This is a genomic window from Aldersonia kunmingensis (assembly GCF_001646865.1).
Taxonomy (GTDB): domain Bacteria; phylum Actinomycetota; class Actinomycetes; order Mycobacteriales; family Mycobacteriaceae; genus Aldersonia; species Aldersonia kunmingensis.
Genome location: NZ_LRRB01000059.1, coordinates 1 through 45,872, shown reverse-complemented (window position 1 = coordinate 45,872; position 45,872 = coordinate 1). Strand labels below are relative to the sequence as shown.

General features: G+C 65.8%; 43 protein-coding genes, 1 pseudogene and 1 riboswitch. Of the genes and pseudogenes, 23 read left to right on the top strand and 21 right to left on the bottom strand.

Annotation, left to right across the window (positions count from 1 at the left end; genetic code table 11):
• A pseudogene (locus A8G08_RS04465) lies at positions 1-742 on the bottom strand (DUF4185 domain-containing protein); the annotation flags it as partial.
• 178 nt (positions 743-920) lie between these two features.
• A riboswitch (cyclic di-AMP (ydaO/yuaA leader) is annotated at positions 921-1,071 on the top strand.
• Positions 1,072-1,085: 14 nt separating this feature from the next.
• Here A8G08_RS04465 and A8G08_RS04460 point away from each other — a divergent pair.
• From A8G08_RS04460 to A8G08_RS04445, 4 genes are all read left to right on the top strand, one after another.
• Positions 1,086-1,766 carry a C40 family peptidase gene (locus A8G08_RS04460; RefSeq protein ID WP_068270671.1) on the top strand — a complete coding sequence of 227 codons (681 nt, stop codon included), beginning with the start codon at positions 1,086-1,088 and terminating at the stop codon, positions 1,764-1,766.
• Between the two features lie 28 nt (positions 1,767-1,794).
• Positions 1,795-2,205, top strand: a complete 411-nt coding sequence (locus A8G08_RS04455) for an RNA-binding S4 domain-containing protein (protein WP_068270665.1) — start codon at positions 1,795-1,797, stop codon at positions 2,203-2,205.
• A gap of 547 nt (positions 2,206-2,752) precedes the next feature.
• Positions 2,753-8,260 carry an ATP-binding protein gene (locus tag A8G08_RS04450; RefSeq protein WP_068270660.1) on the top strand — a complete coding sequence of 1,836 codons (5,508 nt, stop codon included), beginning with the start codon at positions 2,753-2,755 and terminating at the stop codon, positions 8,258-8,260.
• A 246-nt stretch (positions 8,261-8,506) separates the two neighbouring features.
• Positions 8,507-9,082, top strand: a complete 576-nt coding sequence (locus tag A8G08_RS04445; protein WP_068270656.1) for an HdeD family acid-resistance protein — start codon at positions 8,507-8,509, stop codon at positions 9,080-9,082.
• Positions 9,083-9,135: 53 nt separating this feature from the next.
• On the opposite strand, the gene A8G08_RS04440 is transcribed toward A8G08_RS04445, so the two are convergent.
• Positions 9,136-10,131, bottom strand: a complete 996-nt coding sequence (locus A8G08_RS04440; RefSeq protein ID WP_068270655.1) for an LLM class F420-dependent oxidoreductase — start codon at positions 10,129-10,131, stop codon at positions 9,136-9,138.
• Positions 10,132-10,488: 357 nt separating this feature from the next.
• Between A8G08_RS04440 and A8G08_RS04435 the strand changes: the two genes are divergently transcribed.
• The 6 genes from A8G08_RS04435 to A8G08_RS04410 all read left to right on the top strand — a co-directional run bounded on the left by A8G08_RS04435 (position 10,489) and on the right by A8G08_RS04410 (position 16,741).
• On the top strand, positions 10,489-11,589 hold the full coding sequence (locus A8G08_RS04435; protein WP_068270652.1) for a saccharopine dehydrogenase family protein: 1,101 nt from the start codon (positions 10,489-10,491) through the stop codon (positions 11,587-11,589).
• Positions 11,579-12,949 carry a cytochrome P450 gene (locus A8G08_RS04430; RefSeq protein WP_068270649.1) on the top strand — a complete coding sequence of 457 codons (1,371 nt, stop codon included), beginning with the start codon at positions 11,579-11,581 and terminating at the stop codon, positions 12,947-12,949. Before A8G08_RS04435 ends, A8G08_RS04430 begins: the two co-directional genes overlap by 11 nt.
• Before the next feature lie 199 nt (positions 12,950-13,148).
• The gene (locus A8G08_RS04425; protein ID WP_157108402.1) at positions 13,149-13,499 is read left to right on the top strand and encodes a hypothetical protein; all 351 of its coding nucleotides are present in this window, start codon (positions 13,149-13,151) and stop codon (positions 13,497-13,499) included.
• 152 nt (positions 13,500-13,651) lie between these two features.
• A complete protein-coding gene (locus A8G08_RS04420) occupies positions 13,652-14,347 on the top strand; it encodes a C39 family peptidase (RefSeq protein ID WP_068270645.1) in 696 nt (231 codons plus the stop codon).
• Between the two features lie 136 nt (positions 14,348-14,483).
• Entirely contained in the window at positions 14,484-15,614 is a 1,131-nt protein-coding gene (locus tag A8G08_RS04415; protein WP_068270643.1) for a phosphotransferase family protein, read from the top strand.
• Between the two features lie 11 nt (positions 15,615-15,625).
• The gene (locus tag A8G08_RS04410) at positions 15,626-16,741 is read left to right on the top strand and encodes an Rv3169 family protein (protein WP_068270640.1); all 1,116 of its coding nucleotides are present in this window, start codon (positions 15,626-15,628) and stop codon (positions 16,739-16,741) included.
• A 168-nt stretch (positions 16,742-16,909) separates the two neighbouring features.
• On the opposite strand, the gene A8G08_RS04405 is transcribed toward A8G08_RS04410, so the two are convergent.
• Positions 16,910-17,911 carry a TIGR03617 family F420-dependent LLM class oxidoreductase gene (locus tag A8G08_RS04405; protein WP_068270637.1) on the bottom strand — a complete coding sequence of 334 codons (1,002 nt, stop codon included), beginning with the start codon at positions 17,909-17,911 and terminating at the stop codon, positions 16,910-16,912.
• 148 nt (positions 17,912-18,059) lie between these two features.
• Between A8G08_RS04405 and A8G08_RS04400 the strand changes: the two genes are divergently transcribed.
• Positions 18,060-18,473, top strand: a complete 414-nt coding sequence (locus tag A8G08_RS04400; protein ID WP_068270632.1) for a Zn-ribbon domain-containing OB-fold protein — start codon at positions 18,060-18,062, stop codon at positions 18,471-18,473.
• A 19-nt stretch (positions 18,474-18,492) separates the two neighbouring features.
• Positions 18,493-19,638, top strand: a complete 1,146-nt coding sequence (locus A8G08_RS04395; RefSeq protein WP_068270629.1) for a thiolase family protein — start codon at positions 18,493-18,495, stop codon at positions 19,636-19,638.
• Positions 19,639-19,941: 303 nt separating this feature from the next.
• On the opposite strand, the gene A8G08_RS04390 is transcribed toward A8G08_RS04395, so the two are convergent.
• Complete coding sequence (locus tag A8G08_RS04390) at positions 19,942-20,583, bottom strand: class I SAM-dependent methyltransferase (protein ID WP_068270626.1); 642 nt, start codon at positions 20,581-20,583, stop codon at positions 19,942-19,944.
• Positions 20,580-21,560 carry an NAD(P)/FAD-dependent oxidoreductase gene (locus A8G08_RS04385; protein ID WP_084435939.1) on the bottom strand — a complete coding sequence of 327 codons (981 nt, stop codon included), beginning with the start codon at positions 21,558-21,560 and terminating at the stop codon, positions 20,580-20,582. The genes A8G08_RS04390 and A8G08_RS04385 overlap by 4 nt, the downstream gene beginning before the upstream one ends.
• 77 nt (positions 21,561-21,637) lie before the next feature.
• Here A8G08_RS04385 and A8G08_RS04380 point away from each other — a divergent pair, with 77 nt between their 5' ends.
• A complete protein-coding gene (locus tag A8G08_RS04380; protein ID WP_068270623.1) occupies positions 21,638-22,231 on the top strand; it encodes a helix-turn-helix domain-containing protein in 594 nt (197 codons plus the stop codon).
• A gap of 81 nt (positions 22,232-22,312) precedes the next feature.
• Positions 22,313-22,828: a lytic polysaccharide monooxygenase auxiliary activity family 9 protein gene (locus A8G08_RS04375; protein ID WP_068270619.1), complete on the top strand. Its 516-nt coding sequence runs from the start codon at positions 22,313-22,315 to the stop codon at positions 22,826-22,828.
• A gap of 2 nt (positions 22,829-22,830) precedes the next feature.
• On the opposite strand, the gene A8G08_RS04370 is transcribed toward A8G08_RS04375, so the two are convergent.
• Positions 22,831-23,889, bottom strand: a complete 1,059-nt coding sequence (locus A8G08_RS04370; RefSeq protein WP_068270616.1) for a TIGR03857 family LLM class F420-dependent oxidoreductase — start codon at positions 23,887-23,889, stop codon at positions 22,831-22,833.
• Between the two features lie 53 nt (positions 23,890-23,942).
• Entirely contained in the window at positions 23,943-25,172 is a 1,230-nt protein-coding gene (locus A8G08_RS04365) for an amidohydrolase family protein (RefSeq protein ID WP_068270613.1), read from the bottom strand.
• A 140-nt stretch (positions 25,173-25,312) separates the two neighbouring features.
• On the opposite strand from A8G08_RS04365, the gene A8G08_RS04360 reads away from it, so the two are divergent.
• From A8G08_RS04360 to A8G08_RS04350, 3 genes are all read left to right on the top strand, one after another.
• On the top strand, positions 25,313-25,921 hold the full coding sequence (locus A8G08_RS04360; protein WP_068270610.1) for a TetR/AcrR family transcriptional regulator: 609 nt from the start codon (positions 25,313-25,315) through the stop codon (positions 25,919-25,921).
• A gap of 297 nt (positions 25,922-26,218) precedes the next feature.
• Positions 26,219-27,496, top strand: coding sequence for a cytochrome P450 (locus A8G08_RS04355; RefSeq protein WP_068270607.1), 1,278 nt, complete (start codon positions 26,219-26,221; stop codon positions 27,494-27,496).
• Between the two features lie 7 nt (positions 27,497-27,503).
• On the top strand, positions 27,504-28,340 hold the full coding sequence (locus A8G08_RS04350) for a mycofactocin-coupled SDR family oxidoreductase (RefSeq protein ID WP_068270604.1): 837 nt from the start codon (positions 27,504-27,506) through the stop codon (positions 28,338-28,340).
• 94 nt (positions 28,341-28,434) lie between these two features.
• Here the strand turns inward: A8G08_RS04350 and A8G08_RS04345 are convergent, their stop codons facing one another.
• The gene (locus A8G08_RS04345) at positions 28,435-29,613 is read right to left on the bottom strand and encodes an acyl-CoA dehydrogenase family protein (RefSeq protein ID WP_068270602.1); all 1,179 of its coding nucleotides are present in this window, start codon (positions 29,611-29,613) and stop codon (positions 28,435-28,437) included.
• Positions 29,614-29,741: 128 nt separating this feature from the next.
• Here A8G08_RS04345 and A8G08_RS04340 point away from each other — a divergent pair, with 128 nt between their 5' ends.
• Complete coding sequence (locus A8G08_RS04340) at positions 29,742-30,248, top strand: TetR/AcrR family transcriptional regulator (protein WP_068270600.1); 507 nt, start codon at positions 29,742-29,744, stop codon at positions 30,246-30,248.
• Between the two features lie 169 nt (positions 30,249-30,417).
• Positions 30,418-30,873, top strand: a complete 456-nt coding sequence (locus tag A8G08_RS04335; protein ID WP_169823261.1) for a thioesterase family protein — start codon at positions 30,418-30,420, stop codon at positions 30,871-30,873.
• Between the two features lie 22 nt (positions 30,874-30,895).
• Here A8G08_RS04335 and A8G08_RS04330 read toward each other — a convergent pair whose 3' ends face one another.
• Positions 30,896-31,423 carry a hypothetical protein gene (locus tag A8G08_RS04330; protein WP_068270599.1) on the bottom strand — a complete coding sequence of 176 codons (528 nt, stop codon included), beginning with the start codon at positions 31,421-31,423 and terminating at the stop codon, positions 30,896-30,898.
• 62 nt (positions 31,424-31,485) lie between these two features.
• Positions 31,486-32,691, bottom strand: a complete 1,206-nt coding sequence (locus A8G08_RS04325; protein WP_068270596.1) for a cytochrome P450 — start codon at positions 32,689-32,691, stop codon at positions 31,486-31,488.
• A 135-nt stretch (positions 32,692-32,826) separates the two neighbouring features.
• On the opposite strand from A8G08_RS04325, the gene A8G08_RS04320 reads away from it, so the two are divergent.
• Together A8G08_RS04320 and A8G08_RS04315 are read left to right on the top strand one after the other, a co-directional pair.
• A complete protein-coding gene (locus A8G08_RS04320) occupies positions 32,827-34,011 on the top strand; it encodes a phosphotransferase family protein (protein ID WP_068270593.1) in 1,185 nt (394 codons plus the stop codon).
• A gap of 12 nt (positions 34,012-34,023) precedes the next feature.
• Positions 34,024-34,509, top strand: coding sequence for an SRPBCC family protein (locus A8G08_RS04315; protein WP_068270591.1), 486 nt, complete (start codon positions 34,024-34,026; stop codon positions 34,507-34,509).
• Positions 34,510-34,527: 18 nt separating this feature from the next.
• On the opposite strand, the gene A8G08_RS04310 is transcribed toward A8G08_RS04315, so the two are convergent.
• The 11 genes from A8G08_RS04310 to A8G08_RS04260 are packed head-to-tail and all read right to left on the bottom strand — an operon-like array spanning position 34,528 to position 44,414.
• Positions 34,528-34,908 carry a VOC family protein gene (locus tag A8G08_RS04310; RefSeq protein ID WP_068270588.1) on the bottom strand — a complete coding sequence of 127 codons (381 nt, stop codon included), beginning with the start codon at positions 34,906-34,908 and terminating at the stop codon, positions 34,528-34,530.
• A gap of 12 nt (positions 34,909-34,920) precedes the next feature.
• The gene (locus A8G08_RS04305; protein WP_068270586.1) at positions 34,921-35,877 is read right to left on the bottom strand and encodes an alpha/beta hydrolase; all 957 of its coding nucleotides are present in this window, start codon (positions 35,875-35,877) and stop codon (positions 34,921-34,923) included.
• Between the two features lie 4 nt (positions 35,878-35,881).
• Entirely contained in the window at positions 35,882-37,411 is a 1,530-nt protein-coding gene (locus tag A8G08_RS04300) for a flavin-containing monooxygenase (RefSeq protein WP_068270584.1), read from the bottom strand.
• A gap of 39 nt (positions 37,412-37,450) precedes the next feature.
• Positions 37,451-38,188: an SDR family NAD(P)-dependent oxidoreductase gene (locus tag A8G08_RS04295; RefSeq protein ID WP_068270582.1), complete on the bottom strand. Its 738-nt coding sequence runs from the start codon at positions 38,186-38,188 to the stop codon at positions 37,451-37,453.
• Positions 38,185-38,580 (bottom strand): nuclear transport factor 2 family protein, encoded by a 396-nt coding sequence (locus A8G08_RS04290; RefSeq protein WP_084435938.1) that lies wholly within the window; start codon positions 38,578-38,580, stop codon positions 38,185-38,187. Before A8G08_RS04290 ends, A8G08_RS04295 begins: the two co-directional genes overlap by 4 nt.
• Before the next feature lie 5 nt (positions 38,581-38,585).
• Complete coding sequence (locus tag A8G08_RS04285) at positions 38,586-39,758, bottom strand: acyl-CoA dehydrogenase family protein (protein ID WP_068270676.1); 1,173 nt, start codon at positions 39,756-39,758, stop codon at positions 38,586-38,588.
• Complete coding sequence (locus A8G08_RS04280) at positions 39,755-40,729, bottom strand: acyl-CoA dehydrogenase family protein (protein ID WP_068270577.1); 975 nt, start codon at positions 40,727-40,729, stop codon at positions 39,755-39,757. Before A8G08_RS04280 ends, A8G08_RS04285 begins: the two co-directional genes overlap by 4 nt.
• Positions 40,726-41,517, bottom strand: coding sequence for an HpcH/HpaI aldolase family protein (locus A8G08_RS04275; protein WP_068270575.1), 792 nt, complete (start codon positions 41,515-41,517; stop codon positions 40,726-40,728). The genes A8G08_RS04280 and A8G08_RS04275 overlap by 4 nt, the downstream gene beginning before the upstream one ends.
• Entirely contained in the window at positions 41,514-42,482 is a 969-nt protein-coding gene (locus A8G08_RS04270; protein ID WP_068270573.1) for a zinc-binding dehydrogenase, read from the bottom strand. Before A8G08_RS04270 ends, A8G08_RS04275 begins: the two co-directional genes overlap by 4 nt.
• Position 42,483: 1 nt before the next feature.
• Positions 42,484-43,659: a cytochrome P450 gene (locus A8G08_RS04265; RefSeq protein ID WP_084435941.1), complete on the bottom strand. Its 1,176-nt coding sequence runs from the start codon at positions 43,657-43,659 to the stop codon at positions 42,484-42,486.
• Positions 43,660-43,709: 50 nt separating this feature from the next.
• On the bottom strand, positions 43,710-44,414 hold the full coding sequence (locus tag A8G08_RS04260) for an NIPSNAP family protein (protein WP_068270672.1): 705 nt from the start codon (positions 44,412-44,414) through the stop codon (positions 43,710-43,712).
• A 138-nt stretch (positions 44,415-44,552) separates the two neighbouring features.
• Between A8G08_RS04260 and A8G08_RS04255 the strand changes: the two genes are divergently transcribed.
• Both A8G08_RS04255 and A8G08_RS04250 read left to right on the top strand, forming a co-directional pair.
• The gene (locus tag A8G08_RS04255) at positions 44,553-45,383 is read left to right on the top strand and encodes an SMP-30/gluconolactonase/LRE family protein (protein ID WP_068270572.1); all 831 of its coding nucleotides are present in this window, start codon (positions 44,553-44,555) and stop codon (positions 45,381-45,383) included.
• Positions 45,384-45,422: 39 nt separating this feature from the next.
• Positions 45,423-45,872, top strand: a 450-nt coding sequence (locus A8G08_RS04250; RefSeq protein ID WP_187344429.1) for an acyl-CoA thioesterase domain-containing protein, incomplete at its 3' end; no start/stop codon positions are given.

Sequence of the window (45,872 nt, the reverse complement as noted above, 5' to 3'; positions counted from 1 at the left end):
TGCCGAGATCGGTGCCGTTCACCTGCCACCGCTTGTCGGTGCGGTTGATCGAGCTTGCCCCGGTCAGCTTTGCTACCTCGGTCACGGCGCCGATCCGCGGCAGCGGAGGAGCCGGCTGCACCGGCGCGCTCTCGATCGGCGGCGCCGCCGGGGCGGGCGGTGGCGGCTGGTCCTGCGGCGGGCCGGGGATCGGGATACCGAACCAGAAGGGCTTGAAGCTGAAGATGACCCTGTCCGGAACGTTCAGCAGCGCGGACAGGCTGGATTCGTTGGAGCCGCCCGAACCGAAAAACAAGCTCGAGCCGCTCGACCCGCTGGACCCGCTCGACCCGGCCGACCCGTCCAAGCCGCTCGACCCGTTCGATCCGCTCTGATCGGCAGGTAGGTCCGTCAGGTCGGGACAGGGGTTGTCGCACGGGTTGGGCGGCAGCGCCTGCACAGTCCTGGTCGGCACTGTGGTCGGCGCGGGGAACGGCACAGCGGTGACCGCGGGGAAGGGGATGATCAATTCCTGCGTCTTGCCGACAAGTGGCTCGTGCGTCGGCGACGGGTCGGTGACGCACGGCCCGGTGCCGGCGACGGTGGTCGGCGACGGTGTCGAGGTGGTCGCAACGGGGACACCGCCAGACTCCGGAGGCACCGCCTGAGCAGTTCTGTCCTCCGCGATCAAAAGGGTTCCAGCGGCAAAAACCACCGCCGCACCGAAGGCAGCACCACTTCGAGCCGTACGGGATCGATCCATGCCCACCTCCGCATGTCACCGGCGCTTTCCCGCCGGACGTTAACACCCTGGACAGCCGTCCACCTGCGGTTGCTGTAACCAACCCGCGACACGTTCGGTAACGACTAGACAACGAAGGTTTCCGGTCGTAATGTTTCCGTGACTTAGTGAGACACAGCCGGATCACCAGATCCGACCTCACGAAGTACCGCTTAATCGGCACCTCGGTGCCGAGCCGGGGACCCAGGTTCCTTGGGGTGAATCTCCTCAGTCGCTTGCGACAGAGGGGTAGGGCTACTTCCTTAGCCCGAACCCGTCAGCTAACTCGGTCGGCGGACCAGAGGAAGATCGGAGTGCGTCTTTCGTGGGCAAGCACAGTGTGCAGCGCGAATCACGAGTATCTACGCCGGTTCGTGGCGCAATCGTCCTTGGCGCTGTCACCGCTGGAGCGGTAATCGCCCCCGCTGCGCCGGCGATGGCCGCCACGATCAACGTTCCCGGCCTCGGTGACATCAACGTCCCGGACCTGCCGACCCAGCAGCTCGACGAGCTCCAGGCGCTCGCCGACCTCCCGCAGGTGAAGCAGCTCGCAGAGCTTCCGCAGGTCCAGGAGATCGCGAAGCTTCCCCAGGTGCAGGCCTTCACCGGCCAGCTTCCGCAGGTCGCACCGCCGACCCTCCCCGGCATCCCGGACATCATGCACTCGGTCGGCCAGCGCGCCCTCGAAGCCGCCAAGACCAAAGTCGGCGCCCAGTACGTCTGGGGCGCGACCGGCCCGAACTCCTTCGACTGCTCCGGCCTCGTGCAGTGGGCCTACAAGCAGGCCGGCGTGAACATCCCGCGGACCAGCTTCGAGCAGGCCAACGCCGGCATCCCGATTCCGGTCGAGCAGCTCCAGCCCGGCGACATCGTCATCAGCAACGGCGGCAACCACGCCTCGGTCTACGCGGGCAACGGCAACATTCTGGAGGCATCGACCTCCGGCGTTCCGGTCAAGTACACGCCGATCAGCGAGATCGCGGTTTACACCGCGCGTCGCGTCTAGCTTCTCGGGAGCGAGTTAGCCTGCGAAGGTGAGCTCCGCACACCCCGCCACGAATACCTCCGAAACGGCCCGCGTCGATGCATGGACGTGGGCCGTTCGGCTGTTCAAAACCAGGTCTGCGGCCGCCGCGTCGTGCCGCTCGGGACACGTGCGGGTCAATGGTGCGTCCGCCAAGCCGGCGCAGCATGTGCGGCGTGGCGACGAGGTCCGGATCCGGGAGGGTGGCCGCGAGCGCATCGTCGTTGTCGAGCGGATCGTCAACAAGCGGGTCGGGGCGCCGATCGCCGCGGAATGCCTGATCGACAAGAGCCCGCCGCCGCCCCCGCCCGAGGTGCTGGCGTCACTCCCGCGCCGGGATCGCGGCACCGGAAGACCCACGAAACGTGACCGCCGCGAGATCGACAAGCTCCTGCATGGCGAGCCCACCACCGATTTGTGATCTGATTCACAACGAATTGGCGTAATACCCTCGGCTCGCTCCCCGTACTCGCGAGTAGATAAGGGTGCTAGCTGCCCGCTACCACTGCAGACGTCACCACCGAGGAAATCTCAACCGGCACAACCCTACTCGCGAGTACGGCGTCAAGTTGGAATCAATGTCCGAGCACCCCCTCGGCTGGGCCATTTCTCGAAATATCTTGAATCGCAACAACTTACGCTTCCGTAGGTTTGCGTAAGTGCTGGTAGGACCCCTTCCGGGGCAAACGACCAGCGTGACAGCGGCCAATAAATGCGTCATTCTGAGTCCCGAGGGGCCACGCCGGCGACGACGCCGAGCGAGGTTCCGACCGACAGCAGGCACCGGCGCATGTTGACGGGCCGCCAGGCTCGACACCCCGATCCGCACCCGTAACGAGGGATCGATGAGGTTCGAACCACTCCTAAAGCCGGCGGCGTATGCCAGAGCACTTATGACGACACTGGGGCTCCTGTGTGCCAAAACGGCCCAGGAGCCCTGCACGAACGAGGGAACGGCGGGCAAATAGATGTTCAAACGGATTGCGGTAGTCAACCGCGGTGAGGCAGCGGTCCGCCTCATCAAGGCCGTGCGTGAGCTCAATGCCGAATTCGACTACGGCATCCGCGCGATCGCGCTGCACACCGAGGCCGAGCGCCGGGCGATGTTCGTCCGCCAGGCCGACGAGGGCGTCCTGCTTCGTAAGACCGGCGCTGCCGCCACCCCGTACCTCGACCACGCCGAGCTCGAGCGTGCGCTGATCGAGGCCAAAGCCGACGCCGTGTGGGTCGGCTGGGGCTTCGTCGCAGAGGACCCGGCGTTCGCGACGCTGTGTGCCAAACTCAACATCACCTTCATCGGCCCGTCTGCCAAGGCTATGCAGCTGCTCGGCGACAAGGTCGAGGCCAAGCTCCTCGCAGAGAAGGTCGGCGTTCCCGTTGCCCCCTGGTCGGGCGGCCCCGTGGAGACCCGTGCGGACGCCCGTCGGCACGCCCACGCGATCGGTTACCCGCTCATCATCAAGGCCCGCTCCGGTGGCGGTGGCCGCGGTATCCGCAAGGTCTTCGCCGAGGACGAGCTCGAGCTCGCGCTCGAGCGCACCCAGGGTGAGGCCGAGCGCTCGTTCGGCGACCCTGTCGTCTTCCTGGAGCGCCTCGTCACCGACGCCCGCCACGTCGAAGTGCAGTGCATCGCCGACTCGCACGGCAATGTCTGGGCACCGGGCGTGCGCGACTGCTCGATCCAGCGCAAGAACCAGAAGGTCATCGAGGAGTCTGCCTCCCCGGTGATGAGCAAGGAGCAGGCCGATCACCTGCGCCAAGTTTCGCGCGATCTCATCAAGGCGGCCGGCTACTGCGGTGCGGCCACCGTCGAGTTCCTCTACCAGCCCGAGCAGAAAGTCTTCACCTTCCTCGAGGTGAACACCCGCCTGCAGGTCGAGCACCCGATCACTGAGGTCACCACCGGACTCGACCTGGTGAAACTGCAGATCAAGGTCGCCTCCGGCGACAAGCTCGAAGGTGAGTGCCCGGGCGAGTGGGGCCACGCGATCGAGGCGCGGCTCAACGCCGAGGACGCCGACAACGGCTTCGCGCCCGCGCCGGGCTCGGTGCAGCTGCTGCGCTTCCCGCTCGGCTCCGGCGTCCGCGTCGACACCGGTATCGCCGACGGCGACGTCATCCCGCCGGACTACGACTCGATGGTCGCCAAGGTCATCGCGTGGGGCAAGGACCGCTCCGAGGCGCTGGGCCGCCTCCGTCGCGCGCTGCGCGATACCACCGTCGTGCTCGACGGCGGCACCACCACCAAGTCCTTCCTGCTCAACCTGCTCGACCGCGAGGAAGTCATCTCGGGCTCGGCCGACACCGGCTGGCTCGACCGCACCGGCGCGGGCACGAGCAACGGCCCGACCGCCCTGGCGAACGTCGCGCTGATCGCGGCCGCGGTCCAGGTCTACGACGGCGAGGAGGCCCGCGAGCGCGCTGCCTTCCTGTCGTCCGCGCGCGGTGGCCGCCCCCGCGCCAGCCATGCCATCGGCCGCAAGGTCGAGCTGAGCTACCTTGGCCAGAGCTACAAGTTCGTGGTCGGCCAGACCGGACCGCACCGGTACCGGATCGAGACCGACACCACCGACTTCGAGGTCGGCCGCGACGTACTCGGTGAGTACGAGAGCCGCCTCACCGTGGGCGATCGTTCGCATCAGGTCGTTTCCATCGCGGGCCCGACCCACTACCTCGTCGAGGTGGATGGTGTCTCCCATCAGGTCAGCCAGGACGAGGCCGGTCTCGTGCGCGCACCCGCGCCCGCCGTGGTCGTTGCCGTCCCGGTCGCCATCGGCGACACCGTCGAGGCCGGTGCGACGCTGGTCGTGCTCGAGTCCATGAAGATGGAGACCGCGGTCCGTGCGCCCTACGCCGGCCGGGTTCGCGAGATCAACGCGATCGTCAACTCGCAGGTCGACGCCGGTGCCGCGCTGCTTCGCGTGGACAAGGCCGAGCCGACCCGCCGCAAGCTCGGCTTCGACATGAACCTCGCCGACGAGGCCGCCGCACCGGCCAAGCGCGTCGAGTTCAACGGAGTCCACGCCACCGCGGGCAACGCCCGGTGCGAGGCGCTGGCCAAGCTCGACTCGTTGACCTCACTGATCACCGGCTTCGACGTGAGCGCCGAGCGGGCCCGCGCGCTGCTTGCCGAGTACGAGGCGCTGCGCTCCGAGCTGCCGACCAACGACTCGGAGCTGATCGGCGCCGAACTTGCGCTGCTCACCGTGTTCGCCGATATCTGCGAGCTGTCCCGCAACCGTCCGACGACCGAGGACGACGAGGCGGAGGCTGTGCACAGCCCCCGCGAGTTCTTCCACTCGTACCTCCTGTCGCTGGACGTGGACGTGGAGAAGCTGCCCGAGTCGTTCAAGACCCGGCTCGCGCACGCCCTGCGCCACTACGACGTCGCGGATCTCACCCGCAGCTCCGAGCTGGAGGAGGCCGTCTACCGCCTCTTCCTGGCTCTGCAGCGCATCGATAACCAGGCGCCGGTGATTGCCGGGCTGCTCGAGCGGGCGCTGGCCGACCTGCCGGCTCAGATCGAGCCGCCGGCCACCCTTGCCGAGGTACTCGACCGGGTCATCATCGCGACCCAGGTCCGCTTCCCGGTGATCGGCGACATCGCGCGTAACCTGCGCTTCCGCTACTTCGACGAGCCCGCCATCCGGCGCGACCGGCGTCCGGTCTACGACGGTGTGCGCGGCAGCCTGCAATACCTCGTCGAGAACCCGTCCACGGCGGACTACACCGAGCGCATCGAGCGCATCGTCGAGACCACCGAGCCGCTCGCCGGAATGCTCAGCGCGTGGAACTCGGACCCGGCTCCTCTGCTCGAGGCCATCACTCGGCAGTACTACCGGATCCGCGGCCTCGAGGACGTGAAGGCGTTCGATCGCGACGGCGTCCACGTCGTCACGGGCACGTTCGTCCTCGCCGGCGAGCCGGTCGAGCTTGCGTCGGCGGTGGCGAAGCGCGATTCGCTGCCGGCGACGCTGGACCTGCTCGCCGAGCTGTCCAGCCCCGCGCCGGAGAACCGCGTGGTGGATGTCTACCTACGCTGGGCCGACGCGCCGAGCGACCGCAACGAGCTCGTTACGACCCTGCGGGGTCTGCTCACCGCGCACCCCGCCGCACTGGGCTGGCGTCGCACCACGTTCACCGTTCTCGGCAGTGACGAGACCGAGATTCGCCACGTCACCTTCCGCCGGACCGCGGATGGTGTCGCCGAAGACTTGCTCGTGCGTGACATGCACCCGCTCACCGGTCAGCGCCTGAACCTGTGGCGGCTCAAGAACTTCGACCTCACGCGGCTCACCGCCCCGGCCGATTCCTACCTGTACCACGTTGTGGCCAAGGAGAATTCGACCGACGAGCGGCTCATCGCGATGGCTGAGATCCGGGACGTCACCATCCAGCGCGACGACGCCGGCGAGATCATCACGATCCCCGGTATCGAGCGTGCGGTTGCGTCCTGCATGGACGGCATCCGGCGTGAGCAGGCCAAGCGTGGCAACAAGCGGATCGATAACAACCGCGTGGTGCTCTACGTGTGGCCCGTCCTCGACGTACCGGTTGACCAATTCACTTCCATTGCAAAGCGTTTCGCCCCGCTGACCAGCGGTGCGGGACTCGAGGAAGTCACCTTCATTTGCCGCGTGCGGGAATCCGCCGACGCGGTGCCGCAGGACCACGCGGTGCGTCTGTCGTACCGGTCCGGTGCAGGCGTCGTGGCGCTGGCCACCGAGCCGCCCACCGAGCCGATGCGTCCGCTCGATGAGTACACCCAGAAGGTCCAGCGCTCCCGGGCGCGCGGCACCGTCTACCCGTACGAGCTGGTGCCGATCCTCACCGGAACGCAGGGATCGTTCACCGAGTACGACTTCGACGCGTCGGGCAAGTTCGTCGCGGTCGACCGGCCGTACGGCCAGAACAAGGCCGGCATCATCGCCGGTCTCGTCACCACCCCGACCGATCGCTACCCCGAGGGCATGACCCGCGTCGCGCTGTTCGGTGACCCGACCCGCGCGCTTGGCACGGTCGCCGAGGCGGAGTGCTCGCGCATCGTGGCCGGTATCGACCTCGCCGAGCAGCTCGGTGTCCCGGTCGAATGGTTCGCGCTCTCATCCGGCGCGACGATCGCGATGCACAGCGGCACCGAGAACATGGACTGGGTGTCGCGCGGTCTGCGGCGGATCATCACGTTCACCCAGAACGGTGGCGAGATCAACATCATCGTGGCCGGCATCAACGTCGGCGCACAGCCGTACTGGAACGCCGAAGCCACGATGCTGCAGCACACCAAGGGCATCCTGGTCATGACGCCGGACAGTGCAATGGTGCTGACCGGCAAGCAGTCGCTGGACTACTCCGGTGGCGTCTCCGCCGAGGACAACTACGGCATCGGCGGCTACGACCGCGTCATGGGTCCGAACGGCCAGGCGCAGTACTGGGCGCCGAACCTGACCGCGGCGTGCGAGGTGCTGTTCGCGCACTACGAGCACGCGTATATCGCTCCGGGCGAACGGTTCCCGCGCCTCGCGCCGTCGGCCGACCCGGTCGACCGCGATGTGTGCACCTTCCCGCACGTTCACCCGTCCAGCGACTTCACCACGGTTGGCGACATCTTCTCCAAGGAGACGAACGCCGAACGCAAGAAGCCGTTCGACATCCGCACGGTGATGCGCGCGGTTGTCGACCAGGACCACGCCGTGCTCGAGCGCTGGGCCGATATGGTCGGCGCCGAGACCTCGGTGGTGTTCGACGCGCATCTGGCCGGCAACCCGATCACGGTGATCGGCATCGAGTCTCGCTCGGTGCCGCGCAAGGGCTGGACCCCCGCGGACGGCCCGGACACCTGGACCTCGGGCACGCTGTTCCCGCAGTCGTCGAAGAAGACGGCCCGCGCGATCAACGCCGCGAGCGGCAACCGCCCGGTTGTCGTACTGGCCAATCTCTCCGGCTTCGACGGTTCGCCCGAGTCGCTGCGCAACATCCAGCTCGAGTACGGCGCTGAGATCGGCCGTGCGATCGTCAACTTCGACGGCCCGATCGTGTTCTGCGTTGTCTCGCGGTACCACGGTGGCGCGTTCGTGGTGTTCTCCGGAACGCTGAACGACAACATGGAGGTGCTCGCGGTCGAGGGCTCCTACGCCTCGGTCATCGGTGGCGCGCCCGCCGCCGCGGTGGTGTTCACCCGAGAGGTGAACGCGCGCACCGCCGCCGACCCGGACGTGAAGGCACTCGAGACGGAACTCGCCGCGACCACGGACGAGGCACGCCGCTCGGACCTGCGGATCGAACTGGCCACCAAGCGGACTGCGGTGCGCTCAGACAAGCTGGGCGAGGTTGCACAGGAGTTCGAGGCGATCCACAACATCGATCGCGCCCGCGAGGTCGGTTCGGTGCACACGATCGTGCCTGCGGTGGAGCTGCGCCCGCAGATCGCCGCGGCCGTCGAGCGCGGCATGGGCCGGACGCTGGCCAAGAAGGGCTAACCACCACCCGAAGTGACAGCACCGGCCGCCGAGCGAAATGCTCGGCGGCCGATGCTTTTTTCGTCGACGCACCGTATTCGCAAATTCGGTATCGGATCGCTTCGATTGTTAATCCGCCCATTTCGGAGCCATCGGTGCATAATTCGGGTGTCCCGACCCGGACCGGCGCGCAGCCAGCGGAGCGCCCCAGAACAACCGCTGCCGCGCGTTCGGTAGCCGGGTCCGCCCGAACCGAGGGAGTGCGCGATGACCACACGTGTCGAAGTCATCGAGTTCAACAGGAACATCTGGTGGATCATGGTGGTGCGCGGCCTGATCGGCATCATCTTCGGCTTCATCGCGCTGATCTGGCCGGAAATCACGCTGTGGGCGATCGTCTGGGTGTTCGGCATATACGCGATCATCGACGGAATCATCGCCCTGGTCCACGTCTTGCGGGGCGAAAAGGCCGAACACTGGGTCTGGTCGCTACTTCTCGGCCTCGTCGCGGTCGGCGCCGGCATCGTCTGCATTGTCTGGCCGGACATCACCGTTCTCGTCCTGGTATACATCGTCGCCTTCTACGCCATCCTGTTCGGTGTGATCGGTCTCGCCTCGGCGATCTCCCGGCGCAAGACGCCCGGTCCAGCCTGGTTCCTGCAGATCGCGGCGAGTGTCCTGGCAATCATCTTCGGCATCATTCTGTTGGTGCACCCGGACTTCAGCGTCAAGATTTTCGTCTACCTGCTCGGCGGCTGGGCGATATTCTTCGGAATCCTGCTGACTGCGGCGGGGTTCCAGCTCAAGACCGAGTTGAACAGGGCCGAAGACACAACCGTCTGACAAGTGCGACACGGCCCGGCGTCTCGGCGCCGGGCCGTGCTGCGTCCAGGTTTTCAGTTCCGTGCGTACGCGGTGCGCAGTTTGTCGAGCAGCGGTTCGGCCGCCTCCTTGAAGAACAGTTCCTGCCCCTCATCGCCGATCTGAACGAGCGCGATATCGGTGAACCCGGCCTTCCAGAATGGGCGCACGGATTCCACGATGGCATCGAGATCCGGTCCGCAGGCGATATTCTCGGCGACATCCTCGGGCCGGACGAACTGCGGAGCGGCCGAGAATCCAGCCGGAGTCCGCAGATCCGCATTCACCGGCCAGCCGCCGCCGAACCAGCGGAACTGTTCATGCGCCCGCTCGATCGCTCGCTCGCGGTCCGGATCCCACGAGATCGGAATCTGCCCGATCGACCTTGTGCCACCTGGTAATTCGGTGCACTGACGCCGCCCGTGATGCCACGCCTCCACCAAGTCGCTTTCCGGCTCCACAGCGATGAGGTGATCGGCGGAGGTCGAGAAGCGAGTCGCTGCCTCCGGGCCGGAAACCGCTACCGCGATCGGCACCGGCTGGTCGGGCAGATCCCAGATCCGTGCCGAATCCACCTGAAAGTGCTTGCCGTGCCAGTCGACCAGCTCGCCGCTGTGCAGCCGGCGGATCAGCCGCACAGCCTCGTCGAGCATGTCCTGGCGGGTGCGCACCGAGGGCCACCCGCGCCCCACCACGTGCTCGTTGAGCGACTCTCCGCTGCCGAGACCGAGCGTGAACCTGCCATCGGCCAGGATCTGCATCGTCGCGGCCTTCTGCGCCACCACCGCCGGGTGGTAGCGCATGGTCGGGCATGTCACGTAGGTCATCAGCTCGATGCGCTCGGTGGCGTGCGCGGCCGCGCCCAGCACCGACCATGCGTAGGCCGCATGTCCCTGCGCAGTCAACCACGGTGAAAAGTGATCGCTGCTGACCGCGAAATCAAACCCGGCTCGCTCTGCTTCGACCGCGTATCGAACGAGTTCCTTCGGTCCGCTTTGCTCGGTCATCATTGTGTAGCCGAACCTGGTCATGATTGTGTTTCCTCCCCTGCAAAACCCTCGTTCAACGGCACACCCGTAGGTCGCCGCCGAAACCCCCGTTGACAATCCTCGCACTAACCCGAGAGGGCGTTACGCGCTGCGAACGATTCTGTTCGCAGTGATGTCCAGGATTGGCAAATCGCCGACGGACGCGCACAATTTCCCGCCACCGCGCATGCCCAGACATGCGCGCTCCCGGGAAAAGGCGTGCGGCGAATGATTTGTTCACCGCGACCCACGGCATTGGCGATTCGCCAACAAGAGCGCAGACTCGTCGGTGTACGCCGGCGAATTGGAGGTCGGTGCGTAGTCGGTCGACGGCACGCAGCGTCGTCCGGGGAGGATGCAATGACGTCACGAATCGTGCTGTACGGAGCCACTGGCTATACCGGCAGACTCACTGCCACGGAATTGGTGGCGCGCGGCCTCGAACCGGTGCTCGCTGGGCGAAACGCGATTGCGGTGCGCCAGCTTGCCAATGAACTCGGTGGGCTGCCGACGGCGACCGCCGACGCCGCGGACCCCGATTCCGTACGGAACCTGGTCGGGCGCGGCGATGTGCTGCTCTCCACCGTCGGCCCGTTCCACCGATTCGGCGCACCCGCAGCGGAGGCCGCCATCGCCGCCGGTGCGCATTACATCGACTCCACCGGCGAGCAGGCCTTCATTCGCCGGGTGTTCGAAGAGTGGGGCCCGCAGGCTCGCACTGCCGGCGTCTCATTGCTGACCGCGTTCGGATTCGATTACGTACCCGGAAATCTCGCTGCGGCGCTCGCGCTGGACGAGGCGGGCAAGGATGCCACGTCGGTCGTCGTCGGCTATTTCACCCGCGGTCGCGCGGATGTCAGCAAGGGCACCGTCACCAGCGCCGCCCAGGCGATGCTCGAGCCCGGCTTCAGCTGGAAGTCGGGTGAGCTGCGCACCGAGACCGTGGGCCACGACCTGCTCCGGCACCGGATGCCCGGCGGCCGGACCCGCAGCACGGTTTCGGTGTCGTCCACCGAACATTTCGCGTTGCCGCGGGTGTATCCGCAGCTCCGCGAGGTCCGGGTCGGTCTCGGCGCCCTGGGCGCGGCCACGCCGGTGGTGTGGGCGCTCGGCCGCGTGAGCCAGGAGGTGCTCCGCATCCCGGGTCTGCGTGATCGCGTGCGGAATGTCGTCATCGCACGGCTGCCCGGGTCCGGCGGCGGTCCGAGCGAGGAGCACAACGCCACGTCCGGCTGCCTGGTCACCGCGCATGCCTCCGCCGCGGACGGCACCGAACTCTCCCGTGTGGTGCTCGAGGGACCGAGCGTCTACGGGTTCACTGCCAAGGCGCTCGCCTGGGGCGCGGACCAGTTGCTCGGCGGCGTAGCCAAGGACGTCGGCGCGGTCGGCCCGGTGGACGCCTTCGGGCTCGATGAACTCGAAAGCGGCTGTGCCAGTATCGGATTGAAACGTGTGGACTGAAGCGCCGCCGGGTAGCCGGCGGGCACGGCTACGGCAGCGGATCAATTGGCTATCCCTGCACGGGGTTATCCGCGCCGCGACCTCGGTCGGCCTCCGGCACGGCGAGTTACAGGCGCGACTGCTGGCCGACCCGAAGGTGCGCGAGAACCCGGTGGCGTTCTACGACGAACTGCGTGCGCGCGGTTCGATGGTGCGCAGCAGGATCGGGCACATCGCGGTCGGCTATGACGCTGCCTACGAGGTGCTGCGGTCCGACGCCTTCACGACACTTCCGTACGGCGGGCGGATGCCAAAACCGTTACGGCGCCTGGAGGAAAGCACCCGGGTGGCCCGGTTGCATCCGCTGCGGCCACCGTCGCTGCTCGCGGTGGAACCGCCGGACCACACTCGCTACCGCAAGACGGTATCCGCGGTTTTCACCCGCCGGGCGGTAACGGAGCTCGAAGACAGCGTAAAGCTGACCGCCACCGGACTGCTCGCCGGACTGGATGCCTGTGCGCGCGAAAACCCCGACTCCACAATCGATCTCGTGCACGAGTACTGCTCCCAGCTACCGGTTGCCATCATCAGCGAGATCCTCGGCGTGGCGGAAGCCGACCGCTCGAAGGTGCTCGTCCTCGGCGAGCTGGCGGCGCCGAGCCTCGATATCGGACTGGATTGGCCGACGTACCTCGAGGTCGAGCGGGGCATCGCCGATTTCAACGCCTGGCTGCAAGGGCATATCCAGAATCTGAAGCGCGCCAATGGCGATGACCTGCTGAGTCGGCTGATCCGCACCTCTCAGGACGGCGAGTACCTCACCGACCTCGAGCTCGAGGCCACCGCGGGCCTGGTACTGGGTGCCGGATTCGAGACAACGGTGAATTTGCTCGGCAACGGCATCCGCCTGCTGCTCGACAACCCCGATCAGCTCGCCAAGCTGCAACAACGCCCCGAGCTGTGGCCGAACGCCGTCGAGGAGATCCTGCGGTTCGATTCACCGATCCAGCTGAGCGCGCGGCTGGCCCGCGAAGACACCGAGATCGAAGGCGTCCGTGTGCGGAAGGGGCAGGCGGTGGTGGCCTACCTCGCGGCGGCCAACCGCGATCCCGCCGTGTTCACCGATCCGAATAGCTTCGATGTCGAGCGGCCGAACGCGAACAAGCACCTGTCGTTCTCAGGCGGCAGGCACTTCTGCCTCGGGGCCGCGCTGGCCAGGGCCGAGGGCGAGGTAGGCCTGCGGACACTGTTCGACCGCTACCCGAGCATGGGCCTCGCCGGTCCCGCGGAGCGCCGACCGACGCGCGTATTGCGCGGCTGGACATCACTTCCGGTGACGCTCGGGCAGCCGGTCGCCAGCACGCCGGCCGAGTCGGCCTAGGCCGATTCCCGGGTGCGGATGCCGTCCGCCCGCGAACGCCGTTCAGCTACTGAGCCGCCGCTCTCCGCGTGCGACCGCCGCGATCAGTCAGGCGGGGGCGAGCATCGAGACGAGCATCGACCCGACGCTGCTGACCATGGGCATGGTTGGTACCAGCATGCTCGGAGGTCCTTGGTGTCGGCGCGATCGCCGGCGTGGTGTGGATCGGCGTGAACCTCGACTACAAGGCGATGCGGACCGGAAACAGAACCTGATCAACTGGTTACGCGAGACGTTCGGCACCGCTCGTGGCAGTACCGCGCGCATGCTCGAGGTCGCACTGTCCACGGCCCGTCCCGAGATCGTCATCCGCTACCGCGACCAGCTGCGCACGAACATGGAACAGGTGCAGCAACAGATCGTCGACGCCAAAGAGGCGGCCCGACTCGATGCCGCCACCCGCGAGCAGACCCTGACGAAGCTGACCGGCAACCAGCGCACCGTGAACGCCAAGATCGCCGAGATCGAGACGCTGATCGCCGACCTCACTGCGGTCCGGCACGCCGGCTGAACTGCCGCGAAGAATTTCTTTCAACCCGGGGAACTTTTGGCGACCGACCCGCATCTGACGGTGTGAAGCCCACAGCGCGGCAACCGCCACCCCGGAAGGAACCCCAATGACGAACCCCACCAACCCCACCACCGTCACCATCCCGTTTCGAGGTGCCCGACCTCGGGCCGGTTCTCGATTCGGAGCCGGGGACGGACGACGTTCACGGAAACCCGGATGCCTTCGCGGACAACTGGTTCTATCAGGAGAAGCAGGGCTACTGCGGCCCGTCGACCGCCGCGCAGATTCTGTCGGAGTACACCGGCCTCGACATCAAAGATCCCGAACAGCTCGCGTATCGCGTCACCGAACTCGGACTGTGGGCCGAGGGAGATCCCGGTCTTGGAATGACTCTGCGCGGGATCGAGACGCTGCTAGCGGATCAGGGCGTGCCGGCCCATATCGAGCGCGGCGGCACCCTCGAGGACCTCGAACAGAAGCTCGACGCGGGCTACGGCGTGATCGCCATGGTCGACTCGGGAGAGATCTGGAATCGGGACGGCGAGAAAGTCGAAGACAACACCGCCAACCACGTCCTGGTCGTGACCGCTATCGACGAAGCGCGCGGCGTCGTCGTCTTGTCCGACAGCGGTAACCCGATCGGCAACGAACTGACGATCCCCATCGAGCAGTTCGAGGACGCGTGGGCCGGCTCCAACAACGCGATCCGCGTCGCCGATGACCCCGACCCGAACCTGGTCGATCCCGACGCCGCCCTGGTCACCGCCACGTCCGAGGAAGACCGTGGCTGGGCGATCGTTGCCCTGGTCCGTGGACTCGTGGACAGAGTTTTCGGGGTCCGGCGCTAGAACGCGTTTCAATTTCCGCCGGAAAACTACTGACAAGCGCCCATCGGTTGCCATACGTTCGAGCGACACGGGCGCGGAGCCTGCGGAGCCGCCCCCGCCTACCGAGAGTCCAAATTTCAGTTGAGGGTGAGTGTCTGTGGCTTCTGATCCGACCATCGAAGATGTCGACCGACTGCAACGCTCGAGTCGCGATGTCACCACATTGCCGGCCCAGCTCGGGCGCTGGCTGTCGACCGTCCTGCCCGGCGGAGTTACGCCGGATGTCACTGTCGAGAGCGGGATCGACGCGACCGGCATGTCGTCGGAAACCATCGTGCTGTCCGCGACCTGGCTAGAGGACGGCGAGACCGTCGAGCAGAAGTGGGTGGCGCGCGTAGCCCCGTCCGCCGATGACGTCCCTGTCTTCCCGACGTACCGGCTCGACCACCAGTTCGAGGTGATGCGCCTGGTCGGGGAGCACACCGATATCCCCGTCCCGAGGGTCCGCTGGCTCGAACCGACCGGCGACGTCCTTGGCACGCCGTTCTTCCTGATGGACTACGTCGAGGGCATCACCCCGCCGGACGTCATGCCGTACACGTTCGGCGACAACTGGTTCTTCGACGCACCCGTCGAGAAGCAGCGCGAGTTGCAGGATGCGACGGTCGAGATTCTCGCCAAGCTGCACGCCATCCCGAACGCGACCAGCACGTTCTCCTTCCTTGCCGAGGACGACGAAAGCAAGTCGGCGCTACGCCACCACGTCGACTGGGTGCGCGCCTGGTACGACTTCGCGGTCCCCGATATCGGCGCCTCGCCGCTACTCGAACGGGCCTTCGCCTGGCTCGAGGACCATTGGCCTGCCGACGCGGACGCCGCAGAGCCCGTGGAGCTGTGGGGCGACGCCCGAGTGGGCAACGTGCTCTACCAAGACTTCCAGCCGATCGCGGTCCTCGACTGGGAGATGACCACACTCGGCCCACGCGAGTTCGACGTGGCGTGGATTATCTTCGCCCACAAGGTATTCGAGTCGCTGTCCGGACTCGCAGGGCTGCCCGGACTCCCCGGCGTCCTGCGTGAGGAAGACGTGCGCGCCACCTATGCCGAACTGTCGGGAGTCGAACTCGGCGACCTGCGCTGGTTCTACGTCTACTCGGGAATCATCTGGGCGATCGTCTTCATGCGTACCGGCGCGCGCCGGGTCCACTTCGGTGAATTGGAGAAGCCCGAGGACGTCGAGTCGTTGTTCTATCACGCCGCCCTGCTGAAGCAGCTGCTCGAAGACTAAGGAGAACCGTAATGCTTGGTCCTGCAGACGAATTCCCGATTCATCAGATTCCGCAGCCGATCGCGTGGCCGGGATCGTCGGATCGCAACTTCTACGATCGCAGCTACCTCAACGCCCACGACCGGACCGGTGACATCTTCCTGATTACCGGAATCGGCTACTACCCGAACCTCGGAGTCAAAGACGCCTATGTCCTGATCCGCCGCGGCGACACCCAGACCGGCGTGCACCTGTCCGACGCCATCGATCAAGACCGGTTCAATCAGCGCGTCAACTCCTATCGGCTCGAGGTCACCGAACCGCTCCACAAACTGCGGGTGGTGATGGACGAGACCGAAGGCATTGGCCTCGACCTGACCTGGAACGGCCTGTACGACGCCGTGCAGGAACAGCCACATGTGCTGCGTTCCGGCAACCGAATCACGTTGGACGCTCAGCGTTTTGCCCAGCTCGGGTCGTGGGAGGGCACGATCTCGATCGACGGTGAGGACATCACCGTCGACCCGGCGGTGTGGCTGGGTAGCCGCGACCGGTCGTGGGGTATCCGGCCGATCGGCGAAGCGGAACCTGCTGGGCGCCCGGCCGATCCGCCGTTCGAGGGAATGTGGTGGCTATACGTACCGATGGCCTTCGAGGACTTCGCCGTGGTGATGATCATTCAGGAGGAACCGAGCGGCTTCCGTTCGCTGAATGACTGCACCCGAATCTGGAGTGATGGCCGGGTGGAACAGCTCGGCTGGCCGCAGGTGCAGATCCACTACACCTCCGGTACGCGGATTCCCTACGGCGCGACCATCTCCACGACCACCCGTGACGGCACACCCGTCGTGCTCGAGGTGGAGTCGAAGCTGCCGGTGCCGCTGCACCTCGGCGGTGGGTACGGCGGAGACGCGGACTGGCTGCACGGCATGTGGAAGGGCGAGAAGTTCGTCGAACGACTGAGCTACGACCTCACCGACCCTTCGGTGTGGGGGCGGGCGATGTTCGGCATGGTCGACCACGTCGGACGTGCGGTGTGCCGCGACGGCGACGGCCCTGCGAAGGAGGGCTGGGGGCTGTTCGAACACGGCGCGCTCGGCCGGCACGATCCGTCCGGGTTTGCCGACTGGCTCACCGTGGCGCCCTGACGCCTAGTATCACTGACACGTCGGCACCCTGATTCAGTAACGGCCCGGAGATAACAGCCGGGTCGCGGCCTGAATGTGCATCCGGCAAACTCGACGCGCCCAACGAGGTGCCGACGTGACAGCACAAACCGAAACGAGCCCCGCGGCAACGGGAGCTGACCTCGAAGCTCAACTATCAAGGGCAGCAGTAATTTCCGCGAACGCATCGATTCCAATCGGTGACGGCTGATACAGACAGATGCGCTCGGAGATGCCATCGACCCGATCGCGGACATGCGCCGCAACCTCTTTCGGGGTTCCGCACGCCACGATCGTGCGCAGCACCTCGTCGTCGATCAACCCGCCCATTTCCGCCCAGCGACCCTGCTTGGACAGCGCGTGGAGTTCGGGTTGCAGGGCCTCCCAACCATGCGCCGCGAGCACCGGAACGTAGGCGGGGGTCGATCCGTAGAAGGCGATGAGGGTGCGCGCCGAGCCCAGGGCGCGCTGGTATTCCTCTTCGGTCGTCCCGGTGGCGACGATGATTTCCGGGAGGACGGCAAAATCTGCTTCACCCCGACCGGCCGCGTCGAGACCGTCGCGGACCCGCGGCATGACGTGCTCGTGCAGGTACCGCTTGGTGCCGAACGGCATCACCAGCAGTCCGTCTGCACTCGCAGCAACGGCCTTGGTCAGTACCGGACCGAGCGCACCGACGTAGATCGGCGGTGGCCCATAGGGATTCGATCCGGGCGAGAACGTCGGCGTCATGAGGGTGTGCCGATAGAACTCCCCGCGGAAGTCGAGACGTTCCCCGGTCTCCCAGGCGTGGAAGATCGCCCGCAGCGCGGCGACAAGTTCGCTCATGCGTGCCGCCGGGCGGTCGAAATCGGCGCCGAACCGCTTCTCGATCTGGGTACGTATCTGCGTGCCTAGGCCGAGGAAGAATCGGCCCTCGCTGAGCAGTTGCAGGTCATTGGCCTGGTGAGCCAGGTGAATCGGGTTGCGCGGGAACGCGATCGCAACGTTCGTCAGGAGGTCCAGCCCACCCACCGTGGCCGCGAGGGTCAACGGAGTGAAGACGTCGTGCGGGCCCTCGAACGTGAACACGCCGCTCGCGCCGGCCTCGCGCAGCTGTCGGGATCGCTCGATCGCTTCGCCCGGCCCGTAGATCGCGGTCATCACCTGCATGGCAAGAACCTAGCCGAGCGCGTGGTCCAGACATCCGATCTCGGCAGCCCGGGTCTCGCCTTCCTGCGAGAATGCCATTTCCGCAAACGGAAACGTGTTGTACGCTGACGCAGAACCGGCTGTTGACCGATGGCGAAGGAACGCTGATATGCAGAAGGCGCTGGCGCCCCAGATTTCCACCTGGCCCGATGAGAACCCGCAGCTCATCGGCAGTGAATGCGGGAAGTGTGGGGCCACCCTCTTTCCCGTCCAGGACCGCTGCGCCAAGTGCAGCAGCACCGAGATGTCCGAGGTCAAGCTGCCGCGTCGCGGCACCGTGATCGCGTGGACCACGCAGGGCTTCCCGCCCGGTGCGCCCTACGCGGGCCCGACCGGCAAGGATTTCGTGCCGTTCGGCGTCGGACTTGTCCAGCTCGGTGACGTCGTCCGCGTCGAGGGCCGGCTGACCGAGAACGACCCCGAAAAGCTGAAGTTCGGCCAGGAAGTCGAGCTGATCATGGTGCCGTTCACCACCGACTCGGAGGGCAACGAGATCATCACGTTCGCCTTCCAGCCGGTCTAACAGGAGAGGGCATTCAGATATGACCAACGACGTCGCCATCATCGGTGTCGGCCTGCACCCGTTCGGCCGGTTCGACAAGACCGCCATGGAGATGGGCGCAGACGCCATCGGCCTCGCACTGGCGGACGCCGGCCTGGAGTGGAAGGACATCCAGTTCGGCTTCGGCGGTAGCTACGAGGTCTCGAACCCCGACGCCGTCACCCGCCTCGTCGGGCTGACTGGCATCACCTTCACCAACGTCTTCAACGCCTGCGCCACCTCGGCGAGCGCGATCCAGCAGACCGCGGACACCATCCGGCTCGGCAAGTACGACATTGGTATCGCGATCGGCCTGGATAAGCACCCGCGCGGCGCGTTCACCGACGACCCGGCCAAGCTGGCCCTGCCGCAGTGGTACGCCGAGAACGGGCAGTTCGTCACCACGAAGTTCTTCGGCATGAAGGCGAACCGCTACATCCACGAGCACAACATCTCGCAGGCGACGCTGGCGAAGGTTGCGGCGAAGAACTTCCGCAACGGCGAGCTCAACCCGAACGCGTTCCGCCGCAAGCCGATCTCCGAGGAAGAGATCCTCAACTCGGCGGTGCTGAACTACCCGCTGACGCAGTACATGTTCTGCGCGCCGGATGAGGGTGCGGCCGCGGTCATCATGTGCCGCGCCGATATTGCACACCGCTACACCGACAAGCCGGTGTACGTGCGCGCCTCCGAGATCCGGACCCGCACCTTTGGCGCCTACGAGGTGCACGCGACCTCTGCTCCGCTGGACGAGGACGTATCGCCCACCGTGTACGCCGCGAAGGCTGCCTACGAAGCGGCCGGTATCGGGCCCGAGGATGTCGACATCGCGCAGCTGCAGGACACCGACGCCGGTGCCGAGGTCATCCACATGGCCGAGACCGGGCTGTGTGCCGACGGCGACCAGGAGAAGCTGCTGGCCGAGGGCGCGACCGAGATCAACGGCTCGATCCCGATCAACACCGATGGTGGCTTGATCGCCAACGGTGAGCCGATCGGCGCATCCGGTCTGCGGCAGATGCACGAGCTGGTTCGTCAGCTGCGTGGCGAGGCCGGCGAGCGCCAGGTGCCCGGCGAGCCGAAGATCGGCCTCGCACAGGTCTACGGCGCACCCGGCACCGCATCGGCGACCATCCTGTCGCTGTAAGTCAGTACGACAAAAACGCTCGGCGCGACTATCCGGTCGCGCCGAGCGTTTTTGCGTTCGGTCGGTTCCGGACCGCAAACGAGTGCAAAACTCGTAAACGGGCGCAAAACTTCGTCCCCACGAACACAATTCGCACCCAGGAAGGGTGCCCAAAACGGGTGTAAAACTCGTAAACGGGTGCAAGACTTCGCCCCTACGAACACAATTCGCACCCGCGAAGCCCGGTTAAACCTGGTCGAATTGTGTACCCGGGTGCAAAACTTCGGCCCCGTATGCAAGTTTTGCACCCGCGAAGGGGGTCAGTTAGCGAGCGGCAGTGTTCCGCGCCACCAGGATCGCGTCATCGAGCGTGTGCTCGTGACCATCGTGGCCTGTGACCGTTCGGGTTCGTTCCCCGGCGAAGACGATCTCCCAGCGATCGGGATCGAGCGCTGCACCGAGTTCAGCAGCAGACCGGAAGACCATCGGCGCCCGCTCGTCGCGGTGCTTGTGGTCTCCACCCGGCTGATGGTCGACGAGCAGCAGCGTCCCGCCCGGTGCGACCGCGGCCGCGAGCCGTCCAACGAACTCGGTATGCGATCCGGTGGGATGGACGTAATGGCTGCAGACCAGCTCGAATTCTCCCACCGGCTCCGACTCGGTGAGATCGGCTCGCTGCCAATCGATCCGGGCTGCGACAGCGGGATCGAGCACCTCGGCCCGTTCGCGCGCCAACTTCAGTGCGCCCTCCGCGATATCGGTCGCCGTCACCTGCCAACCACGCTCGGCAAGCCAGATCGCGTCCGAACCGACGCCGCACCCGGCGTCGAGGGCCCGACCGGGAACCAGGTCGGCGGTGTACTCGATCAACTGGGGATTTACGCCGGCACTCCCCATACCGTCCGCGTAGCGCTGCTCCCAGAACTCACGGTCGAAGACCGGGTGGTCGTGCTCGTGTGCCGTCATGCCATCACCCCCGCGCGGGCTGCGACGGCACGGCGGGTGTCCGCCATGACGAGGTCGGCGTTGAGCGCAGCGGCCGCGAATGTACCTGCGGCAGCGGCAGTTCCGACCTGCGCCATGATGTCGCTGATATTGCCTGCCGCCCACACACCGGGCGACTCGGTGCGTCCCATTGGGTCTGCGGGAATGTACTCGCCCATGCCCGACGGATGCTCGATCGGCTGGAGCCCAAGTGCGGCAAGCAGTCCCGCACGGGCGACCATGCGCGGTGCGACCACGAGCACGTCGCACGCGACCCGCGTACCGTCCGCGAGGAACACCCCACGCAGCGCGCCATCGACCACGTCGAGTCCGGCAACCTCACCGTCTACGACCCGAATATCGCGCGCAGCCAACTGCTCCGCTTCCTCGGTATCCGGCCCGTCAATCGTGTGCGTGAGCAGCGCGGTGTTCTCGCTCCACTGCCGCAGGAGGAGCGCTTTGTGTACGGCCATCGGCCCGCTCGCCAACACCGCGATCGCCTGATCGCGATGCTCCCACCCGTGGCAGTACGGGCAATGGATCACGTCGTTACCCCAGCGCTCGCGGATGCCCGGGATGTCGGGGAGTTCGTCGACGAGGCCCGTGGTGACAAGGATTCGCCGCGCCCGTACGGACCGCCCATCGGCAAGCCCAACGGTGAAGTCGTCGTCGCCGTTGGCATCGGTGCCCCGCGCCACCTCCGTGACCCGAGCATCGACGACCGATCCGCCGTACTGGCGAACCTCGGCCCGGCCCTGTTCGAGCAGTTCGGCGGGTGCGATCCCCTCTCGGCCCAGCAGTGCGTGCACACCCTCGGCGGGTGCGTTGCGCGGCTCGCCGGCATCGAGCACGACCACCGATCGGCGGGCCCGCGCCAGCGTCACTGCGCCGGCCAACCCCGCGGCGCCGCCGCCGATCACCACCACGTCATACTCGTCGCGCAATTCGTCGGTCACCATGACCACCTCCTGCAAACAGGATGACCACTAATCACTCAGAACGGCAAACAAGTTTGCCAATGTGGCAAACTGGGTGCATGACAGACAGCATCGATGAAGCACTCGACGCGGTCGGTCCCCGGCTGCGTGCGCTGCGCAAACAACGCGAGACCACACTGGCCGAACTGTCCGCGACGACGGGTATCTCGGTGAGCACCCTGTCCCGCCTCGAGTCCGGCGAACGACGACCGTCGCTCGAGCAGCTGTTGCCGCTGGCACGGGCGCACGGCGTCACGCTGGACGAACTCGTGGATGCGCCTGCGACCGGCGACCCCCGGATCCACCTGCGCCCGGTGACCATGCACGGGATGACCATGCTGCCGCTGACCAAGCGGGCGGGCGGGATCCAGGCCTACAAGCTGGTCATCGCGCCCGACAGCTCCCGGCGCGAGCCGGCCCCGAAAACGCATGAGGGCTACGAGTGGCTCTATGTGCTCAACGGGCGGCTCCGCGTCGTCCTCGGCGAGCACGACATCATCCTCGCGCCGGGCGAGGCTGCCGAGTTCGACACCCGCGTTCCGCATTGGTTCGGCGCAGCCGACGACGAGCCGGTGGAGTTCCTCAGCCTGTTCGGCAAACAGGGCGAACGCGCTCATCTGCGCGCCCGCCCCGCGTCACGCAAGACCGACTAACTCACGGTAGGTCTTGACGGCTCCTTCTAGCACGTGTTCTAGTTCCTCGCGCACGTCCCGGGGTCAACGTGAGGAAAAGAAATGCACGCGAAGTCGAAGATCGCTCTTGCCGTCGGCGCACTGGTCGCCCCAGTTGTCGCCCTGAGCGTGCCGGGCATCGCGAGTGCCAACGAGTACATTTCCAACCCGCCGAGTAGGCAGGCACAGTGCGCGGCCGGAACGGTTGGCTGCGATTCGGTCCAGGGCGAGCAACTGAGCGTCGAGGGCCCGAAGGGACTCACCGACTGCAGCGGCGGCAACGAACGATTTGCCGAACTCAACGACGACTCCAAGGAGTGGAAGGCCACCCCGGTAGGCCGCATGCAGCAGTTCGCGTGGAAGGTGTCGGCGCCACACAAGACCAGCAGCTTCCAGTACTTCGTTGGCGGCAGGCGGATCGCCGAGTTCACCGAAGCCGGAAAGGAAGTCGGCATCGAGACCGTGACTCACACGCTGGACTTCGGCAACCTGACCGGCAAGCAGAAGGTCCTGGCCGTGTGGAACATCGAGGACACCGCAAACGCCCTCTATAGCTGCATCGACGTCAACGTCAAGTAGCTTCACGCCCCCGCGGGGACCGCGCGATAGGCCTTGACGACCGGTTCCAGCTCGTCGGGCGTCGACCCGTGCATGATCAATGCGTCTGCGCCGTAAGCGAATTCCTTACGTATCCGGTCCACGCACTGCTGTGCCGATCCGGTCGCCGAGGGTTCGAGCCATTCCTCGGGGATCAGGGTTGCGATGTGCTCGATCTGGTCGGCTGTCGCTTTCGCGTCGATTCCGCCCGGGATCGAAGTCACCACCGGGTCTTCCCGGAAGCGTTGCAGCACAGCCGGATCCCACTGGTTGGTGTTCACCAGCAGGTCGCCGTAGCCCTGCAGATAGGTGGCGAGGCGGGCGACAGTCTTCTTCAGCCGTACCTCTTCGGGCAGATGGTCGCCGACCGTCGCGAAACAGGACCACACTCGCACGCTGTCCGGGTCGCGGCCCGCCAGTTCGGCCGCGTCCTTCACGGTCTTCACGCACCGCTGCAGGGTTTCGGGCGTGAAGTACGTGTGCAGGATGACGTCATCGAACATCCGCCCACCCAGGGCGAGGGTCTGCGGCCCGAACGCCACGAGCCCCAGCCGGATGTCTTCGCGGAAGTCCGGATCGAGAAACAGCACCTGGTACTTGCCGATCGGTCCGTCGTGGTTGAAGATCACCTCGCCATGCCACAGTTTCCGCATCACCTGCGCGAAGTCCTCGAGTTGCGCGGTGGTCACCGATGGCACCCCGAACGCCTTGTACATCGCGGCGACACCGCGGCCGAGCCCGAGCGTGAACCGGCCACCGGAGAGTCGGTGCATCGTCGTGGCCCACGAGGCGGTGATCAGCGGGTGGCGGGTGTTGTGATTCGTCGCGGCCGTGGCGATCTGCATCCGGCTCGTCACCGCGCACGCGGCACCGACGAGCGAGGACGCCTCCTTGATATTCCACCGCTCGGAGATGAAAGCGGTGCCGAAGCCGAGTTCCTCACCCTGGCGCGCTTCGTCCATCAAGGACGCCGGGCCGGTGCCGCCCGCACCGGCGAGCAGGTAGTAGCCGAGCTCGTCGAGCACCCGTTCGGTTCCGCTCATGCCCAGATCCCTTCCTTATAGCCGCAGTTGTTAGCCTCGGTGATCCGGAGCGCTCAGGCGCCCGCGAGCGCCGGGGGCTGAGCCGCGGCCGGGTCCGGGTTGGCGATCGGAAGCCCCATGAACCGGCGCGCGTTGTCACCCATGAAGTCGTAGGTGCGCCGCACGTCCATGCCTTCGGCGTAGCGCCAGAAGCCCTTTGGCTCGGGCAAACCCTCCGGATGCGGATAGTCCGAGCCGAACAGCACCCGGTCCCAGCCGACCGTCTCCACCACATCAGCGACAACACCCTCCCAGAACGGGCTCACCCAGATGTTGCGGCGGAACACCTCGAGCGGGTCCTCCGGGAAGTTTTGCGGCATCTTCTTCTGCAGGTCGGCGAGGTCGTGGAACAGCGGATGAATCCACGAGCTACCGCTCTCCACGCTGGCAATGCGCAGCTTCGGGAACCGGGTCAATGTGCCGTGGCAGATGAGACTGCCCAGCATGTCGGCGATTTCGCGGTGACCGAGTACGAGCCAGCGGAACGCGCTCATCGCCATGAAGTTCTGTGTGCTCGGCGGCTCCCATTTGTTGACGTACTCGTCGAGCGGCGGCTGGCTGGCGTGTAGGACGATCGGTAACCCTGCGGCTTCGACGTCGCGCCAGAACGGATCGAACTCCGGCAAAGCCGGTGAGCGCCAGCCGTTGACGCCCTTCACCGGCGCGGGCTTGATCAGCGCGGCGCGCGCACCTCGGGAGAGGATGTAGTCGAGCTCTCGCTGCGCACCCGCCACTTCGGCGCAGTTGATGACCGGGGTCGTGAACACCCGGTTCTCGTAGGCGTAGGTCCAGTGCTCGGCCATCCATTCGTTGAGCGCGTGGATTATCGCCATGGTCAGCTCTGGGTCGTCGGCGGCGGAATGCTCGACGAGGCTGGCCAGCGTCGGATAGACCAGCGCCTCGGTGACGCCCTGCCGGTCGAGTTCCTTCACCCGATCTTCGGGGTTGCGGGTCGCCGCAGGCGCCTCGATGGCTGGTCCCTGCATTTCACGGAGGGTCAACCCCTCGGTGTTCTCGCCGGCAAAGAACTTCTCGTGCGCACCAGGCGCGGCGACGCGTTCGAACGTCGGATTCGGGATGAAGTCTGTGATCCGGTTGTTGATCGCGATCCGCGTTCGCTTGCCGATCTGCACGAACTGCACCGCATGCGCATAGCGCTCGGGCAGGAACTTGGTCAGCGCTTCGGGGGTCTCGTACATGTGCTGATCGGCGTCGAAGATCGGCGCCTCGGTGAACTGAACCATTGGGTCTCCTCGTCCGCACCGCGTTCGTTCGAGATTCGCACCATCTTGACGATAGTGTCAAGAACTACTTGCCTAGCTCCCCATAATTAGCTTGGCCTGCATTAACACATATTGACGCTATCGTCGGATAAGGTCGCTGCGTGACGGTGATCGAGGATGCCCACTCCGGCGACGCACCACTGGGCCGAGCCGAGCGCACTCGCGCGCTGATCGTCGCGGCGACCCGGCAGCTGTTTCTCGAACGCGGCTACGCAGGTACGACCGTCAACGCGATCACCGAGGCCTGCGGGATTTCCCGCGCCGGCTTCTACACCTACTTCAAGGACAAGCGCGAGGTGTTCGGATACCTCGGCGACAGCGCGTATCGCGACCTGCGTGTAGTGCTCGCGCTATGGGACACCTACCCCGAACCGCGCCGACGTTCGGACGTGCGGGACTTCGTGCGGGCCTACTTCGACTACATGGACCGGCACGGTGCTTTTGCCCTGGCCGCATCGTTCTCCGCGCCGGACACCGAGGATTTCCGCCGCGGCAATACGCGCATGCAGACCCGCGTGGCGTGGATCCTCGGCCAGGCGATCAGCGCGGGTTCGGAGCATTCACCCGAGGTCGTCGGAATCGCGGCGCTCGGCCTACTCGACCGGGCCTGGCACACGGTGCAGACCCAGACGATCGCGGTGGACAAGGACGAGATGATCGCGTTCCTCGCCGAAACCCTGTTCGGCATGGGCACCCACCCCGCGCACTGATACGCAACCGCACCCATCCCGCCGCACACTTTCTGTCGAGCCGCACAAGCATTTGCATGCCACCACGTTTGCGAATCGTCAGGAAGTGTGCGGCGAGGGCAGCGCCTCCCCGAAGCGAGCGCGGTTAGGGCGGTGCTGACCTGCGGCTCTTGTTCTCAACTACGTGCGCACATGGGAGGGGTAGGAAGGAGTTCTAGCTGAAGTATTCCTCTCCGCTACCGGTAGTACTATTCTTGCAATTCAAGAACGACGTACTCGCAATGCCGCCGCACAGCCGGCCCCGGTAAGGAGAACCCCGTGACCGACTTCGAAACGGTCGACTATTTCACCGATCCGTCCCTGGTGCCTGACCCGCATCCGTACTTCGACTACATGCGCGCGAAGTGCCCGGTCAGCCAGGAACCGCACCACGGCGTCTACGCCGTGACCGGCGCCGAAGAGGCGAACGTGGTCTTCAAGGACCACGAGACCTTCTCTTCGTGCGTCGCGGTGGCCGGCCCGTTTCCGCCGCTCCCGTTCGAGGTGGTCGGTGACGACATCACCGAGTTGATCGCGCAGAACCGTCACCTGATGCCGATGAACGAGCACATGGTGACCATGGATCCGCCCGAGCACACGAATGCGCGGTCGGTCCTCTTCAAGCTCCTGACGCCGAAGCGGCTCAAGGAGAACGAGGAGTTCATGTGGAAGCTCGCCGACCAGCAGCTTGACGAGTTCATCGCCGATGGCAAGTGCAACTTCCTCGAGGCCTACGCCAAGCCGTTCTCGCTGTTGGTGATTGCCGATATGCTCGGCGTTCCCGAGGAGTACCACGACGAGTTCCGCAACGTGCTCGGCGCGCCTCGCCCCGGTTCGACCGTGGGCAGCCTCCAGAAGGAGGCCGTGGCGATCAACCCGCTCGAGTGGCTCGATGAGAAGTTCAGCGAATTCATCTCCGATCGGCGAGCGAACCCGCAGGACGACATCCTGACCGCCCTCGCCACCGCCTTGTACCCGGACGGATCGACCCCCGAGGTCATCGACGTCGTGCGTTCGGCCACCTTCCTCTTCGCGGCCGGCCAGGAAACCACGACGAAGCTGTTGTCCGCGTCGGTCCGCGTGCTCGGCGACCGGCCCGACGTGCAGCAGGCGCTGCGCGAGGACCGGAGCCTCATCCCGAACTTCGTCGAAGAGTCGCTGCGGATGGACGCACCGGTGAAGAGCGGGTTCCGGTTGGCCAAGAAGGACACCACGCTCGGCGGCGTCGATATTCCGGTCGGCTCTGTCGTCATGTACGCCGCCGGCGCGATCAACCGCGATCCGCGCCGGTTCGAGGATCCGCACACGTTCAAGCTCGATCGCAAGAACGTCCGCGAGCACATGGCATTCGCGCGCGGCGCGCATTCCTGCCCGGGTGGCCCGCTCGCCCGCGTCGAGGGCCGCGTCACGATCGAGCGATTGCTCGACCGCATGTCCGACATCCGGATCAACGAGGAAAAGCACGGTCCGGTCGACGACCGCAGCTACAGCTACGAGCCAACCTTCATCCTTCGCGGCCTGACTGAGCTGCATATCGAGTTCGACGAAAAGAAGTGAGGAACCAATGACGGGACGTGTAGAGGGCAAGGTCGCGTTCATCACGGGTGCGGCCCGCGGCCAGGGCCGCAGCCACGCACTCAAGCTGGCCGCGGAGGGTGCCGACATCATTGCGGTCGACATCTGTAAGCCGGTGGTGGACAGCGCGATTCCAGCTTCCACTCCGGACGATCTGGCGCAGACCGTGGAGCTGGTCAAGGCTCTCGACCGCCGGATCTACCACGCCGAGGTGGACGTACGCGACTACGACGCACTCAAGAGCGCGGTTGACGCGGGTGTGGATCAGCTCGGTCGCCTCGACATCGTCGTTGCCAATGCCGGTATCGGCAATGGTGGCGAACCGCTGGACAAGACGCCCGAAGAAGACTTCCAGGTCATGATCGACACCAACCTGACCGGTGTGTGGAAGTCGGTCAAGGCTGCCGTTCCGCACATCCGCGCGGGTGGACGCGGCGGTTCGATCATCCTCACCAGCTCGGTCGGCGGCCTGAAGGCCTACCCGCACTGCGGTCAGTACATCGCCGCCAAGCACGGCGTTGTCGGCCTCATGCGCACCTTCGCGGTCGAGTTGGGCCAGGAGATGATCCGCTGCAACTCGATTCACCCGACGCATGTGGGCACGCCGATGCTGCTGAACGAGGGCACTTTCGCGATGTTCCGTCCGGACCTGGAGAACCCGGGCCCCGAGGACATGGCGCCGATCTGCCAGATGTTCCACACCCTGCCGATCCCGTGGGTCGAGCCGGAGGACATCAGCAACGCAGTGCTGTTCCTCGCCTCGGACGAGTCGCGCTACATCACCGGACTCACGATGCCCGTCGACGCCGGTAGCTGCTTGAAGTAGTTCGACTGGCGCACGTGGAATGGCCGGCAACAACACGCGAATCGGCTGTTGTTGCCGGCCATTTCCATTCCAGTCGAGCACAGGCATGTCTGCGTCAGATCATGGCGCGAAGGCGTGCCGGCGGATCGATGTCCATGGTGGTGAGAGCCGTTGAATGGTAGATCGTTCCAGGGACATGAATCGCGTGCCCCAATCCAACGTGCGCGTCGCGCCAAAAGCGTTGTAGGGGATTGGTTTTGCGTGCGGCGTTACCACCTGACCTGGCGAAGATCTCATCCGCAGCGGAGACGGCGCGCCACGCACAGCGAATCTGGTCCCGCCGCACCACCGCCCGGTCTTCGAAGGTAATGGGTTTTCCGGCATCTGCCCGGTCGTACAGGCGACTGATCCCGGCAAGCAATTGCGTTCGGGACGCCGCGATTTCGGACGCGGCGTCCGAGATTGCATAGAGGACGTAGGGGTCGTCCTTGATTCTGGTGCCGGTCGCTGCGACACGGTCGCGCTGATAGTTGAGATGGGCAGCGAGTGCCCCCTCAGTGATACCGATGACCGCGGCGGTAATTCCCAGCGGGAACATTGCCCAGAACGGCAGCTTGTACAGCGTTTCGTCGCGGCCGCGCTGCTCTGGATCACCCGACTCCAGTTGGCCGGGATCGATCGTCCGATAAGACGGCACAAAGGCGCGGTCGACAATGATGTCCTTGCTTCCGGTGCCCGACAGACCGATGACATCCCACGAGTCGTCGACGATCGTGTAGTCGGTGCGCGGCAACACCACATGCAGCATCTGCCGCGGCTCGGCCGGAGACCCGTCCGCGGCGCCGACGAGCGCGCCCAGGAAGATCCAGTCGCAATGATCGGTGCCGGAGGAGAAATTCCATTTGCCGGTCAGGACATAACCGCCGTCGACGGGCGTAGCGATGCCCTGGGCCGCGTACGGGGAGGCGATCCAGGTATCGGGATCCTCGCCCCACACTTCGTCTTGTAGGCGGCGGTCCATCAGCGCCATCTCCCACGGATGCACTCCGCCGACGCCACACACCCAACCGGTCGAACCGCATTGGGCGGCCACCGCCATGACCGATTCGGCGAAGTCGCGAGGGTGCGCGGCGTAGCCGCCGAAGTCGGTCGGCTGCAGCATCCGCATCACGCCGGCCTGACGGATCAGCGCCACGCTTTCGTCGCAGAGCTTGCCGAGACCTTCGGTTTCCTCGGCAGTCGATGCCAGTTTCGCGGCGACCTCTTCAACGCGCTCGAGAACTTGATGTGTCATGGCTGTCCTCCTGAAGGGCAAGGCGGTCGGTTCGGCCGACCATCGATTCCCACCGTAGCGGCATCTTGACCAAATGGTCAATCCATATGGTCAAACCATCTGTGCAATTCGTGCAGTAGCCTTTGACCATGGGAAACCGGGAGGACTTGCTGCGCGGCGCCAAGCAGTGCCTCGTCGAACGCGGCTGGTCGAACACGACGGTGCGCGACATCGCCGCCAGCGCGGGTGTCAGTCATGCCGCCATCGGCTACCACTTCGGCAGCCGCGAACGCCTGCTCGTCGAGGCGCTCGTTGAGGAACTCGACGAGCTCGACGCCAGGATGGCGCCCGATGGCCAGTCGGCCGCGGCGGCTGATCGCTGGCGCACGCTGATCGAGTCCTTCACATCCGACAAGGCGCTGTGGCTGTCTCAACTCGAAGCGATCGTCGCTGCCCAGCGCAATGACGAACTGCGCACCCGACTGGCCGAGGGACAGCGCCGAGCACGCGGCGAAATGGGCGGCTCGATCCCGCTGGCGATCCTGATCGGGCTGATGGTTCAGTCGCTCATCGATCCGGACAACGCGCCGTCGGCCGGCCAAGCGATTGCAGAGATGCGAGAGCTGACAAACGAGAGTACGAAGTCTCGGTCGTAAGCCGCTAGCTCGTGTTCGCGGCGGATCGGTGCGCGAGTACGGTCGACCGATATCGTCAATTGCGTTGGCGGACTTAGGGAGAGTCGAGTGGGCGTGGTCAGTTTTCTCAGCCGGAATGGCGATCAGCTCGTCGCGGAAGAACTGGCGGTGAGCCACGGCGGAGGGTCTGATGTCGCCCGAGGGATCGCCCCCACTGTTCAAGAGCGGTGATCGCGACTGGACACATGACTTCGCCGCAAACCAGAACGCGGATCGCAAGACTTCGTGGCAGAGCATGCCTGCCCTCATTGCGGGCGAACCGCTTTCACCATTCCAGCACGCGGCCTTGGTCGGCGATACCACCAACCACGTATGCCACTGGGGTTCTCAGGGCGCCGGCTATATCAACACTGATATGACGCTCACCCTGTCGCGGCTACCCATCGGACACGAGATCGGGCTGCGGGCCGACAATGCGATTGCTGCCGACGGGATTTCGATCGGCACGGCCACCATCTACGACCGGTGCGGCCCCCTCGGCACGTGCGTCGTGACCACGTTGTCCAACGCTCGCCGGCAGGTCGACTTCGCCGTGCCCGTCGATGAGGACGGTATTCCGTTCCGCAGGGACAGGGTCCGCGACTAACTGCGGGCAGGTCGGTCCGGGACTAGAAGCCGATACACTCCGCCGCGAAGTACTCCTCGCGCTCGATGTCGCCGTGCGGAATTGCCGCGGCGTCGAGGGCGTGGCCCTTGAAAGCCTTCGCCGCCAAGCTCATTCGACGAAGAGCCGGACCCGCTGCGGTCCGCATCGTGGGAAGCCCCTCGCCGAAGATCGTCACCTCGATATCGCCGAGCTCGAGCACGGCCGAGAGGTAATCGCGCACCCGTTCGTCGGTTGCCAGCGCGGCAGCCGACACCGCGAGTGCCTGTGGGCCCCGACCGGCGGACGCGATGCCCTGCTCGAACGGCAACCCGGTCACGCCGAGAATGCGCAGCGCCCGGGAGCCTTCTGCGTCAGCGGTGTAGACGCAGACTTCCCAGCCACCGAGCGCCCGATCGAAGAGGGTTCCGCCCGCTGAGGAGATCACCTCCGCGACATCGTGGGCGATCACGTCGAGCCGGTGAGCAGCACGGCTCGCGCCGTTGCGGCGGACCTGCCGGGCGGTGGCCAGTTCGATGGTTTGCGCAGGCATCGATTCCCGTTTCGTTCGAAGGGTGGTCACGGTTTGCGGGTACGTGTTCGCGGTTTAGCGGCTCAACGTCGCACGTGGACAGGGACATTCGAATAGCCGGCAACGCTGGTCATATTCACGCGACGCAGGTTGTCGAAGTCGACCTCGTATTCCGGCATGAAATCGAGCAGATGCTCGAATGCGATCGCACTTTCCATCCGCGCAAGGGCCGCGCCGAGGCAACTGTGGATGCCGTAGCCAAACCCGAGGTTCTGCGCCTGCGAACGGTCGCGACTGATATCGAAGCGGTCGGCGTCGGTGAACGCCCGCTCGTCACGGTTGGCCGACGCCTCGATCAGCATGACCGGCTTCCCGGCCGGAATCGTCGTGCCGTGCAGTTCGACGTCGCGGCGGGTCGATCGCATGGCGTACTGCGCGGGCGCGGCATAGCGCAGCACTTCTTCGATGGCGGACGGGATAAGGGATCGATCCGCGAGCAACTGTGCCCACTGATCTGGATGGCGCGCGAATAGGACCACTGCGGAGCCGACGAGCTTGGTCACCGTCTCCGCACCGGCACCGCCGAGCAGTGTCGCGAAGCCCGCGATCTCGATGTCATCGAGGGTCTTCGACCCTCCGTCGTCGCGTTCGACCTCGGTGGAGATCAATCGGGAAATCATGTCGTCGCGCGGCTCTGCGCGACGGTCTCCGATGACGCCGAAGTAGACCATCGCCGTCTGGATCATCGCGTCGAGGCCCGCCTGGCTCACGCCGATTTCGCCCGGCTGGCGCGTCAAGCTGACGTCCAGCCAGGTCCGAATGTTCTGGTGGTGCTCCTCCGGCACGCCGAGCATCGTGGTGATGACTTCGACCGGGAACAGCGCCGAGAAATCCGCTACGGCGTCGAAGCCGGCCGGATCGACCTGCGACAGGTAGTGGCCAACCAACTGACGGACCAGCGGCTCTTGAGCCTGGATCGCGCGCGGAGTGAACACCTTGTTGACCAGGCTGCGCAACTGCCGGTGGTCGGGCGGATCCATCATGATGATCGAGGGTTGATTGGGCGGGCGGTCCTCCTGGAAGTCCGCCAGCGTGATGCCGTCAGCCGAGGAAAAGGTCTCGAAGTCCTTGAACGCGGCCGCGACATCCTCGTGCCGGCTCAGCGCATAGAAGTCGTATTGCTCGCTGTAGAAAAGGGGCGCTTCGTCCCGAAGGCGCCGGTACGTCTCGTGCGGATCGTTGAAGTAATCCTCGGAGAACGGATCGAAATTCACCTTCGAAATCGTCACCGCGACACCCTTCCGCAGTCGTCTTAGCGCCCGGTTCGGCGCAGAACCTAGCGTGACATTTATGACCCGATCTGTAAAGGTTGGGTTTGCGTCGAAAGGGTGGTCGATTTGAGCGCTAACGCCGGATCCGGATCGATGGCCGCGCGTGCCCGGGAGCGGGCCGTTCCGCTGGTCGCACTGGCCGCTCATCTTGGCCGCGGCGCGGCACGGATCGCCACCGACGGCGTGCTACGCGGCGCGCGGGCGTTCCCGCGCGGGGTGGAAGATCTCGACGCCACGACGCTGTCGGAGATACTGCGGCGACCGGTCGCCTCGGTGACCCGGCTCGGCGGCACCGCCGGTACAACCACGCATGCCCGACTGGCACTCACTGGTGAAGGCGTGCCGAGCACAGTGTTCGTGAAGGTGACGGCCAAGACGCTCGGTAACCGATTCATCGGCGAACTCGCTCGGCTTGCCGAGACCGAAGTGCGCTTTTACACCGAACTCTCCGGTGAGCTTGAAGGCGTTCCGCGCATGCACGGGTCCGCATTCGACTCCGCCACAGGGCGATTCGTCATCGTGCTGGAGGATCTCGCGGTCCTTGGCTGCGAATTCCCCGACACTGTGCACCCGCTCGATCCGAATCGGGCGGCACAACTAGTGGACACACTCGCGCACGTGCATGGCACCTTCTGGGGCCGGTTGCCGGCGGAGGGACACGCCGGTGCGCCACTCGGCTGGTTGCATGCCGGATCGGCAGACCCGAGCGTCCCGCTCGTCGGTTCGATGATGCGGCGATCGGTGAAGAGCCTGTCCGGGAAGACCCCGATCCCGATCGAGACCGGCCGCTTCATCATCGACAACTACATCCCGGTGGCTCGGCTGATCGACGCCGCGCCGCACACCGTCCTGCACGGTGACGCGCACCCCGGCAACTGCTATATCCGCGGTGACCGGGTCGGCCTGCTCGACTGGCAGGCGGTTCGGCGCGGTCACCCCACCCGAGACTTGGCATACACGCTGGTTACCGGGATGACCACAGTCGATCGGCGAGCGCACGAGCGTGATCTGCTCGAGCGATACCGGCACGCTCTCTCCGCCGCGGGCGGCCCACTGTTCGACTACGACGAACTGCGCTATCGCTATCGCCAGGCCGCGTCCTACGCCTTTGTCGCCGCGCTGATCACGGCTGGACTCGGTGGAATGCAGGACGAGGAGATCGCACTCACCGGACTCGACCGCACGGTCGCGGCACTCGACGACCTCGACACCGTCGCCGCGCTACGGGAAGGCCTGCGCGACAGCAGTGTTCGCGCCGATTCAACGCACGAAGTCTGAAAGGGATTTACGTTGGGTATCGTCACCACGAGTTCGTCCACCGCGTTCACTCACTCGGCCGAGACGATCTACGACTTCGTCACCAACCCGGCGAACTGGACCAAAACCTATCCGAACAGCGTCCATGTCGGGAACGTTCCCGACCGGCCGCTGCAGGTGGGCGACACGTGGGAGGAAGCCGGCCCCGATGGGGATCGGATCTTCAGTTGGCACTGCGCAATTGCCATGCGGCCACGCATGTTCGTGTTCAACTCCGTTGGCCGCCTCGCGCACGACCGCGATGGCAATGGCGGCCGCGAAGGCCGGATGACGATTACCTATCAGTTCACCGAGCCGGGTGAAGGAGTCACGCTGTTCACGCGGTCGATGGCCCTAGAGACGTACAAGCACGCGCCGTTCCCTGACGGCTGGTTCCGGACCGTCAACCCCGCACATATCGACTCCTACCATGAGGCAATCGCGCGTGAACTCGACGCACTCGTCGCGGCAGCGAACTGACCTTCAGCCCGTCCGGCACTAGGCGTCCGTCAGTCGCCAGGGCGGATTTCGGCGGTTGTCCCCGGCATGGAAGAGGACGAGATTGTGGCCCTCGGGGTCATGGAGTCGGGCTTCGCGCCAGAGCCACGGCATATCGGTGGGCGGCAGACTGAAGACGACACCAGCTTCCCGCAGACGCTCGCATTCGCTGTCGAGGTGGTCGGTTTCGAAATAGACGCTTACCTGCTCGTTTGCGCTGACCGCCGGAACTCGTTCGACGGAAAAGGTACTGCCTCCCGTCGGGCATTCGAATCGCAGATAGTCGTCGTCGCGAACGATCAAGTGCAGGCCCAGCAGCGTGTAGAAGTGTTCGGCGCGCTCGAGGTCCGTCGCTCCGATCGTCACCTGATTCAACTGCATGGAATCACTGCATCACGCGGGTATGTGCACCGCAAGGTTGCTCGAATGCAGCGCCGCCCGCAGCGCGGTGCCCTGCATCTCGAATAGCCGCTCGCTTGTTTCCCACCCGGGAACCAGCGAATCGAATCCGTGGCAGGTACCCGCGAACACATGGAGATCCGTCGCGACACCTGCCATCAGCAGCCGCACGGCGTAGTCGATCGCCTCGTCGCGCAGCGGATCGAGCTCGGAGCAGGACACAAAGGCTCGCGGCAATCCGGCCAGTTCCTCGCGGCGACCGGGAACCGACGCGTCACTCGGCCGGGTGTCGTGCAGATAGTGCTGCCACATGAGTTCGGTTGCCGGACCGTCGAATCCGGGCGTGATATCGAATTCCTCCTTGGACGGCATGGGCCGGTCATCGAGCACCGGTTGATGCAGCAGCTGAAACACGAGCGACGGAACCGACCCGTCCGTGGACTGTTGAGCCAACAGCGCTGCCAGCGCGCCGCCGGCGCTGTTGCCTGCCACCGCTATGCGGCCCGCATCGATGCCAAGCGACTCTGCTTCCGCGGCAATCCAGTTCAGCGTGTCGATCGCGTCGTCGAGTGCAGCGGGGAACGGGTGCTCCGGGGCCAGGCGATAGTCGACCGACACGACGGTGCACTCCGCGCGGCGTGCGAGTTCCACGCACTGCCGGTGATCGGTGTCGAGATTGCCCAGTACGAAGGCCCCTGAGTGCAGGTAGAGCACGGCCGGAGCGGGTGCCGGACCACCGCGGTAGATCCGCACCCGGATCTCTCCCGAACCGGGGACGACGGCATCCTCGATCCGGACGCCGGTCGCAGAGATCGCGGCCACACCCTCTCGTCGACGGAGATTGATCGAATCCCGTATGGCTGGAATGAGTTCCGTCGACAGGTTGGTCCGCGCTGCGGCAAGGTGCACGAGCGCCGGATCGAGCCGCGCCAGCACATCGGTGGTGTCCATGTCGCTATCCCGTCATGATCGAGTGTGTTTGCGGTGTCCACGTCGTCTCGCCGGGCTGCGCCGGCGCCGCCTCGAGGTAATAGTCCGCGGGCCGGAATCTACGTGTCATGCCCCAGAACGCCCGCGCGCTGCGCGGCCATTGCGTCACGACTCTGCCGTTGGCGCTCCGGAAGTAGCTGCTGCACCGCGTCGTCCACACGGTGCCGACCATCCACTTGTCGATCTTGCGGCCGAACTCCGCCATCGCCTCCGGCCGGACGGCGACATACGTTTTGCGGCGGCGGCGCATATGGCGCAGCGCCCGGACGATGTAGCGCGCCTGAGCCTCGAGCACGAAGATGACGCTGTTCGACCCCACATTCGTGTTCGGGCCGTAGAGCATGAAGAAGTTCGGGAATCCCGGTACCGCCATGCCCAGGTACGCGAAGGCACCGTCACGCCAGACGTCGTGCAGTGCCGCACCGCCCTCGCCGCGCACGTCGATCTCGCCGAGATAGTCGGCGGCCGCGTAGCCGGTCGCGCACACCACGACGTCGACCTCACGTTCGGTACCGTCCGCCGTGACCAGCGAGCGGGCCCGCAGTACTCGGGCCGGACTGGACACGACCTCGACATTCGGCCGGGTGAGCGCCTTGATGAAATCCGAGGAGAACACCAACCGCTTGCAGCCAAGCGGGTGCTCCGGTGTCAGTCGCTGTCGCAGTTCCTCGTCCGCGACCGTCCTCGCCAGCATTCGCTCCGCAACGCCCTTGAACGCCTGCGTCTTGTCGCTGCCGTGCTCGATCACCCCGATGTTCTGTTCGCTCGTGAGCCACAGTCGAGTTCGGTAGTACTTCTTCGCGAACGGCACGTTGGCAAAGACCCACCGCTCTCGGTCGGTGTAGGGCCGGTCCGGCTTCGGCAGGATCCAGGTGGGCGATCGCTGCACCGAGTAGACCTGCTCGGCTACCTTCGCAAGCTCCGGAATTACCTGTGCAGCAGTGGAACCGGTGCCCAATACCGCGACCCGGGCCCCTTCGATCTGCACCGAATCGTCCCACCGCGACGAGTGCATCAGAGTGCCGGTGAACGGCTCCTCCTCGACGAGGTCTGGCATCACCGGCTGGGTAAACAGTCCCACAGCGGAGATCACGACATCGAAGCGGTGCTCAGCTCCGGCGCTCGTGGTCAACAGCCATGTTTCGCTGACGGAATCCCAGGCTGCCGAGGTGATTTCGGTATTCAGTCGCAAATGCTTGCCGAGTTCATAGCGGTCGGCGCACCGCTCGAAGTACTCGAGGATCTCCGCCTGCCCGGACCACAATCGCGACCAGTTCGCATTCAGGTCGAAAGAGAACGAGTAAAGGTGCGACTTCACATCGCACGCGAGGCCGGGGTAGTGGTTGATCCGCCAGGTGCCGCCGACGCCGTCCTCGCGGTCGAAGATAGTGAAGTCGCGAAACCCTGCCTTGCGCAGAAAGATTCCCAGCGCAAGGCCACCGGGGCCGGCGCCGATAATGCCCACCGACAGGGTTTTGCCGCCTGCACCGATCATTCGAGCCTCCGTATCAGTGTGGTCCGGGATAGTGGTTGGTCAGCCGATTTGCAGCGACTGGCCACCGTCGATTACGAGTTCCGCGCCGTTGATGAACTTCGCGCGATCGGAGAGCAAAAAGGCGACCGCGTCCGCGATCTCGACTGGACTGGCTATCCGTCCCGCCACGGCCCGTGCCGCGAGTCCCGCGATGACCGACTCGTCCAGCATGGGTGTGTCGACCGCTCCGGGAATGACAGCGTTGACGCGGATGCCCGACGGCGCCAATTCGGCCGCGGTGATCTGGGTCAGCCCGCGCAGCGCCCATTTCGCCGAACCGTAGGCGGTGTGGTTCGGGAACGGTCGCACCGCGCTAGTGCTGCTCGTGTTGACGATGGCGCCGCTCTCTGCGCGGCGTAGTTCGTCCAATGCCGCGCGCGTCCCGAGGAAGGGACCAAGGCAATTTACTCGCCAGCTGCCCTCGAACCCGGCGACGGTTTCGTCCGCGATCGAGGCACGATGCAGCACGCCTGCGTTGTTGACCAGCCCGGTCAGCGCACCGAACTCGTCGACCGTTCGACGCACCGCAGCAGCCCACTGCTCCTCGCTGGTGACATCGAGCGGTATCGCGATGACCCGCGAATCATTGTGCGCTGCAACACTGTCCTTCATTTCATCGACGAGCACGTCGCAGGCCGCGACCCGAAACCCGTCGGCAAGCAGTTGCGTCACAATCGCAGCGCCCTGCCCGCGCGCGGCGCCCGTGACGAGCGCTACCCGGTTGTCTTCCGCGTTCACAGCACACGCTCCTGCGGGGTGTCGCGCAGTCCCTCGGTGGTGATGAATCGGCACTGCCTTCGCCGGAAACGCCAAGCGCCATCGGTGACTACCAATTCGTCGTCGTACAAGGCCGGTCGCATTTCGTGGGTGCCCGCGTCCACGAACAGCAACTGGGTCCGAGCGGTCGCCGTGTGGTCACGCACCTCGATCAGCTGCGCACCGGTGAGATGCACGCCGCGCGGAGCGCCGGTCAGCATCCGGCGGATCTTTTCGCGCCCGCCGAGCACCCTGCCGAATACCGCGAATTCGGCGTCGTCGGTGAATAATTCGAGGCAACCGTCGATATCGTCGGCGTCGAGCAGCAGCGCGTACCCGGCCAGCAGATCGCGGATTCGTTCGTAATCGGTCATCGTCCTCACCACGACCTGGGCAGCCCTAGTAGCTGCGTCGCCAACACATTGCGCACGATCTCCGATGAGCCCCCCGAGATGGTGAGCGCGCGCGACCACAGAAATGCCTGTCGCCAACGCGCATGCACGGGCTCGCCTTCGGGGCGCAGCACTCCCGCGGACAGAATCGTCATGGCGTGGGCACACATGGCCACGTTCAACTCGGTATAGGCGAGCTTGGCGATCAGGCCGTCGGCGGGGTCGTCGGTACCGGTGCCCAGCTTCTCCACCGCTTCGGCGGCGATGAGCGCGACCGCGCCCACCCTCGCGCGGATTCCGGCGATCCCGTCGCGGATGACCGGATCCTCGATGGCGCTGGTCCCGCCGGGTAACTCGATGTACTGCGCCAGCTCGATGAGGTCATCGAATAGCAGGTCGAGCATCACCGCGTTCGCGCCGACGTAGGCGCGTTCCGATGCGAGCCCCGAATTGACCACGCCCCAACCGCGGTTGACTTCGCCGAGCACCTGCGTCTCGGGAACGATGACATCGTCGAGATAGACCTCGCAGAACTCGGCCGAGCCGGTCATTTCGCGGATCGGCCGAACGTCGACGCCCGGTGTACTCATATCGAGCAGGAACACCGTCAGTCCGGCATGCGGTTTCGCTGCGGAGTCCGTTCGCGCGAGCAGCACACCTCCCTGAGCCCACTGGCCATCGGTCGTCCACACCTTCTGCCCGTCGACGCGAAAGTTTCCGTCGGGCAGCCGGATCGCCTTCGTGGTCAACCGCGCGAGGTCACTGCCGACACCGGGCTCGCTGAAGAGCTGGCACCAGATGTCCTTGGCTGAACGGATCCGCGGCAGGTAGCGCTGGTGCTGTTCATCGGTGCCGAACGTGATGATCAGATGCGCGGCGAGCAGCACCTGATCGATCGGGCGCGGCACGCGAGCGCGGACGATTTCCTCCATCACGACCGCGTCGTGGCGCGGCGTGTGACCGGCACGGCCGCCGTGCCGTTCCGGCCAGCCGCCGCCGATGTAGCCAACCTCGAACAGCGCCACGTACCAATCACGCACTCGCCGTTCGGTTTCCGCGTCACGCGGCACTCGAACGCCGTCACTCCAGGTCCCGTCTGGAGCATTTGCCTCGATGAACTTCCGGACCTGTGTGCGGAACTCGTCAATGTCCGCGGTCATCGCGTCGCCTTTCCCCACGATTCGGCCTCGGCGAGCCGAGTGCGCGCCGAACGCGAACCGCCCAGAACCACGGTGTTCTGCACCGCGCGCCGTAGCGCGAAGTGATGCCCGTACTCCCAGGTGAAGCCGATCGCGCCGCTGAGCTGAATGCAGTCGCTGAGCAGGTCGGCGGAACGGTCGCAGCAGAACGTCTCGGCCATGGCAACGCGGTCCGCGAAATCGCCGTCGCTGCCGGCGGGGTTGTCGTATGCCGCGCCTGCGTCGGCGATGAGCAGCCCAAGCTGACGCAGCGTGATGGTGTGGTCGACGAGCCGGTGCGCCACTGCCTGGTACTTGCCGATCGGTACGCCGAATGTCGTTCGTTGCCCGGCGTACTCGACGGTGCGGTCGAGAACCCGCGTGATCGCTCCCGCGGTGTCCGCGCAGTAGAGCAGTCGGCGGACCGCGGCCGCGTCCCTCGCGGTCTCCGCGACGTTTGTCACCACACGAGGTGCCGTGGGGTCGATGCGAATCGCCGAGAACGTCCGAGTGACGTCGAGAGTCGTTACCGGCTTGCTCTCGACCGCGTCGAAATGCACTGCAACGAGATTCCCGCCCTCGGTCGCAGCGATGACCGACGTGTTCGGCGCCGGCGCCACGATCTGTTCACCCTCGATGCCGCCGATGAAGACGGCCGAAGCGGCAGACTGCGCTACGCGCTCGAGCTGGGTGGCCAGCACCGTGGCGGCAAGCGTCTCCGCGGCAGGTCCCGCATACAGCGCCCGGCCGAGCTCCTCGGCTACTACGCATGCGGCGGCCAACGAGCCGTCCGGCGGTTCGAGCGTCGACCACGCCCCGAGTTCGGCCAGCGCAGCCCAACTCGCGGACCACTCGTCGGGTGTCGGTTCGGTGTCGCCGGCGAAGCGCTCGGCAAGCAACTCTCGTGTCGCCGCCCGCAGCAAATCCAGTTCAGTGGAGGTGATTACCGTCATTGGTATCCACCCGGCGCCGTGACGGCCTCGTTGTCCACTGCGGTTGCCTCTGCGAGGTGCGCAGCCGCGCCTCGCCGCAGCGCCTGCGATTCCGCCGCAAGCGTGATCATTCGATAGCCCCTTTGTGCCAGACCTTTTCCGGCGGCTCCGCTACCGGCGTGGATGCCGAGAACTAGCCCTGCCGCACTCACCGCCACCTCGATCCGCGCCATCGCATCGAGCACTGTCGGTTCCGTCAGCGCGCGAACCGGATTCGCACCCAGCGTTATCGCCAGGTCGGCGGGGCCGACGTAAACACCCGCCAAGCCCGGGACGGCGCAAATCTCGCCGACCGCCGCCACACCGACGGCCGTCTCGACCATCGCGAAAACCTGGGCGCGCGCCTCGAGCACGTCGATGTCATAGCCGAGGTCGGCCCGCAATGGACCGAAACTGCGCACGCCCCGCGGCGCGTACCGGGTTGCCGCCACCGCTTGGGCTGCCTGCTCGGCGGATTCGACCATGGCGATGACGACCGCATCGGCACCCGCGTCGAGGACGCGCCCGATCGGCGCGGGTGCCGCCGACGGCAGGCGCACCGCCGTGGCAATCGGGACATGCTCGAGCCGCCGCAGCACCATGGCGACATCGGCATCGTCGAGATAGCCATGCTGGGTGTCGAAGCCGACGTAGTCGTAACCGGCCTTCGCGAACTCCTCGGGTCCGAGCCAACTCGGCCCGGTCACCCAGCCACCCCAGAGCGTCGCCCGCTCGGCAAATCCAGCGCCGAAACGACCCGCCGCGCTCAAGGCACGATCGCGATCTTCACGCGGCCCGCGACCGGGCGGCTTGCCAACTCGAACGCGTCCTGAGTCTCGCTCACGGCAAACGTATGCGTGACATAGTCCGCGAGCAGGCCCGGGTGTTCGCGGGCGAATTCGTCGGCGAGCCCGAGGACTCTGCGACGGTCGAGGGTGACACCCGACTTCAGGGTCAGGTTGTTGCGCAACATCGTTCGCATGCTGATCGGGTAGCTGTCGTCGTCGGGGACCCCGAAATAGAAGACCGTGCCGCCCGGCGCGACCGCCTCGATCGCATGGTTCAGCGTCGCGACCTGGTGACCGACCGCCTCGATGACGACATCTGGGCGGTCCTCCACGGCGAGGTGCCGAACCCAGCGATCACTTGTCGCGTGTATCGCGGTATCGACTCCGAACAACTTCGCGACATCGGCGCGCTCTATGGGATCGATCCCGGTAACATGCTGCGCGCCTCGGGCTTTCGCGGCATAGGAAAACAACAGGCCGATCGAGCCCTGGCCGATGACAGCGACATCGCGCCCGTCGATCTCGGGCAATTGCTCGAGCGCATAGAGCACACAGGCGAGCGGCTGCAGCGCCACGGCGTGCGCGGGCTCGAGGCGCGCGTCGTACCCGACGAGCCCGTCACCATCCGCCGAGACGTACTCCTGGAGACCGTTGAATCCCGACGCCCACCCGACCACTCGATCGCCAACTCGATGCTCGGGATGGCGGGTCGCGAGAACCTCACCGACGATCTCGTGGATCGGAAATCCGGCCATGTCCGCGGCGTTCGTTCCGGTGTCACCGGGCAGCCGGCCCTGCGTACCTCGGAATCCCGGCAGGTCGCTGCCGCACACCCCGGCCGCGAGGAAGCGAAGCAGCACCTGCCCATCATCGAGCTGCTCCGCCGTGGTGTCGGGTACCTCGGTGCGTGCGAATGTGTACGGCGCGACCAGTCGGTAGGACCACATGTCACACCTCCACGGGGACGCTGTTCCAGCCCCACTGGAAACTCGACGGGGGTCGCTGCGCACCCTTCTCATCGACGGCGAACTCGGGCACCCGCTTGAGCCATTCCGATACAAGGACCGATATTTCGAGCCGCGCGAGGTGGAAGCCGATGCAGAAATGCTGCCCGCGCCCGAACGCGAGTTGGCGAATATTCGCTCTGTCCCAGACGAATTCGTCCGGCTCCGGGTATTCACGCTCGTCCCGGTTGGCCGATGCGATCAGGGTGATGATGCGTTGCCCCGGCTGGATCGTGTGGTCGCGCAAAGTGAACGGCTTGCGGGCGGTCCTGGCGAACCATTGAGCGGGTGCGCAGTACCGGATCATCTCGTCGCGGGCCAGCGGAACATTGGCCTCGAGGTCGGCGACCACCGCTGCCCGCTGCTCCGGCCGATTCTGTAGCTCCCACAGCCCGTGGGCGACGATCTTCGGCACTGTCTCGGTGCCACCGATGAAGATGCCGAGCAGTTGGGTAGCGGCCTCGACATCATCGAACGCACTGCCGTCCGGGAGTCGGTAGTCGATCAGGCCGTCCACGATGGGCAGCGGTCCGTGCGAGCGATCGGCCCGCCGGCGCTGGACCACCGGGACCAGATATTCGAGGTATCCGGGTCGTGCGGTCGACGTATCGACACCGCTCTTCGGCTTCGCAAGGCTTCCCGCGTTCACCGTGGCAAGCACTTCCGAGGCCAATTCTTCTGGCAGACCAAGCAATTCGCAGACGATCGTCGCGGCGACGATCCCCCCGTACTCCTGGGTGAGGTCGAAGGTGCCCCGCTCCAGCAGGACGTCGAGCCGCTCATTGGCCAGAGTGCGGATCCGCTCTTCCATCTTTGTGACCGACCGCGGCCGTAGCGGCGCACCGTGCGCCTGGCGGATTTCTCCGTAGAGCGGAGCGTCGAAGACGGCGTGGAACGGCATCGGGTGCCACGGCGGGTCCGGCACCGGTCCGTCGTTGTGCTTGGCCAACGTGGTGGCTGGCGGCAGCGTCCCCTCGGAGGCGACGAACGTGCCCTCGCCAACCTCGAGGACTCGCCAGATGTCGTCGAATCGGGACAGCGCGTACGTGTCCCACTCGGGCAGGTAGTAAACGGGGTGGCGATCGCGCAGCACCTTGTAGTAGGGCAGCGGGTCCGCCATCACCGCCGAATCGAACGGGTCGTATGAAAATTCTTCCACTGCAACCACCTTCACTGCAGCGGCGACGGCGGGAGCGCCTGCATGATCGCGTCCTCCCAGCCGTCGCGCAACGCGGGAGCGACACTCATCCAGGTGACAATCTCGGCGGGCGGGGAACCCTTCCACGACGGGTAGTGCTCGGCGAAGCAGTCCCAGTCGCCGTCGAGGGCCCAGTAATGGATCACCTCGTTGAACCGGAAGGTCGTGGTGAAGGAGCCGAGCCAGCGCTTCCCGGTGCGCTCGGACCATGGCACGTACAACCGCTCGAGTTCCCGGATGTAATCGTCCTGCTTACCGGGCTTGGTCTGCATGATTTCTTGAATCACCAGTCCTGCACCGAAATTCGCTTCGCGCAGCTGCGCCAAGGTCTTGTTGCTCGGGCCGGGGTACATGATGCGGCCCTCGCCCGATGCGCCGATCTCGGACAGGTACATCGACCATTTCGCGAAGGCCGCTTCGTGGCTGCCGCCGCGCGCCTGCGCCCGGCCGATCCGGCTGTAGTCGGCGAAGTTGTCGATCTCCCAGATCACGGTCACCTGCGGCCAGTGCCCGTTGTATGGCGTGGTCTCCCACGTCGCGAACAGTCGGGCGCCGAGCTCGGACATCATCGGCTGATAGATGTCGGTGAAAACCTCGACGAACCCATCGCTGCGACCGGTGCCGAGCGAGATGGTCTCGTGCAAATAGAGCAGCGTGTGCTCGTGGTACTTCCGCATCGTCACTCCCGACTGATGGCCGTCGCAGGTGCGCAGGAATTGATGTCGCATGCCGGGGAAATCGTTGACATGAACACCCGACGAGCGTGACACTTGGGCAGTGTTTTGTAAAGCATGCGACCAGCCGGAGGGGACCCGATGACGCCCACACCCTTGGCGAACGGCTTTTGCTTCGGCGAAGGTCCCCGCTGGTTCGAAGGACTGCTCTGGTTCTCCGATTTGCTCGGCGAGACGGTGCACACGGTGACCATGGCCGGGGCCATGACCGCACTGCCGATTCCCGGCCATCGGCCGGCCGGACTCGGCTTCCGGCCCGACGGCTCGCTGCTGATCGTGTCCACCGAAACGCGGCAGCTGCTGCGCTATGACGGTGACAACGTCACCGCCGCTGCCGACCTCTCCAGTCTCGTGCCTGCGGCGCTCGGCGACATGGTCGTGGACGTGCACGGACGTGCGTACATCGGCTCGCAGGCGCGCAGCGGCGGAGTGATCGTGCGCGTCGATCCCGGCGACGACGGCGAGAACCCGGCGACAGTTGTCGCGGATGACCTGGACTTTCCCAATGGCATGGTCATCACCGCCGATGGCGAGACGTTGATCGTCGCCGAGTCCACCGGGCGGCGGCTCACCGCCTTCACCATCGGCGCGGACGGCAGCCTCACGGATCGCCGCGCCTTCGCAGACAACCTCTCGGGCCCACCGGACGGCATCGCGCTCGATGCGGACGGTGGTGTGTGGACCGCGCTCACGCTGGCCAACCGGTTCGAGCGAATCGTCGAGGGCGGAGAGGTGACCGACCGAATCGACATCGGCGAGCGCATCGCCATCGCGTGCGCGCTCGGTGGTGCGGAGCGTCGCGACCTGTTCCTGCTGTCGACTACCGAGGCTTATCCGGAACGCCTGATCGGCACCGACAAGGCGCAACTGGATGTCGTCACCGTGGGTGTGCCGGGCGCTGGTCTTCCGTAAATCACGCTGCTACGCAATCGAATTAAGGAGGAGCTCCAGTTGGCTGATTCGTATTACGAGCTGATTGACGCGGATGACTCGCTCGGCGAGAAGTTCCGCGCGACCGAGTTCACCATCAGCACCTGGGTCGCGACCATCCAGCACGGTGCGCCGCCGTCGGCGCTGCTCGTGCGCGCGCTCGAACGTTGCGAAGCACGCCCGGACACCCGACTGAGCCGGGTCGCCGTCGACCTGCTCGGTCCCGTGCCCGTCGAGGGTGACCTCTGGGTGCGGTCGGAGGTCCTCCGGCCGGGCCGCCAGATCGAACTGGTCGGTGCGGAGCTGCTCGCGATCGGGCCGGATGGTTCGCCGCGACCGGTCGCCCGTGCCTCCGGCTGGCGGCTGCAGACTCAGGACACGCGTGATGTCTTGCACGCTGCCGAGCCACCGCTCCCGCCGCTGTCGGATGGCCGCGACCACAAACTCGGCAGCAACTGGGACCGCAATTAC

What these genes read in the sequence shown, in the direction of transcription:
- A8G08_RS04450 (WP_068270660.1), top strand. Translation starts at nt 2,753, where the DNA reads ATGTTCAAACGGATTGCGGTAGTCAACCGCGGTGAGGCAGCGGTCCGC.
- A8G08_RS04445 (WP_068270656.1), top strand. Translation starts at nt 8,507, where the DNA reads ATGACCACACGTGTCGAAGTCATCGAGTTCAACAGGAACATCTGGTGG.
- A8G08_RS04440 (WP_068270655.1), bottom strand. Translation starts at nt 10,131, where the DNA reads ATGACCAGGTTCGGCTACACAATGATGACCGAGCAAAGCGGACCGAAG.
- A8G08_RS04435 (WP_068270652.1), top strand. Translation starts at nt 10,489, where the DNA reads ATGACGTCACGAATCGTGCTGTACGGAGCCACTGGCTATACCGGCAGA.
- A8G08_RS04410 (WP_068270640.1), top strand. Translation starts at nt 15,626, where the DNA reads ATGCTTGGTCCTGCAGACGAATTCCCGATTCATCAGATTCCGCAGCCG.
- A8G08_RS04405 (WP_068270637.1), bottom strand. Translation starts at nt 17,911, where the DNA reads ATGCAGGTGATGACCGCGATCTACGGGCCGGGCGAAGCGATCGAGCGA.
- A8G08_RS04400 (WP_068270632.1), top strand. Translation starts at nt 18,060, where the DNA reads ATGCAGAAGGCGCTGGCGCCCCAGATTTCCACCTGGCCCGATGAGAAC.
- A8G08_RS04395 (WP_068270629.1), top strand. Translation starts at nt 18,493, where the DNA reads ATGACCAACGACGTCGCCATCATCGGTGTCGGCCTGCACCCGTTCGGC.
- A8G08_RS04390 (WP_068270626.1), bottom strand. Translation starts at nt 20,583, where the DNA reads ATGACGGCACACGAGCACGACCACCCGGTCTTCGACCGTGAGTTCTGG.
- A8G08_RS04385 (WP_084435939.1), bottom strand. Translation starts at nt 21,560, where the DNA reads ATGGTGACCGACGAATTGCGCGACGAGTATGACGTGGTGGTGATCGGC.
- A8G08_RS04380 (WP_068270623.1), top strand. Translation starts at nt 21,638, where the DNA reads ATGACAGACAGCATCGATGAAGCACTCGACGCGGTCGGTCCCCGGCTG.
- A8G08_RS04375 (WP_068270619.1), top strand. Translation starts at nt 22,313, where the DNA reads ATGCACGCGAAGTCGAAGATCGCTCTTGCCGTCGGCGCACTGGTCGCC.
- A8G08_RS04370 (WP_068270616.1), bottom strand. Translation starts at nt 23,889, where the DNA reads ATGAGCGGAACCGAACGGGTGCTCGACGAGCTCGGCTACTACCTGCTC.
- A8G08_RS04365 (WP_068270613.1), bottom strand. Translation starts at nt 25,172, where the DNA reads ATGGTTCAGTTCACCGAGGCGCCGATCTTCGACGCCGATCAGCACATG.
- A8G08_RS04350 (WP_068270604.1), top strand. Translation starts at nt 27,504, where the DNA reads ATGACGGGACGTGTAGAGGGCAAGGTCGCGTTCATCACGGGTGCGGCC.
- A8G08_RS04345 (WP_068270602.1), bottom strand. Translation starts at nt 29,613, where the DNA reads ATGACACATCAAGTTCTCGAGCGCGTTGAAGAGGTCGCCGCGAAACTG.
- A8G08_RS04340 (WP_068270600.1), top strand. Translation starts at nt 29,742, where the DNA reads ATGGGAAACCGGGAGGACTTGCTGCGCGGCGCCAAGCAGTGCCTCGTC.
- A8G08_RS04335 (WP_169823261.1), top strand. Translation starts at nt 30,418, where the DNA reads ATGTCGCCCGAGGGATCGCCCCCACTGTTCAAGAGCGGTGATCGCGAC.
- A8G08_RS04330 (WP_068270599.1), bottom strand. Translation starts at nt 31,423, where the DNA reads ATGCCTGCGCAAACCATCGAACTGGCCACCGCCCGGCAGGTCCGCCGC.
- A8G08_RS04320 (WP_068270593.1), top strand. Translation starts at nt 32,827, where the DNA reads ATGGCCGCGCGTGCCCGGGAGCGGGCCGTTCCGCTGGTCGCACTGGCC.
- A8G08_RS04310 (WP_068270588.1), bottom strand. Translation starts at nt 34,908, where the DNA reads ATGCAGTTGAATCAGGTGACGATCGGAGCGACGGACCTCGAGCGCGCC.
- A8G08_RS04305 (WP_068270586.1), bottom strand. Translation starts at nt 35,877, where the DNA reads ATGGACACCACCGATGTGCTGGCGCGGCTCGATCCGGCGCTCGTGCAC.
- A8G08_RS04300 (WP_068270584.1), bottom strand. Translation starts at nt 37,411, where the DNA reads ATGATCGGTGCAGGCGGCAAAACCCTGTCGGTGGGCATTATCGGCGCC.
- A8G08_RS04290 (WP_084435938.1), bottom strand. Translation starts at nt 38,580, where the DNA reads ATGACCGATTACGAACGAATCCGCGATCTGCTGGCCGGGTACGCGCTG.
- A8G08_RS04285 (WP_068270676.1), bottom strand. Translation starts at nt 39,758, where the DNA reads ATGACCGCGGACATTGACGAGTTCCGCACACAGGTCCGGAAGTTCATC.
- A8G08_RS04280 (WP_068270577.1), bottom strand. Translation starts at nt 40,729, where the DNA reads ATGACGGTAATCACCTCCACTGAACTGGATTTGCTGCGGGCGGCGACA.
- A8G08_RS04270 (WP_068270573.1), bottom strand. Translation starts at nt 42,482, where the DNA reads ATGTGGTCCTACCGACTGGTCGCGCCGTACACATTCGCACGCACCGAG.
- A8G08_RS04265 (WP_084435941.1), bottom strand. Translation starts at nt 43,659, where the DNA reads ATGGCGGACCCGCTGCCCTACTACAAGGTGCTGCGCGATCGCCACCCC.
- A8G08_RS04260 (WP_068270672.1), bottom strand. Translation starts at nt 44,414, where the DNA reads ATGCGGAAGTACCACGAGCACACGCTGCTCTATTTGCACGAGACCATC.
- A8G08_RS04255 (WP_068270572.1), top strand. Translation starts at nt 44,553, where the DNA reads ATGACGCCCACACCCTTGGCGAACGGCTTTTGCTTCGGCGAAGGTCCC.